Consider the following 57,671-nt stretch of genomic DNA (forward strand, 5'->3'; position numbering starts at 1 on the left):
CGCGCTCTTCTGCACCAACACCTGGGTAAGCACCCGCAGTATCAATGAAGGTGATGATTGGCATGTTAAAACGCTCCGCCATTTCCATAAGGCGTAGGGCTTTACGGTAACCTTCTGGTTTAGGCATACCGAAGTTACGTTTTACTTTTTCTTTGGTCTCACGACCTTTTTGGTGACCGATGATCATAACCGGACGACCATCAAGGCGAGCCATACCACCAACGATCGCTTTATCATCAGCAAACGCTCGGTCACCCGCTAGCTCTTCAAATTCTGTAAATACATGTTGGATGTAGTCCAGCGTGTAAGGACGTTGTGGATGACGCGCCAGTTGAGCAGTTTCCCACGCCCCTAGATCGCTAAAGGTCTTTTTCTTAAGCTCTAAGCTTTTCTTTTCTAGCTGTTCGATCTCTTTTTCTAGATCCACACCAGACTCACCGCCGTGGCGAGATACATCACGTAGTGCTTCAATCTTTGCTTCAAGTTCTGCGATCGGCTTTTCAAATTCTAAAAAGTTTAGGCTCATCTATCGATCCTTTCTGATTCGGCTTTGTGCCGAATTTAGTTAAATTCGAGTTCTACTTGGCCATTACCAAGCAGTTGTTTTAAATCATCTAATAATGCATCGCTTGGCGTAACTCGCCATTCGGTACCTAACGTTAGACGCGCGCGCGCATCGCTCCGTTGGTAATATACATGAACAGGAACCGTTCCTGCCCGATGAGGCTCTAGTATTTTACTAAAGCGCTCAAAAAACTGGCCATCGATTTGAGATTCTTCAATCGATACAGATAATCCACGCGCGTACTTTTCGCGAGCAGTGCCGAGATCCATGACCTCGCGCGCGGACATTTTAAGACCACCATTGAAATCATCAAAGCTGACCTGTCCAGAAACCACCAAAATTTTATCTTGTTCTAACAATTCAGCGTATTTATCCAACGCATCTGAGAACAACATCACTTCCATACGTCCACTGCGATCGTCGAGTGTCATCAAGCCGATGCGTGTACCGCGTTTCGTGGTCATGACGCGAGCTGCAATCACTAGCCCTGAGACAGTCACACTTTGGTCACGACGAGTTGGCGTCGCGTCTTTTAGTCGACAACTGGTGTACTTACCAAGTTCCTTCAAATAGGCATTTATTGGGTGCCCGGTCAAATAAAGGCCGAGTGTTGTCCGCTCTCCCTCTAACCATACCTTCTCAGGCCACGGCGCAACTTTGGTGTATTTGTTTTCTACCTCTTCTGGCGCTTCCGTCAATACGCCAAACAGATCGCTCTGACCAAATGCTTCCGCTTGGTGATGTTGGCTGGCTGCTTTAACCGCGTCATCGAGTGAAGCCATCATGGCTGCTCGATGAGGGCCCAGTCGATCTAAAGCTCCGGCATAGATAAGCTTCTCTATGACGCGTTTATTGACCTTTTTCAAATCGATGCGAGCACAGAAGTCAAACAAGTCTTTGAAGTGACCATCTCGGTTGCGCGATTCCAAAATCGCCTCGATAGGGCCTTCACCGACACCTTTAATCGCACCGATGCCATAAACAATTGCGCCATCTTCATCTACGTTGAAGCGATACAAGCCAGAGTTTATATCCGGCGGCAACACTTTCAGCTTCATGCGCAGACATTCGTCTACAAGACCAACCACTTTTTCGGTGTTATCCATATCCGCGGTCATTACCGCAGCCATAAACTCCGCAGGATAGTGTGTTTTGAGCCACAAGGTTTGATATGAAACCAGGGCGTATGCCGCTGAGTGAGATTTGTTAAAGCCGTAGCCCGCAAATTTCTCTACCAAGTCGAAGATCTTCATCGCGAGTTCGCCATCGACACCATTGGCAATCGCGCCCTCTTCGAACGTGGCACGCTGTTTGGCCATCTCTTCCGGTTTTTTCTTACCCATAGCACGACGAAGCATATCCGCGCCACCAAGGGTATACCCAGAAAGCACCTGCGCTATCTGCATGACCTGTTCTTGATACAAGATAATGCCGTAAGTCGGATCGAGGATCTCTTTGAGCGACTCGTGCTGCCACTTTTCATCAGGATAGGAAATTGCTTCTCGGCCATGTTTACGGTCGATAAAGTTGTCTACCATGCCTGATTGCAGCGGCCCCGGACGGAACAAAGCTACCAGTGCGATAATGTCTTCGAAACAGTCGGGTTGAAGGCGTTTGATTAGCTCTTTCATACCACGGGATTCAAGCTGGAACACCGCGGTAGTTTCAGAGTTTTGCAGTAAGTTAAACGACGCTTGGTCATCAAGCGGTATCGACTCAATCGCGACGGGGGCTTTACCCTCTTTGGCTAAGCGAGGGTTAATCAACCCTAGTGCCCAGTCAATGATGGTTAGGGTACGCAGCCCCAAGAAGTCAAACTTAACCAGACCCGCGGTTTCCACGTCATTCTTATCGAACTGAGTGACGGGGAAATGGCCTTCTGCATCCGCGTAGATCGGCGCAAAATCGGTGATCGTGGTTGGTGAAATTACAACACCACCCGCGTGTTTACCCGCGTTACGTGTACAGCCTTCTAGGATGCGACACATATCGATGAGCTCTTTGACCTCTTCATCCGCATCATAAAGCTCTGGCAGTGCAGGCTCGGCTTTAAAGGCTTTCTCTAGCGTCATGCCAGGATCCGGCGGGACAAGTTTCGAAATGCGATCAACGAAACCAAACGGATGGCCAAGCACACGACCCACATCGCGTATTACCGCTTTCGCCGCCATGGTACCAAAGGTGATGATCTGCGATACCGCATCGCGACCATACATTTCTGCTACGTGGTCAATCACTTGGTCACGCTTGTCCATACAGAAGTCGACATCAAAGTCGGGCATCGAAACACGTTCTGGGTTCAAGAAACGTTCGAAGAGTAAGTCGTACTCGAGCGGGTCCAAATCTGTGATTTTCAGCGCATACGCTACCAATGAACCGGCACCCGAACCACGCCCCGGACCAACAGGAATGTCATTGTCTTTCGACCACTGGATGAACTCCATTACGATCAAAAAGTAACCGGGGAAACCCATGTTGTTGATAACTTCGAGTTCGATCTTCAATCGCTCATCATATTCAGGGCGACGCTCAGCACGAACTTTCGGATCGGGGAATAAGAACTCAAGACGTTCTTCGAGCCCCTCTTCCGATTTCATGACCAAAAATTCCGTTTCTTCCATGCCTTCTGTTGGGAACGCGGGTAGGAAGTATTCTCCAAGACGCACGGTGACGTTACAGCGCTTAGCAATTTCGACGCTGTTTTCTAGCGCTTCGGGAATGTCAGCAAACAACTCACACATTTCTTCTTCAGTGCGTAAATATTGCTGAGGGCTGTAGTTCTTCGGTCGACGTGGATCTTCTAAGGTATAGCCGTCATGAATCGCCACTCGAATCTCGTGCGCATCAAACAGGGTTTCGTCAAGAAAGACGACATCGTTTGTCGCAACCACTGGCAATTCAAACTGCTCAGCGAATTCGAGTGCAAAATGGAGGTAGCTCTCTTCGTCGGCGCGTCCAGTTCTAGTCAGCTCAAGATAAAAGCGGTCGGCAAAGTGAGTCTGGTAAAACTCTGCGCACTCTTGAGCCGTTTTTTGGTTGCCCTTGAGAAGCGCTTTACCAATTTCACCGCTTTTACCACCAGAGAGCAAAATCAAGCCCTCGGACAGCTCCACCAGCCACTCTTTGTCAATGACTGGCTGATGCTGAACGTGACCACGAAGGTACGCTTTTGAGATCAGTAACGTTAGGTTTTTATAGCCAGTATTGTCTGCGGCCAACACCGTTAATTTGGTGAGTTCATCACCAAACGCTGCTGATTGCATGGCAAAATCGGCACCAATGATCGGCTTGATACCACAACCATGAGCGGTACCATAAAACTTCACCAAACCACATAAGTTAGTGAAATCGGTAAGTGCCATTGCAGGCATTCCCAACTCTGCCACTTTCTTAACCAGAGGTGGCACTTTGGAAAGGCCATCGACCATGGAGAAGTCACTGTGAACTCGAAGGTGGACAAACTTAGGATCTGACATGAATAGTTCCGCAAATAGTACTTAATCGGAAAGGAATGGGGGTATTTTACGTGATAGTAATACGTGAATACACCCCATAATATTCGGGTTTCTAATCTAACCCGAGCGCTTTCTTCACTGGTTTGAAGCTTTTACGATGTTGGTCAATCACACCATGTGCTTCAATCGCTTCAAAATGCGCCTTAGTTGGATAACCTTTGTGCTTAGCAAAGCCAAACTCTGGATGTAACTTATCGAGCTCTTCCATCTCTTGGTCTCGGACAACTTTCGCAATGATGGATGCTGCACTGATCTCAGCAACGCGCAAGTCCCCCTTAACCACCGCTTGAGCATCCATTGGCAACGCGGGGCAGCGGTTGCCATCGATCAGTGCTAAATCTGGTTGTACTTTTAACCCTGCGATCGCTCGCTGCATCGCTACCATAGTCGCCTGCAAGATGTTCATTTCATCAATCTCCGCAGGAGTGCAACGTCCAACGGACCAAGCGAGCGCTTTCTCTTGGATTTCAGGCAGCAGCGCTAAACGTTTTTTCTCTGAGAGCTTTTTGGAGTCGTTCAAACCTTCAATCGGATTGTTGGGGTCTAAGATCACAGCGGCCGTAACCACGTCGCCCACCAACGGCCCTCGACCGACTTCATCCACCCCAGCCACATGTTGATAACCTTGCGGGTACTCAAACGGCGGAAGTTCTTGTTTTTCTTTTGCCATAGTATCTATTTCTTACCAATTAATGCCAGAACTGCATTCGCAGCTTGGGTATCCGCATCTTTGCGAATCCAGTGATGCATCTCTGTAAACTTGTCGATCATCTGCTGACCATCACTGCCTAGCAAACGCTCAACTTCGGGCGCCAAATTATCAGGAGTGCACTCTTCCAATAAATACTCTTTGACGATCTCTTGCTCAGCCAGAATGTTTGGCAGTGATACATAATCTGTTTTCACTAGGCGACGAGCGATAAACGCGGTGATGGCGTTTACCTTATATCCAACCACCATAGGGCGCTTGATCAGCATGCATTCTAGAGCAACAGTCCCCGAGGCAAGCAATACTGCATCAGCTGCTGTAATAACATTGCGCGCAGTATCATCGACCAAGATAAAATCAAGCTCAGGAGCAAACTCTTGCCAAGCTTGTTCAAATTGCTCTCGGCGCTTCTGGTTTACCAACGCCACCACAAATCCTAAGTCAGGATGCGTTTTGTGTAGCCTTTTACAGGTTTCAATAAATGGTTGGGAGAGCATTTTTAGCTCACTGCCGCGGCTTCCGGGTAGAACCGCAAGCCACTTCTTATCTTGCTCAAGACCTAATAGTTCTCGAGCAGGTGCTTTCTCTGAAACCAACGGAATGGCATCAGCCAGTGTATGGCCAATAAACTCGCAAGGCACATTGAACTTGTCGTAAAACGCTTTCTCAAAGGGCAAGAATGCTAACACTAAGTTGGTTGCGGCTTCGATTTTAAAGATGCGCTTTTGACGCCAAGCCCATACGGATGGACTAACATAGTGGACCGTCTTGATGCCAGCTTGTTTCAGGTCCAACTCTAGACGTAAGTTGAAATCAGGCGCATCGATACCAACAAAAACATCAGGTGGATTGTCAGTAAAATACTTCACCAGTTGCGCCTTTACTTTGAGTAAACGCGGTAATCGGCCAAGTACCTCAACTAATCCCATGACAGCGAGTTCTTCCATGTCAAACAGAGATTCACAGCCTAGCGCTTTCATCTTGGGTCCGCCAATACCGACAAACTCGGCGTCAGGGTATTGCGCTTTGACCGCTTTGATAAAGCCTTCCCCGAGCGTGTCACCTGACAACTCCCCCACAACAATGCCAATTCTGAGTGGTTTTTCCATTTTACTCACTTTATAAACGCAAAAAGACCGCAACCGATGGCTGCGATCTTTTTAATTAATCATGGGATGGCTTAGCGAATAACGCCACGCTCAGAGGTTTCCACAAACTCAATAAAGTGCTTAATTGATGGCCAATCTTTTGCCATTTCTTCGAGCACTTCTTTCGCTTCTGCTTGGGTTTTACCAGAGCGATAGAACTCTTTGTACGCATTACGCAGCGCTCTTAGCTCTGCTTTTTCAAAGCCATTACGCTGTAAGCCAACAAGGTTTAAGCCAAACGGTGTCGCGTGGTTGCCTTGCGCAAGAACGTACGGTGGAACATCTTTAACCACAGCAGAACAACCACCAATGTAGCTGTACGCACCGACTTTACAGAACGGGTGAATCGCAGACAAAGCCATGACCCCTGCGTAATCTTCCACTGTAACGTGTCCACCAAGAATAGCGTTATTACCCACGTGCGTATGGTTTCCTACGATCACATCATGCGCGATGTGTGCGTTGACGCAAAGAAGGTTGTCATCACCGATAACGGTTGTTGCCTTATCTTGCGCTGTGCCTCGGTGGATTTGTACCGCTTCACGTATGACGTTACGGTCACCAATTACAACTGTCGTGGCTTCACCACCGTATTTCTTGTCTTGGTTCTCTTCACCAATGACCGCATGTGGGAAAATACGGTTATCTTTGCCAATGGTTGTATGGCCTTTGATCACAACGTGAGACATCACTTCAGTCCCTTCACCAATCTCAATATTACCTGAGATGTAAGTAAACGGACCGACGGTCACGTTGGCTGCAATTTTTACCTCACCCTCAATAACAACCGAAGGATGGATTTGAGCAGTTTCGTGAATCATATTAAAACTCTCGACGGGCGCACTTCAGCTCTGCTGAACATACGACTTCGCCGTCGACTTTTGCAACACCGTTAAACGCTGCAATACCGCGACGCTCTTTAACAAACTCAACTTCTATAACCAATTGGTCACCTGGTACAACTGGTTTGCGGAACTTTGCTTTGTCAACGCTAGCAAAGTAGTACAGTTCATTTTCAGATGGCGCGCCAAATGATTTAAATGCCAACAGGCCCGTCGCCTGAGCCATTGCTTCAAGGATCAACACACCAGGAAATACAGGTAGTTGTGGGAAATGACCTGTAAACTGAGGTTCATTCACTGAAACGTTTTTAATCGCCGTTAAGTACTTCTCTTCTTGATAGTCAGTCACACGATCAATCAGTAAGAATGGGTAGCGATGAGGGAGTAATTCCTGAATTTCAGTGATGTTCATCGTTTTCTTTTCAGTAGTCAAAGTCATATTCCTATATCGAATGCTAAATATGTTTTCGGCTGGCATTATAGACGAAAAAGACTCGCAATTCGCGAGCCTTTTTGATCAAGACTGGAATCAAGAATCCGAGTCTTGTTCTAACTGCTTTTCAACCGCTTTAAGACGCTTGTTCATTTCATCAATACGATGAACGCGAGTCGCGGTTTTACGCCACTCTTTATTCGGCTGTAATGGGATCCCAGAGGAGTACATACCTTTTTCTGAGATACCACGCATGACCATGCCCATACCAGTAATAGTCACGCCATCAACGATCTCAATATGACCGTTAATAACCGTACCACCGCCAATGATACAGTATTTGCCGATCTTAGTACTGCCAGCAACAATCGTACCACCAGCCATAGCTGTACCATATCCGATCTGTACATTGTGAGCGATTTGCATCTGGTTATCTATGATAACGTTATCTTCAATAATGGTATCTTCGAGCGCGCCACGGTCAATCGTCGTACAAGAACCAATCTCTACACGATTACCAATAATGACCGAGCCAAGTTGTGGAATTTTAATCCATTCGCCTTTCTCGTTGGCATAACCAAAGCCATCAGAGCCAATCACTGTATTTGCTTGAACTAAACAATCATCCCCTAATACCACGTCATGATAAATGCTGACATTCGACCATAACTTGGTATTAGCGCCAATTTTCGCATTTTTGCCAATAAAGCAGCCCGCACCGATCACCGCGTTGTCTCCGAGCTCTACTCCAGACTCAATCACGGCGTTTGCGCCAACGGAGACATTATCACCCAATTTAGCATCATCAGCGATCACCGCTGAAGGCGCAATTGAGGTTGCCGGTGAAGGTGTAGTGTCGAGAGCTTGTGCCACTTTAGCAAAAGCGACGTAAGGGTCATCGACCACAAGTACATTACCACCACACGCTTCGCGTTGAGCTTCTTTTACCATCACCACCGTCGCTTGACAGTCAGCAAGGTGCTTAGCGTATTTAGGATTAGACAGGAAAGTAACGTCACCTTCCTGTGCTTTGTCCATTGGTGCAACCATGGTGACCATTGCACTTGCATCACCATGGAGCTCTCCCCCAGTAATAGTTGCCAAATCGGCTAAAGAGATTGCTGTCATAAACGATTATTTTAGTTGTTTGATTACTTTTTCTGAAATGTTGTACTCAGGCTTGCCGTACTGCATGGTCTGGATATCAACAATAATGTCATAACCTTCTTTCTCAGCGACTTTCTTCACTGCATCCTGAATAACTTTAAATAGCTTTTGCTTCTCTTGCGCTTCACGACGCGCTGACGCTTGCTCTAGAGCCTGAGCTTTGATTTTGTATTTGCTGTCTAGCTGACCGATTTCAATACGTAGTTTCTCAACTTCATCTTGACCTAATAACTCGCCATCACGCTTTAGCTTTTCGATCTTCGTTTTTGCTTCTGCTTGAATAGACTTTAGCTCATCAGCCTTGTCTTTAAACTCTTCCTGCATCTTTTGCAGGACAACTTCACGTTGTGGTAGTGCTTGGAACACTTGAGCGGTATTTACATAGCCTACTTTTTGCGCAGCTTCTGCCGCGTGAGCAAATAGAGAAGACGTCATTACTAATAGGCCAATACCAGCCGCTTTAATTGTTTTATTCACTTTATAATTTCCTTTCAAATTAGAAGGTTCTGCCGATGGTGAAAGTGAAGAATTCTTCATCATCACCTTCGTAAATTGTAATCGGTTTCGCCACTGAGAAGACCAAAGGCCCCATTGGTGACATCCATTGCAACGCCACACCGTATGATGCGCGGTAGTTGGTTGGATCCGAGTAGTCCATGTAGTAACGATCTGTGATCGTCTCATCATAGACGAATTCTGTGTCCCAAACGCTTGCCGCATCAAGGAACATACTGGTGCGGATTTGGTTACGCACTTCATCCGATGCAAAAGGCGTTGGCACAATCAGCTCAAGACTCGCCAGAGCAACCGCATTACCACCTACAGAGTCATCGGTCGAGTTGACACACGATGAGCTACTACAGAACGATGGATTGCTGTTTATTGTGTACACCGCTTTTGGTCCCGCGGTATTCGATCTAAAGCCACGAAGAGAGGTGAAACCACCGGCGTAGTAGTTTTCGTAGAATGGGAACAAGTTGTCGTTACCATCCGTTTGGCCGTAACCATTACCGTAACCTAAGCGACCACGCATAAGTAACGTGAATTCGTGCTTTTTGGTCAACGGAATGTACTGTCTAACGTCATACTGTAGCTTGAAGTACTGAGCGTCTGAGCTCGGTACTGTTGCCTTAGCAAATGCACGTTGGTAGTTACCCGCCGTTGGGAAATAGCCTCGGTTAAGGTTGTTTCGTGTCCAAGACGCATTCAAGTCAAAGTCATTGGTGATGATGTCACCATCTGGCTGATTAATACTTTGAGCAAACAGCTGCGCTTGGTCATAAGTCGGCACGTTACCAATCTTGTTGTGGGTGTAACCCACACCAAACTCAAAGCGATTCAACTCATCGAATGGGAAGCCCCATGTTAAACTAGCACCGTAACTTTCGTTGGTGTAGTCAACGATACCTGCTTCTTTCGCTTCAAACTGGTTGTAGAAGATCTTACCGCCAAGACTGACACCATCAAGGTTCCAGTAAGGGTCACGATAGTCCAAACTCACGTTCTTTTGGTAGTCGTTCATCATCGCGTTAATACCAACACGATTACCAGTACCAATAAAGTTGTCCTGCTGCAATCCAACCTGGAAACTCACGCCAGATTCTGTACCGTAGCCGATACCGAAGTTAACGCTGCCTGAGTTCGCCTCTTTTACGCTGTATACCAAATCCACTTGGTCTTCGCTGCCCGGAACACGCACAGTTTGTACATCAACCGTTTCAAAGAAACCGAGACGATTTAGTCGACTCTTACCAGTATCAATCGCCTTAGAGTTCAGCCAGCTGCCTTCCATCTGACGCATTTCTCGGCGCAGTACTTCATCTTTGGTCGAGTTGTTACCCACAAAACGGATATCTCGCACGTAAATACGTTTACCCGCTTCAATATTGACCACCAAAGAAACTTCTTGAGTCTCATCATCAAACTCAGAAATGGTGCGCACTTGAGGGTAAGCATAACCAGCTTCACCCAATAAACGTTTGACGTTCTCTTCTAAGCTCGTCACCGCTGAGCCGTTGTAGAGTTCACCCATCTCAAATGAAATGAGATCGTTAAGCTCGTCTTCACCAACAACACGATCACCACGGAACTTCACGTCTTTGACCGAGTATGGCTGGCCTTCGTCCAAGCCTAAGGTAATGTAGACCCCTTTTTTGTCAGGGGAAATTGAGACTTGTGTAGAATCAACTTTAAATTTCAGGTAGCCACGGTCTAAGTAGTACGACTTAAGTGCTTCAATATCGCCAGCTAATACTTGCTTTTGGTATTTGTCATCGGATAGGAAGTTCCACCAAGCGACATCCACATTAAGCTCAAAGCGACCCAGTAGCTCATCGTCAGAAAAGACGTCATTACCAATGAAGTTAATTTGCTTAATTTTGGCTGAAACACCCTCAGAGAAAACAAACTTTAAATCTGCACGATTACGTGGGAGTGGTGTGACCACCGCTTTTACGTTCGCGTTGTACTTACCAACACTGTAATAGAAATCTTCTAGACCCTTCTCGATATTGGCCAAAGTCGTGCGGTCAAGCGCTTCACCGACTCGGACACCAGAAGCATCTAGATTCTGTTGCAGCTGCTCTTCTTTGATCGCCTTGTTACCAGAGAACGAGATACTGGATACGGTAGGACGCTCTTTTACTTGAACAACGAGCACGTTGTCTTGGCGTAAAACCTTAATGTCTTCGAAGTTGCCAGATGCGTAGAGAGCTCGAATGATTTGCGAGATATCTTCATTGTCGACGGCATCGCCAATACGGACTGGCATTTTCAACAACGCAGCACCAAGTGTCACACGTTGCAAGCCTTCAACTTGAATATCTTGGACAACAAAGCTTTCGGCACCATTTGCACTCATACTTGTTGCGAGTGCTGTGGCAAGTAGAATCTTTTTCATCGCCATATTTGTTTTAGTTATTCCTTACTACAACCTTTGCCCAGTTAGAGACGAGCAAAATCATTGAAAATTGCCACTGCCATAAGAGAGAAGATAATTGCTCCGCCTACACGGTACCCCATTTCCTGAATTTTCTCAGGGACTGGGCGTCTTATTACAGCCTCAATAGCAAAAAACAATAGATGTCCGCCATCTAACATAGGTAACGGCACAAGGTTAATTATCCCTAAGTTGACACTAATAAGAGCAAGGAAACCAAGGAAGTAAACCAAGCCATAATCGGCGGTCGTCCCTGCCCCTTTCGCTATTGAAATGGGTCCACTTAAGTTGTTAAGTCCTACATCGCCAACAATCAGCTTTTTCAACATACTGATGGTCAGATCAATCACTTGTCCGGTTTTTTCAACCGCTTTCCCGACTGATTCAATTACACCAAATTGTAAGTCGAAGCGATAACTTTCCGGCCATTCTGCGACCTCTGGGGCGATTCCAGCAAAACCGACTTCGCCTTTACCTTTCATCTCACGACTGTCTGGAATGATAGTCAGGGAGACACGCTCACCATCGCGTTCAACCTGAAGCGGCAGTGAAGCATTCGGATGCTGCTGAATCGCATCAACGACTTGCTGCCAATCTGTGATGGCGACACCGTCAATCGCGAGCAGAGTATCTCCGACTTTTAATCCAGCACGCTCACCAGCGCTGCCTTGCGTCACATTGATAAGCTTGGTTGAAATCTCTGGCGTAAAAGGAACAAAGCCAAGCGCTGACATAGCAGACTGTTTTTCAGGGTCAAAGTTCCACTCGGTAAGATCAAAAGAGAGGGTTTGCTCAACGCCGACGCCGTCGGAAGGGGCAACCGTCATCGTCAGACGTTCATCACCAATATGAGCAATCAACCCCATGTTGACCGATTCCCAATCTGCGGTTTTGACGCCAGAAACGGATTTAAGTTCCATTCCCTGTTCCAACCCTGCTTGGGCAGCAATAGAATGAGGGGTAACCTGGCCAACAACGGGCTTGACCGCCGGAACGCCGATCATAAACACAAGCCAGTAGGCGATAATGGCAAATAAGAAGTTGAACACTGGGCCTGCAGCGACAATCGCACTGCGCTTCCAAAGTGGCTTTTTATCAAAAGCAAAGCGTTGATCGGCGTCAGAGACTTCATCGACACGCCCGTCGAGCATCTTGACGTAGCCACCCAGTGGAATCATCGAGACGCTGTATTCTGTGCCATCTTTTCCTACTTTGCTCCAAATGGCCTTACCAAACCCAATGGAGAATTTTTCGACCCTTACACCACAGCGGCGAGCAACCCAGAAATGGCCGAACTCATGGACAGCGACTAATATTCCCAGCGCAACGATAAAGGATACGAAGTTCCACAAAATACCTGTCATAGCTTACGCTCACTAACCCAGTTGGTTGCTAAATCTCTCGCCATTCTATCGACCTCAAGTATGCTTTCCAAGTCACTACAGTGCGACTGATGGGTATCAGCACAGACTTTTGACAAAACCTTCTGGTTAATGACCGATATGTCTGTAAATGACAACTGTCTATCGAGGAACGCAGCCACCGCGATTTCATTTGCCGCATTCAGTGCCGTTGTTGCATGCTGACCTTCGTAGCAGGCGTCGATAGCGAGTTTTAAACATGGATAGCGGTTGTAATCAGGTTCTAAGAAAGTGAGCTCGCCAACTTTAGTAAAGTCTAGCGGAGCCACACCCGCCGCAACACGTTCAGGGTAAGACAGGGTCAGCGCAATCGGCGTCGCCATATCTGGTTCGCCCATCTGCGCCAATACTGAGCCATCTTTGTACTGCACCATCGAGTGGATAACAGATTGAGGATGAATCAATACCTTTAATTGTTCTCGAGAGGTGTTAAACAGCCACTTCGCTTCAATGTACTCAAGACCTTTGTTCATCATGGTCGCCGAGTCGACTGAAATTTTTGGCCCCATCGACCAGTTAGGGTGAGCTATGGCTTGTTCAGGAGTGACTGAGCTCAGTGATTCGATATCACTGTAACGGAAAGGTCCACCAGAACCGGTTAACAGAATGTTTGAGATACCATGCTGTGCTAAATCGCAGCGACCAAGATTGGTTTGGATATCACTTGGTAAGCATTGGAAGATTGCGTTGTGCTCGCTATCAACAGGCATAAGCTCAGCGCCAGACTGCTTAACCGCATCGATAAACAACTGACCAGACATCACCAAGGCTTCTTTGTTTGCAAGCAGCACACGCTTACCCGCTTTGACTGCCGCCATCGTCGGTAACAGGCCCGCAGCACCAACAATCGCAGCCATTACAGTATCAACGTCATCCATCGAGGATACGTCGCACATGGCCTCAATACCTGACAACACTTCAGTATCAATTTTAAGTGCCACTAACTGCTGTTTGAGCTGTAAAGCCGCCGAGTCCGATGCCATCACCGCATACTTAGGTCGCCATTTCAGGCACAACTCACGCATTTTCTCAACATTTCCTCCCGCCGCAAGTGCGACAATAGAAAACAGTTCGGGGTTTTGTTCGATGACTTTAAACGTGCTCGCGCCGATCGAACCAGTTGCACCTAATATTGTTAGCTTACGCATAGCAAGAAACCGATTTGTGACTTAGGCAAGCCGAAGCTTGCCTAAAAAATGAAGTAAAGAAATGCAAAAACAGGAAATGCCGCTGTGAGGCTGTCAATGCGATCGAGCACTCCACCGTGGCCGGGAATAATATTGCTGCTGTCTTTTATCCCTGAGACGCGCTTGAACATACTTTCAACCAGATCACCCAGAACGGAAATTACCACGGTAATCAGCGTAATCACGATCATGATAAACGGGCTAGTAAATTCAATATCAAACCAGCTTGCCGCTCCCCATCCGACGATAATTGCGGTAACAATCCCGCCAATCAAGCCCTCAATGGTTTTGTTAGGACTAACATTTGGCGCCATTTTGCGCTTGCCCATGCTCTTACCAGCAAAGTAAGCGCCGCTGTCAGCAGCCCAGACAATCAAACAAACGTAAAGCACTAACTTAGCACCGTGATAAGCGTCGGTTTCAATCCCTTCGGCACGAAGGAGCAGTACACTCCAAAAGAAAGGTAAAAGCGTTAATATACCGAAGAGATGACGCAGTACAGGAGAGTGTTGCCACAATGAAGCCGATTTCGGGTATGTGATCGCGAGAGTACTAGACACTAGCCACCACACACATCCAACCGCAAGGATGGCGTAGTGTGGCTCTACGATTTGGTTCAAACTAAAAGCATCGAAAGGGACAAGCGCTAGGCTCAGTCCGCTGACCAATAAGGCTGGGATCAGCGCCATAGCACGAGATTTTGCTTCAACAAATTGCGTCCACTCCCAGTAACCGATCATCATTACCGCAGCAATCGCAATTGTAAACAAGGGAAGCGACAACTCAAAAATTCCTAGAATCACCAATGGAGCAAGGATGAGCGCTGTTATTATTCTTTGTTTCAAACTTGGATCCTTTATTCGCTTTCCATCAATGCCTTGATTTGTTCACCGGTACAACCGAATCTTCTTTCTCGATTAACAAACCAAGTCACTGCTTCAACTAAGCTATTTTCATCGAATTCTGGCCAATAGATAGGCGTAAAATACATTTCTGCGTAGGCCATCTGCCAGAGCATGAAGTTACTGATTCGACACTCACCACTGGTACGAATCATGAGATCAACTTCAGGTAAATCGGACATGGTTAAATGCTGAGTCATCATTTCCTCAGTAATCTCGTCCGCTTGTAATTCACCGTTTGCGACTTTATTAGCCAGAGCCTTCGTCGCTTGCATGATGTCCCACTTACCACCGTAGTTCGCGGCGATGTTCACCACCATGCCAGTATTATTCGCTGTCAACTCTTCTGCCTGAGCAATCTTTTTCCGTAACCTATCATTGAAACGCGCCGTATCGCCGATAACTCGAAGCCGAAGGTTATTTTTGTGCAACTTCTTAATCTCGGTTGAAAGAACCGTGATAAACAGCTCCATCAATACTCCCACTTCTTCTTCAGGGCGACGCCAGTTTTCACTGCTGAAAGCAAATAAAGTGATCGCTTTAATGCCGAGTTTGGCGGAAGTAGAAATCGCTTTTCTAACAGCAGCAACACCATTTTTATGGCCAAACACGCGAGGTTTACCTTGCGCTTTAGCCCAACGGCCATTGCCGTCCATGATAATTGCGATATGTTGAGGAAGAACGTCTGGAGAAAGATGTGAGTTTTGCATACAAGAAATTGATAGGTAATCAGCAAAGGACAGAGAGTAGCATAAAAAAACGCTGTGCTGCGAGCACAGCGCTCTTTAGAAGGAGAGTTTGTAGAGGAATTAGACTTCCATCAACTCTTTTTCTTTTGCTGCTAGCACTTCGTCGACTTGCTTAACAGCAGCATCCGTTAGCTTTTGGATCTCTTCTTGACCTTTACGATCTTCATCTTCAGAGATTTCTTTGTCTTTTAGCAATGCTTTTAGCTCGCCATTTGCGTCACGACGGATGTTACGAATAGCAACACGACCACCTTCTGCTTCGCCACGAACAATCTTAACAAGGTCTTTGCGACGCTCTTCTGTTAGCGGTGGAAGTGGAACGCGAATGATAGTACCCGCAGACATTGGGTTTAGACCAAGATCTGACATCATGATCGCTTTCTCAACTTTCTGAGTCAGCTCTTTATCGAATACTGTGATTGCTAGTGTACGTGCGTCTTCTGCTACTACGTTAGCAACTTGATTTAGAGGAGTTGGTGCACCGTAGTACTCAACTGAAATACCAGCCAATAGACTTGGGTGTGCACGACCTGTACGAACTTTAGACAGGTTGTTCTTTAGCGCTTCTACGCTTTTTTCCATGCGCTCTTGAGCGTCTTGTTTGATTTCGTTAATCACAATATCACCTTAATGTGTAAATCTTTCTCGAAGAAAGCCTAAGCGGGAGTCTTCAAAAGGCAATACCGTAGCACAAATCGTGCTACGGTGATTGGAATTACTCTGCGTCGCTGATTAGCGTGCCTTCTGCTTCACCCATAACCACGCGACGTAGTGCGCCTGGTTTATTCATATTGAATACGCGAATTGGCATTTTGTGGTCACGAGCCAATGTGAATGCTGCCAAATCCATTACTTTCAATTCTTTTTCAAGAACTGCGTTAAATGAAAGCTTATCATACAGCTCTGCGTCTGGGTTTGCTACTGGGTCAGCCGTAAATACGCCATCTACTTTTGTTGCTTTTAGAACTACGTCAGCTTCGATTTCGATACCGCGTAAACATGCCGCAGAATCGGTTGTAAAGAATGGGTTACCTGTACCAGCAGAGAAGATAACAACACGGCCTTGGCGCAGTTCGCGAATCGCATCTGCCCAGTTGTAATCGTCACATACACCTTTTAGAGGAATAGCAGACATCACACGAGCATTCACGTAAGCACGGTGCAGAGCATCACGCATCGCTAGGCCGTTCATTACTGTTGCTAGCATACCCATGTGGTCGCCGACTACGCGGTTCATGCCCGCTTCCGCAAGACCTGCACCACGGAAAAGGTTACCACCACCGATAACCACACCAACTTGAACACCAAGCTCAACCAGCTCTTTTACTTCTTGTGCCATACGGTCAAGTACCGCTGGATCGATGCCAAAGCCGTCTTCACCTTGAAGAGCTTCACCACTCAGTTTTAACAGAATACGTTGATACGCTGGTTTAGGGTTAGTTGTCATGGAGTTTACCTTCCAAAAAGAGAGTTATTGATTAACAGTCATGAATACAGACTGAGCAGTCAGTATTCATCACGGCTAATCGTTTACATCCCTAGTCATAAAAAGACCGCAGCCTTGGCTACGGTCTAAATTTTGTGCACTTCTCTAAGGATTAACCTTTTTGAGCTGCAGCTACTTCTTCAGCAAAGCTCATTTCTTCAGCTTTCTCGATACCTTCACCAACTTCTAGGCGAACGAATGTAGAAACTGAAGCGCCTTTTTCTTTCAGCATTTCGCCAACAGATTTCTTAGGCTCCATGATGAACGCTTGACCAGTTAGAGAGATTTCGCCTGTGAATTTCTTCATGCGGCCAACAACCATCTTCTCTGCGATCTCAGCAGGCTTGCCTTCGTTCATAGCGATTTCAACTTGAACTTCTTTCTCTTTAGCAACTACGTCAGCTGGTACGTCTTCTGGGTTAACGTATTCTGGCTTAGAAGCAGCAACGTGCATTGCAACGTGCTTAAGAGTTTCTGCATCGCCTTCACCAGCAACAACTACACCGATTTTCTCGCCGTGACGGTAAGAAGAGATTGCAGTACCTTCAACGTAAGCAACGCGACGGATGTTGATGTTTTCGCCGATTTTCGCAACAAGAGCAACGCGCTCTTCTTCGAACTGAGCAACTAGCTCTTCAACAGTAGCTTTAGAAGCTAGAGCAGCTTCTGCAACTTTCTCTGCGAATGCAGTGAAGTTACCATCTTTAGCAACGAAGTCAGTTTGGCAGTTAACTTCAAGAAGAGCAGCAACACCGTTGTCTTCTTTGATGATGATTGCGCCTTCAGCCGCTACGTTACCTGCTTTCTTAGCAGCTTTAGCAGCACCTGATTTACGCATGTTTTCGATTGCTAGTTCGATGTCAGCGTTTGCTTCAACAAGCGCTTTCTTACATTCCATCATACCTGCGCCAGTACGTTCGCGCAGTTCTTTAACTAGAGCAGCAGTAACAGCCATTCTCTATTCCTCAGTTGATTCTGGATTTGGTAAAAAACAGGGGCCTACATTTTCGGCCCCTGTTGATAACTATAACTCAGTATATGCTACAACAAGGTTGCACATAGTCTAAGTGTGACTAGGAGCCGCTATTATTCAGCTTCTACGAAACCGTCTTTTTCAGCAACAACAGCTACGTCTTTGTTACGGCCTTCAGTTACTGAAGCTGCCGCAGCGTTTAGGTATAGTTGTACTGCGCGGATTGCGTCGTCGTTACCTGGGATGATGTAGTCAACGCCGTCTGGGTTAGAGTTAGTATCTACTACAGCGTAAACTGGAATACCTAGGTTGTTTGCTTCTTTAATCGCAATGTGCTCGTGGTCAGCGTCGATTACGAATAGAGCGTCTGGTAGGCCGCCCATGTCTTTGATACCACCAAGAGATTTCTCTAGCTTCTCCATTTCACGAGTACGCATTAGAGCTTCTTTCTTAGTTAGTTTGTCAAAAGTACCGTCTTGAGACTGAGCTTCAAGATCTTTTAGGCGCTTGATTGACTGACGAACAGTTTTGTAGTTTGTAAGCATACCGCCTAACCAGCGGTTGTTTACGTAGTACTGGTTGCTTGCGATAGCAGCTTCTTTAACAGCTTCAGATGCAGCGCGCTTAGTACCTACGAATAGAACTTTACCTTTCTTCTCGCCAACTTTAGCAAGTTCAGCTAGAGCTTCGTTGAACATTGGTACAGTTTTTTCTAGGTTGATGATGTGAACGCGGTTACGAGCACCAAAGATGAATGGCTTCATTTTTGGGTTCCAGTAACGAGTTTGGTGACCGAAGTGAACACCAGCTTTCAGCATATCGCGCATTGATACAGTTGCCATTTTAAAATCCTCTATGGGGTTAGGCCTCCACATTCCCCATAACTCCGACTAGGCTTCTGCCCAGCACCCCGGAATATGTGTCGGAATGTGTGTGATTTAAAGATAAAAGTATATATGGAACTGACCAGCATCGCCGCTTCATCGATGAGAAGTGAAGAGAACTGACCACATTTCCGGCGCGCTTTATACCATATTTTTGCTCTATCTGGCTAGTAAAAAAACCAACACCTAGTGTGCAAAAGTCATCCAATCATTAAGAAACAGCGTACAACCACTCGAATAGTAAGGAATTGCCAGTAATACACATTCTCAACTGTTCCTGATAGAATGCGCCCATTCGCACCATCTGGTGCTAGCGAAGTAAATAGAGAAAGCCGATGTCAATCAAGATTAAAACAGCTGAAGAAATCGAACGTATGCGACTAGCGGGCGCGTTGGCCGCTGAGATCCTAGAGATGATTGAACCTCATATTAAAGAAGGGGTTACGACAGACGAGTTAAACCAAATCTGTCACGATTATGGGATTGAAAAAGGCGCGTACTCTGCACCTCTTGATTACCACGGGTTTCCTAAGTCTATTTGTACATCCATCAACCACATTGTGTGTCATGGTATTCCGGCATCTCAAGATGAAGTCGGCAGCAACGGTCAATTGAAGCCAGCGGTACTTAAAAACGGTGACATTATCAACGTCGATATCACAGTAATTATCCCCAATGAAGAAGGCGCAGATCTTAGCGTTCGTCCAGATGGTTATCACGGTGACACATCTAAAATGTTCTTCGTTGGTGAGGTATCTCCTGCTGACAAACGTCTTTGTATGGTGACTCAAGAAGCACTCTACGTCGGGATGCGTAAAGTGAAGCCGGGCGCAACGGTGGGCGATATTGGTACCGCTATCGAGAAGTACATCAAAGAGAACAACAAGAAGAACCCACGTAATAAGTTCTCTATCGTGAAAGATTTCTGTGGCCACGGCATTGGTAACGAGTTCCACGAGGAACCGCAAATTGTCCACTATAAAAACAATGATCGTCGCGTGCTGAAAGAAGGCATGTGCTTCACGATCGAGCCAATGATTAACGCGGGAAAATTTGGTGTGACGGTTGATGCGGAAGATGACTGGACGGTGTACACCGGTGACGGTAAGAAGTCAGCTCAGTACGAACACACCATTTTGGTGACCAGTACTGGCTGCGAGGTGCTCACACTGCGTAGCGACGACACAATCCCGCGTATGATGAACAACGCTTAATTGTAACCAATACACTTAATATCCCCGCTCAGTCGGGGATATTTTTTTATCTACCCTTCTGTTAAATTGGTCGATAGGACTATTTTGCACGGACTTGCTGTATGCCTTTTCAATCCCCGCTGACGTTCGATGATCAGCAAATCACCATCAGTGAACTCAAAGCCCAATTAGAAAAATTTGCCGACTACCAAAAAACGGAATTTTTAACTCATCATCCGGTCACCGATCTAGTGCTAGGGCGAGCTGAGTACATTGACCTGCTACTCAACCGCTTATGGCAACATTTTGGTTTTTCCGAGCTACCTAATATCAGTTTGGTCGCCGTCGGGGGGTATGGCCGAGGAGAGCTTCATCCTCTTTCCGATATTGATATTTTGGTTGTGTCACGCAAAACATTGCCAGAATCTCTTGCGACCAAAGTCAGTGAGTTTATTACGTTACTTTGGGATCTTAGATTGGAAGTGGGTCATGCGGTTCGCAGCGTAGAAGAGTGTGCGACTATCGGGCGAGAAGATTTAACCGTTGCCACGAACTTACAAGAGTCTCGTTTACTTTGTGGCTGCGAAGATACCTTCCACCAGCTAAAAATGGTGATTCACTCGGAATCGTTTTGGCCAAGTGAAGTCTTCTACAAAGCGAAGATTAAAGAGCAGAAAGATCGTCATGCTCGCTATCACGACACCACCTACAACCTAGAGCCGGATATCAAATCTACCCCAGGTGGACTTCGCGATATCCACACCCTAAGTTGGATTGCCCGTCGACATTTCGGCGCAACGTCACTCCTTGAGATGAGTCGTTACGGCTTTTTAACCGATGCAGAATACCGAGAGTTGGTTGAGTGCCAAGATTTCTTGTGGCGCGTGCGTTTTGCTCTGCATATCGAACTAAAACGTTACGACAACCGCCTAACCTTCGCTCATCAGGCGCAGGTGGCCGAAAGCTTAGGCTTTAGCGGCGAAGGCAATCGTGGCGTCGAGATGATGATGAAAGAGTTCTACCGAACGCTACGCCGTGTCGCAGAGTTAAACAAAATGCTTCTCAAGCTGTTCGATCAAGCCATCTTGGAGAACGGTGTCGAAGCTGAGCCAGAAGTGCTAAGTGACGACTTTCAACGCCGAGGTCACTTGATTGAAGCGCGTAAGCCTGCCCTATTCCAAGCTCGCCCTGAAACGATTCTCGACATGTTCTTACATATCGCCAACGATTCAACCATTGAAGGGGTTGCGCCTCCAACCATGCGCCAACTTCGAACTGCAAGGCGTCGTTTGAACAAGTTCCTACATACGATTCCCGAAGCTCGCGAAAAGTTTTTAGAGCTGTGCCGCCACCCAAATGCTCTGCACAAAGCTTTCAGTTTGATGCATAAGTTGGGGGTCCTTGCCGCTTACTTGCCACAGTGGAGCCAAATTGTCGGCCAGATGCAGTTTGACCTCTTCCATGTATACACGGTTGATGAACACAGTATTCGCTTACTCAAACATATCAACACCTTTAGCTACGCGAAAAATCACGATAAGCATCCGATCTGCTGTGAAGTCTACCCGAGAATTCAAAAGAAAGAATTGCTGATCATTGCCGCTATTTTCCATGATATCGGTAAAGGACGTGGGGGTGATCACTCAGTGATTGGTGAAGGGGAAGCTTATCACTTCTGCATTGAGCACGGGCTTTCTAAACCTGAAGCTAAGCTTGTGGCTTGGCTAGTACGTCATCACTTATTAATGTCCGTCACAGCGCAAAGACGCGACATCTACGACCCAGAGGTGATCACAGAGTTTGCCAAACAGGTTCGCGATGAAGAGTATCTGGAGTACCTCGTCTGCCTTACTGTCGCCGATATTTGTGCCACCAACCCAGAGTTATGGAACAGTTGGAAACGCACGTTATTGGCTGAGCTTTTCTACTCGACCCAACGAGCACTGCGCCGCGGGCTAGAGAACCCAGTGGATGTGCGCGAGCGTATTCGTCACAACCAACAATTGGCTTCCGCTCTACTGCGCAAAGAGGGCTTCAACGCGCGTGAAATCGAAGTGCTATGGCAACGCTTCAAAGCGGACTACTTCCTACGACACACACACAAACAGATCGCATGGCACTGTATGCATCTTCTTCGCCACGAAGATCACTCTCAGCCTCTCATCCTGATTTCTAAGAAAGCGACCCGTGGGGGCACCGAAGTGTTCGTCTACAGTAAAGACCAACATGCGCTGTTTGCTACTGTGGTCGCTGAGTTGGATAGACGTAACTTTAACGTTCACGATGCGCAAGTTATGACCAGCAAAGACGGTTATGTTCTCGATACTTTCATGGTGTTGGATCAACATGGTGAAGTCGTCGACGAGAGTCGCCACAAAGCGGTCATTAAACACCTCACTCACGTTTTGCAAGATGGACGCCCGACTAAAATCAAAACTCGCCGCGTCCCTCGTAATTTGCAGCACTTTACCGTCAAAACTCAGGTCGATTTTCTGCCAACGAAAAGTAAAAAGCGTACCTTAATGGAGTTTGTTGCATTGGATACTCCAGGCTTATTGGCGACTGTCGGTGCAACCTTCGCTGACCTTCATGTTCACTTACACGCTGCCAAGATCACGACCATAGGTGAACGCGCAGAAGATTTATTCATCATTACGAGTGAAAATGGTGGAAAATTAACCGATCAAGAAGAAAACCAATTAAGGGAGCTATTAGTGAGCAATGTGGCAGAATTAGCACCTTAAGCGATCTTGACCACAAGTTGTTACACTGTTCGAAAAATCAACTATCTACAACGTGAATAGGCTGCTACATTATTTAGTGTTCAGTAAATAATCCAAGCCCGACCAAACGCTTTATTGCGTATTGTCTTGATTGGTATAACACACAAATAAAGAGGTAGCCTATGTTTCCACACCTCACTGGTTTAGGGATTCACGAACCTAAACAGATTGAGCGCTATTCACTCCGTCAAGAAGCGCATAAGGATGTGTTGAAAATCTATTTTCGTAAGCAAAAAGGAGAGCTGTTTGCGAAAAGCGTTAAGTTTAAATACCCGAGACAGGTGAAAAATGTCTTGGTTGACAGCGGTAGTCACAAATACAAAGAAGTGACAGAAATCAACCGCAACTTAACCTTGGTTATCGATGAACTGAATAAGATCACTAAGCCAGAAACCTCCGCAGAGTTGGACGTTAAAGAGAAAATCTTGTCTGACCTGCGTCATCTAGAGAAGGTGGTTTCAAGTAAGATCGCTGAGATCGAGGCGGATCTGGATAAACTGAAGTAGATAGTTGATTGAAAGGGTTGGTTATGATGCCAACCCTTTTTCGATTAGAGCAGGTAATCTCTTGCTTACCCTAACCAACCTGCGTACTTGCCTACAGCGTAAAGGGCAAAGCCTGCCATCACCCCAGCAACGATATCATCGAGCATAATCCCTAACCCGCCGTGGACTCGTTTATCGAGCCAACCAATTGGCCAAGGCTTCACCATGTCGAAGAAACGGAACAACACAAATCCGGTTAATAACCATTTCCAGTCTGTCGCCGAGAGGTTAAACAGTGGCACAACCAGCATCGTAATCCAAAAGCCAGCAAACTCATCCCAAACAATCGAGCCATGATCATGAACCCGCATATCATCGGAGGTGACCTGACAAATTTTAACGCCAACCACACAAGCGGCCGCAACAACGACAAGGTAAAGGGGTAAAGGCAGTTGCACTAGCAATAAATAAAAGGGGATCGCAGCTAACGTTCCCATAGTGCCAGGTATGATTGGGGATAAGCCACTGCCAAACCCTGTCGCCAATAAATGCCACGGATTTTTCAGAGAAATAAGAGATAAAGGGTTTGCCATAATACTGCTTAATTAGTTGAAATGATCGTAACCTGAAAGCGTCCAATCGAGCGCTTTACCTTGAGAGTGAATCTCAAACATACCTTCTGGGCGAATTTGACCAATACAGGTAATCTGGGTGCCGCAATGCGCGAGCGCACTCTCAATAGCACCTAGGTTTTGCTCAGGGACGGTAAAGCACAGTTCATATTCTTCGCCACTCGACAATGCGTACTGTTGCGCTTGTTCAGCACTACCTAGAAACTGAACCAACTCATTAGAAACAGGAAGCGTTGATACGTCAATACTCGCGCCAACATTAGAACGTTTTAAAATGTGTTTTAAATCGGATATTAAGCCATCCGAAATATCGATGGCTGAGCTTGCCAGCCCCAATAGAGCTTGACCAACTAACACCCTTGGAGACGATAGGTAATGTCGCTGCTCTAACTCAGATGCATAAGGCTTATCTTTCTGCAGAGCAGACAAGATCACATCCAGTCCGGCTTTGCTGTCGCCAAGATTCCCCGTGACATAGATACGGTCGCCAACCCTAGCACCGTTGCGACGCAGCGCTTTTTCAGGATTCACTAGCCCTTGAACCGTTAAGGTCAAGCTAAGTGGACCTTTCGTCGTATCGCCGCCAATCAACTGAATACCAAAGTAGTCAGCGAGTGAAAAAAACGACTCACAAAATGGGGCAAGCCATGCCTCATCTGGCTCAGGCATGGTTAGTGCGAACGAAACCCAGGCAGGGGTCGCCCCCATCGCAGCCAAATCGCTAATATTAGAAGCCAACGCTTTATGCGCTACCAAAGCGGGCTCGGCGTCTGCCAAGAAGTGTGTTCCCGCGACTAAGGTATCTGTGCTGATGGCCACTGACAAACCTTGAGGCACTTGAACTAAGGCGCAGTCATCACCAGCGGCGAGCAAAACATCGTTGCGCTGCTTTTGACGGCCGACGAAGTATTTTTCAATGAGATTAAATTCACCTGACATAGCGTTCTTGTTTTCGTTTTGGGTGTCTTTATACCTATAAAAAAGGTCAGCAGATGCTGACCTTTTTATATTCTGTATTCGATTACTTCTTACGAACGTGTGGTGCTGCTTTATCAAGTACACCATTCACGAACTTGTGGCTCTCTTCTGCAGCGAACACTTTTGCAAGTTCAATCGCTTCGTTGATCACCACTTTGTAAGGCACATCTTCACGACGTGTCATTTCGTACATCGCTAGACGAAGCAATGCTAACTCCATCATGTCCAAATCTTGCATTGGACGCGCTGTATACGGACGAATCTTGCTATCAAGCTCTGTGTGACTTAGCACAACACCTGTTAGTAGGTCACGGAAGTATGCAACGTCTGTGTCTGGAGTAGAAAGTGCAGGCTCTGAGGCATGATGTTCTTCTTCATCATACTTGCCACCTGACAAAAACTGCTCCTCAATCGTAGCAACATTTTCTTTAGTAATTTGCCAAGAGTAGATTGCTTGTAGAGCAAATCGACGTGCATTACGACGTGCGGCTGGTTTCACACTGGCCCCCATTAGGAATCAATTTCAGAAAGAACGTTAATCATCTCAAGTGCGCTTAGTGCAGCCTCTGCACCTTTATTACCAGCCTTGGTTCCTGCGCGCTCGATTGCTTGGTCAATTGTATCAACCGTCAGTACGCCGAATGCAACTGGAAGGCTGTATTCCAGAGAAACTTGCGCAAGACCTTTGTTACATTCACTACAAACATAGTCGAAATGTGGAGTGCCGCCACGAATAACAGTACCTAAAGATACGATCGCATCGTACTTGCCTGTTTTTGCTACGCGTTGAGCAACAAGAGGAAGCTCTACAGCGCCAGGACAACGAACAACAGTAATGTTGTCTTCGCTAACTTGGCCATGACGTTTTAAAGTATCGATTGCACCAGACAATAGACTTTCGTTAATAAAACTGTTGAAACGAGAAATAACGATAGCAATTTTTGCGTTTGGCGCTGGGAAGCCACCCTCGATCACTTTCATAAGCCTTCCTTTAACTATGTTCATCAAGTGAGAATCGCCGGATTCTAGCACAAATCTGTGAGCAATATCTAATGGAAATTTAGCATTACCCGCCTTGTTCACAACAGATTGAAAACAAAGAGGGCAAATGCTGAAACATTTGCCCTCTTCATCAAAGTGCGTGTTAGCGATTACTCACAAACGTACTCAACCACATTAAGACCGAAGCCGCCTAGGGCGTGATACTTCTTGCTTGCCGACGACAACAAACGCATATCATGGACGCCAAGGTCTGCAAGGATCTGAGAGCCCACCCCAACACGGCGTGATGTACCTTGTTTCTTAGCCAACGTCGGAGCTTCGCCCTTGTCTTGCGCTTCGAACATTTTCACACGGTGGATCAGCAAGTCCGTCGATTCTTCGTTGCCTAAGATGACCAATACCCCGCCATCTTTCCCGATACGCTTCATTGCAGCATCGAGTGTCCAGCTACGCTCAGCATTGCGATCGCTATGAAGTAAGTCTGTGAAGGTATCTTGTAAGTGAACACGTACTAACGGAGCGTCACCGGTCAAGTCACCTTTGCACAACGCGTAGTGAATTTGGTTGTCAATAGTGTCACGGAATGTCACCAAATTAAAATCGCCAAATTCGGTTGGAAGCTTACACTCCGCGACGCGTTCGATGGTCGTTTCGGTGTTATTGCGATACTCGATAAGGTCTGCGATAGTGCCTAACTTGATGCCGTGCTTCTCAGCGAAGATTTCCAAATCTGGGCGACGCGCCATGGTGCCATCGTCATTAAGGATTTCAACAATCACGCCTGCAGGCTCTAGACCGGCAAGACGAGCGAGATCACAGCCTGCTTCAGTATGCCCTGCGCGGGTTAGCACGCCTCCTTCTTGCGCCGCTAGTGGGAAAATATGACCAGGTTGAACCAAGTCAGCAGCTTTGGCGTCTTTCGCAACCGCCGCTTGTACCGTGCGCGCACGGTCTGCCGCAGAAATACCGGTTGTTACTCCCTCTGCGGCTTCAATAGAAACGGTAAAGTTGGTTGTATATTGGGCGTTATTGTCTTGCACCATCGGAGGTAAGCCAAGACGCTCACAACGCTCTTTCGTCATCGTCAAACAAATCAAACCGCGACCGTGAGTTGCCATAAAGTTGATCGCTTCTGGCGTCACGTGCTCTGCCGCCATGATCAAATCACCTTCGTTTTCGCGGTCTTCGTCATCCATTAGGATAACCATTTTACCTAGGCGAATATCTTCAATAATCTCTTGCGGGGTACTAATTGGCATTTTGCATTCCTATCTTGGCTTCTAGCGGCTAATTGAGTGAGTTAACAACGCAAGGTTAACTTAAGCAAATCCGTTCTGTTGTAAAAATTCCATGGTGATTTTTGATTCTGGTTGTTGCTCTTGCTGGCAGGTCAGAAGGCGCTCCATGTAGCGTGCTAATACATCTACTTCTAGGTTCACTTTTCGGCCCACATTGAAGTCAGCAATGGTTGTTTCTTCACCTGTATGCGGCACTATCGTGAGCTTAAAGGCATTCTTACGTAATGCATTCACCGTCAGACTGATACCATCGACCGTAATTGAGCCTTTTTCTGCGACGTATTTGGCGATTTCTTGCGGCATCGCCACCCAAAACTCGATCGCGCGACCAACCATATTACGTTCTACGATTTCACCTACGCCATCCACGTGCCCAGAGACAATATGGCCGCCAAAGCGCGTTGTCGGCAACATGGCTTTTTCTAAGTTGACCTTGTCACCCGCTTGGTAATCTGCAAAACCAGTTTTCTGCAGCGTTTCAAGCGATAAGTCAGCGGTATAGCTATTTTCGCTAAATGCCACAACCGTTAGGCAAACACCATTGGTCGCAATGCTATCGCCTAATTTGACATCCGCCATGTCTAGCTTACCGGCATTGACCGTAACGCTAATATCTTCGCCTTTAGGCGTAATTGCAGTGAGAGTGCCGACTGCTTCAACAATACCTGTAAACATGCTTAATTTTCTTTCTTTAATATGGTGGCAACAATGCGGATATCTTTACCCACCTGTCTTACATCTTTGATATCAAGCTCAATGACGTCGCTCATTGACTCTAATCCTAGCGCTCCTAACAAACCACGACCATCGCTACCCATGATTTTAGGCGCTAAGTAAATGACGAGTTCATCGACTAAATCTTGCTGGAGCAAACTGCTTGCTAAGGTTGCACCAGCCTCGACCCAGATATGATTGATATTGTGCGCGCTTGCTAATGTAGCAAACGTATCTTGAAGTGAGATTTGCTGATCCGCATTGAGGGTCATTTCAACGTCGCCTTCAGGCCCAACAATTAACGTCTCTCCCCCAGCTTGAAACAACTTAAGCTCGGTGGTGAGTTGGTTCTGGCGATCAAGAATGACACGGACTGGCTGACGCAGTTGAGATTCAGAGTATTGAGCTTTTACTGACTCGGGTAAGTCGCTCCAGCGGACATTAAGAGAAGCATTGTCCTCAATGACGGTTTTGCTTGTCGAGAGGACAGCACCACTTTGAGCTCGATATCTTTGTACATCTCGGCGCGCGGCTTCTGACGTAATCCACTGACTCTTACCGTTGGCTAATGCCGTTTGTCCATCCAAACTCGCCGCCATTTTTAGCTGTACAAAAGGCAAGCCCGTTTGCATTCGTTTGATGAAAGACGGATTGAGAGCGATAGCGTCTTGCTCTAACAAGCCCACTTCCACCTCTATCCCAGCGTCACGTAGCATTTGAATACCGCGACCAGCGACTTGAGGGTTCGGGTCTTGCATTGCGCATATCACCTTGGCAACTTTCGCTTTGATCAGCCCTTCAGCACATGGCGGCGTTCGCCCGTAATGAGAACAAGGTTCTAGAGTCACGTACGCAGTGGCTCCTACCGACTTGTCCCCTGCCATTCGCAAGGCATGAACTTCGGCATGAGGCTCACCCGCTCGGTAGTGAAAGCCCTCTCCGACAATGTCACCATTTTGCGTGATCACGCAGCCAACGTTTGGATTGGGCGCAGTGGTATAGATGCCGCCTTTTGCTAGCCATATAGCCCGCGACATCATGTTGAAATCGGTTTCAGTGAATTGAGACATTCCTTTACACCTGCAGTTAGTCTTCCAGTCTGGCAATTTCTTCGCCAAATTCACGAATATCTTCAAAACTACGGTAAACCGAAGCAAAACGGATGTATGCGACTTTGTCCAACTCTTTAAGCTGGTCCATCACTAAGTTACCAATCATTTCGCTCGGTACTTCTCGTTCACCCGTCGCTCGAAGCTGCGACTTAATCAAACTGATTGATACATCGACCGCATCCGCACTGACTGGCCTTTTCTCTAGCGCTCGTTGAAGTCCGCCCACCATTTTGTCTTCGTTGAATGGTTCACGGTTGCCATTCGACTTAATAACTCGGGGCATGACCAACTCTGCGGTTTCAAATGTCGTAAATCGCTCACTACACGCGAGGCACTGCCTGCGACGACGAACTTGATGACCGTCAGCCACCAATCGGGAATCGATTACCTTAGTATCGTTTTCAGAACAAAAAGGACAATGCATATCACCTCCATATAAGTGTTCGACAGTGTAGCGGATTTGCAGATCACAAGAAAAGCAAAAGGGGCTAGATAGCCCCTTTTTCAATCAATCTTTAGGTTGTTTTGTTAACTACGCGGCAAGTAGTTCGCTTTACCGACCCACTTGTAGCTTGTCAACTCTTCCAAGCCCATAGGACCACGAGCGTGCAGTTTCTGCGTAGAGACCGCCACTTCAGCACCTAAACCAAACTGTGCACCGTCCGTAAAGCGTGTTGATGCGTTAACATAAACCGCCGCTGAACCCACTGAATTGATGAATAATTCCGAGTTCTCGAGACTATTTGTCATGATCGCATCCGAGTGGCTCGCGTTGTGAACACGCATGTGATCGATGGCTTCTTTGACATCGGCAACCACTTTAACGCCTAACGTGTAGCTCAACCATTCGGTGTCAAAATCCCCCTCACCCGCGTCACGCAAGTCTTTCGCGCTTGATAACAAGGCTTTCGCTTTTGGCTCTGCAACTAGAGCAACTTTGTCCACCAGACGCTCAGCAAGCATTGGTAAGAAATCCGCCGCAACCTTTTCATGCACAAGTAGCGTATCTAGTGAGTTGCAAGCTGATGGGCGTTGCACTTTCGAGTTCTCAACCACGTTCAGCGATTTTTCAAGATCGGCACTTTCGTCAACAAAAATGTGGCTGATACCAAAACCACCAATGATGACTGGAATCGTGCTGTTCTCTTTACACATTTTGTGCAAGCCAGCTCCGCCGCGTGGAATAATCATATCCACGTATTCATCGAGTTTTAGAAGCTGCGAAACCAGTTCACGATCAGGCTTTTCAATGTACTGAACCGACGCCGCAGGTAGACCCGCTTTTGCCAACGCAGATTGAATGACTTTAACCAACTCCATGTTAGAAAAGAACGTCTCTTTACCACCGCGTAGAATACTCGCGTTACCCGTTTTTAAGCACAAGGCTGCGATGTCGATGGTGACATTTGGACGCGCTTCGTAAATAACCCCGACAACACCAAGTGGTACACGGCGACGAGAAAGGGACATACCGTTTTCAAGTACTTTGCTGTCTAACTCGCTACCAACCGGATCATTAAGACTGATGACATTGCGCACATCATTCGCAATGCCAGATAAGCGCTCTTCGTTAAGCAGAAGACGGTCCAATAGTGCCTCTGTCAGCCCTGCTTCACGCCCTTTTTCAATGTCTTTTGCATTCGCGGCAAGAATAATCTTTGCATTGGCTTCTAGCTCATCGGCGATAATAGCGAGTGCTTTGTTTTTTTGTGCCGTTGATGCTGTCGCCAGTTGAAACGCTGCTTCTTTTGCAGCTTGGCCCATAGAAATCAGTTCCACAATTCTTTCCTTATTCTTGGATTACGACCATGTCGTCACGATGAAGCACTTCACTGCCGTAGTCGTAACCTAAAATACCGATAATATCTTTGCTGTGTTTGCCGACGATTTTAGCCATATCTTGGCTTGAGTAGCTGGCGATACCACGTGCAACCAGCTTACCTTGAGCGTCAGTAACACGGACAACATCACCTCGCGCGAACTCACCGCTCACTCCCGTCAAGCCTTTGGCAAGCAAGCTGCTTCCTTTCTCTACCACCGCATTAACCGCGCCATCATCAATGACAATGTCGCCTGATGCTGCAGGACCTGCCAAGATCCAACGCTTGCGGTTTTCGAGCGCTTCTTCACACGGAAGGAAACGGGTCCCTTGTGGCTCATCACTCAATGAGTCAAAAACAACATTCGGAGCGCTACCTGCGGCGATAATAACTTCAATACCTGCTCGTCGTGCGATATCAGCGGCTTGTAACTTAGTCGCCATACCGCCAGTGCCTAGCGTTGTGCCACTACCACCAGCAATTTTACGCAGTGTATCATCAATGGTTTTCACTTCTTTGATTAACTCAGCGTTAGGATCTTTACGAGGGTCTGCTGTAAATAATCCTTTTTGATCGGTCAGCAGCAATAGCTTGTCGGCACCACACAAAATACCAACCAATGCCGATAAGTTATCATTGTCACCAACTTTGATTTCACTGGTCGCAACGGCATCGTTTTCGTTAACAACGGGAATAATATCGTTTTCAACCAGCGCGTTGATGGTGTCACGAGCATTTAAGAAGCGCTCGCGATCCTCTAAATCTGCCCGCGTCAGCAACATCTGACCAATTTTCAAACCGTAGATAGCAAACAATGATTCCCACGTTTGAATCAATTGGCTTTGACCAACGGCCGCTAACAGTTGCTTACTGGCCATAGAGTTGGGCAATGCGGGGTAACCTAGGTGCTCTCGACCAGCCGCGATGGCGCCAGACGAAACCATCACCACTGAGTGGCCTTGTTTTTTTAGCTCAGCGCATTGACGAACCAACTCAACCATATGAGCTCGGTCTAACGCCAGCGTTCCACCAGTTAATACACTAGTACCTAGTTTCACTACCACAGTCTGTGGCTGTAGTACTTTTCCGCTTTCTTGATTCATTGCCTTTCTACTATGAAATAAATACAAACCGTCACAATCGACGCAGTCACAACAAGACGCTGAAGATTGATTAGACCTGATGTTTTAGCAATCAAATGGTAAATTCACAAGTAGAAAAGGCGCGAAAACGCGCCTTTTTGTTGTTGGTAGAGGGTAAACGATGAAAATCAGACGAATTCGACAGATTCTTCGTGCATTTGAACCTCTAGTGCAAATTGACTTTTCAAGGTTTCGACGAGCTTGTCATGGAACGCCACTTGAGTACGGTTGACGTCCTCGACCACTTTTTTCGGTATGCTCTTTTCTTGCCAATCTCCAGTCACATCATAAAGCCCAGTGCGATAGCGTGCTTGGAATACACCATCTTGTAGATTGAGCTCTAACCACCACCCCCAAAACTCTCTTTTTTCTGGTGACTTTTTATCGTCTACACAAACAGACAAGCAATCAAACAAATAAGCCCCTTCTTCACACTGCGATTCGCGTAAATAAGGTCCAATTGCCCTCATAACGGAAACCAAACGATAGTGAGTCGGCTTTTTTATAGTATCAGACATTATGAATCTCCATATTCATCACTGAAATTATTATAAAAGGCTGATTCCAGGACTTGTTAGTCTAGGTACAGCCTAATATCAGTGTCGTCTAAAATACTTGAGATGTCATCTCATTAGCTCATCTTCTAGCCACTTAATCGCTAAATCGAGGGATTGCTCATATCCTTGTGTAATTGTTTTTGCACTGATTTTCTTCGCTTTACCGTAGTCGCTGTATAAAGCAACCATCTGATTATCGCTATAAGGGGAAACAGGATCTCCTTCTAAGCTCATTGCCAAAATAGGGACACGAGTTTTACGGCTAGACAATATCCCCTGCACTTTCAACGACCAAGCCATCAGTTGACTCGACAGGCTATGAATATCAACTGCATTTTTGCCTAAACGCGACGCCAGCACATCAAGGTACATCTTCGGCATACTCTTGAGCTTATCGGGTGATGATAAGACATCATGGATCGGAGCCCCCATCGAGACACACGCCTTGATTTTATCTTGCTCCAAAAATGAAAGACGCACCATCGCATTACCACCAAAGCGAAAACCAATCAGCCCTACTCTGTGATGATCGACCCAAGGAATGGAGTACAACTCATTGAGCACAGCCTGGTGCAATACTGACGTGTCTTCAGTTAAGTTCCAGTGCGTATTGTGCCCAATCGAAGGCATATCGACGGTTAGCATCGCGATATTTTTCTTCGCAAGATGGTCACGGAAAACGGTCCACAAGTCGGTTTGCAAACTGTCCAGCCCAGCACTCACAATCACCACAGGTTGCGGCTTTTCGGTACTGGTAAGGTGAAGGTGAGCAATAATGCTTTTTTTCTGATAAGGGATCTCTAACCGCTTTACGATGTACTTAGTCTTCTTGGTCGCTTCGGTATATGCAGAACTTGCTAAAACTTGCGCCTGAGTCGCCAGATTATCGTTTTTTAGATGCGGATAGCCGGCAATGCTAAAACAGAGTGACGCATTAAAAAGCTCATCAGCCGCGTCTTCGCCCTTCAGTTGCGATGAACGCTTTTGGTGAAGCATGCCGAGCTTCGTCCACTCATAGGTCCAGTTACCACTGTGATACCCCATGACGGTGTCTAACCACTCTTCATGAGTTCGGGAATGCTTCGAAGCTGCGATTTTGGCGAGCACCGCTTCAATCTCGATTGGATCTAAGCCCTGCCACGTCCATTGCATTCGACGCAAATTTCGATACCACTTGTATCCGTCACTCTCACGCTTTTCATCCAAGAAGCTCTGGCTACTTGGCATATATCGAGTCAGTTCCGAGGTTTCTTTCGCTTGCTTATGATTCGCAAACAACGTTTCAGAGAGATTCTTGCTGACTTCCTCAGACATGGGCTTAACCTAGTAAATGTGCTTTTCTAAATTGTATAAAAAAAAATGGCCCAATAAAGGGCCATTTATCAAGAATCAGCGGCATTGTGCCATTTTGATTACTTTTGTTTGCGGTTGATTGGCTCAACGTACTGGATAGACATGTCCCATGGCTGCTCAATCCATGTATCTTGAGCAATGTCTACCACGTAATCGTCTAGCAGTTCTACTCCAGCAGGTTTTGCACAAACAGCAATCAATTTTGCTTTCGGGTACATTTCACGTAACTTACGCGCGGTATCACCACTGTCAACTAGGTCTTCCACGATCAGGAAGCCTTCACCGTCACCTTCAGGTGCTTTTACAACAGTCATATCACGTTGGTGGTCGTGGTCATAGCTTGAGATACAAATCGTATCAACGTGACGAATACCGAGCTCACGAGCAAGAATTGCCCCGGGAACCAAACCACCACGGCTTACCGCCCAAATACCTTTCCACTGCTCAGCTGGCATCTGTTTCTCAGCCAACTCGCGACAGAATGTGTGCATTTGGTCCCATGTGATAATGAATTTCTTAGCCATTGTAATAACCTAATAATTTGAAAAATCCGCATCCCCACAAAGCGTGACTGTCGGTTTGGAGTGCTTTAGCAAGTTGGGGAAAAGCTACGCAAACGTTTATTTTAACGGATGAGACTGGTAATACCAATGATTAACCTCTCCTCAAAACGAAAAAACATCGCTACAGCAGAGAAACAGCCATAGCGATGCTCAAAAATGTGATAGGTAAGTCTAATTAAGCAAACAAGTACTTAAGAATGAAGACTGCAGAAAGAACCCACACACTGATTGAAACTTCACGACCACGGCCACTCAACAGTTTAATCGCTGCGTAAGAGATAAAGCCAAGCGCGATACCTTCAGCAATTGAGTAAGTTAATGGCATTAGAAGACAAGTCACTACGACTGGAGCCGCTTCTGTTAGATCACGCCAGTCAACACTTACCAATCCAGACATCATTAGGATCGCAACGTAGAATAGCGCACCCGCTGTTGCGTAAGCTGGGATCATGCCCGCCAATGGTGAGAAGAAAAGAGCTAAAAGGAACAACACCCCAACTACAACGGCAGTAAGACCAGTACGACCACCAGCAGCCACACCAGCTGTTGATTCAACGTAAGATGTTGTACTTGATGTACCAATCATCGCACCAACTGACGTCGCGGTAGAATCAGCCAGTAACGCTTTGCTTAAACGCGGTAGTTTGCCATCTTCTTTAATAAGGTCAGCTTTTTGCGCAACGCCAACCAGAGTACCTGCCGTATCGAATAGGTCAACGAACAGGAATGCGAACACCACAGAAATCATACCCACTTCGAAGACATCGGCGATATTCATTTGCATGAATGTTGGTGCAACACTTGGTGGCGTAGACATAATACCGCCCCACTGAACATCACCCAACATCAAACCAATCACTGTAATGATCAAAATTGCAATCATTACCGCGCCACGAACGCCTCGATAGACAAGACCAATGGTCAAAAAGAAGCCAAGAGCAGCAAGAGCAGGCTGGAGACCAGTAATATGGCCAAGACCAACCAAGGTTGCTGGATTGTCGACAACAATGCCTGAGTTTTGCAGGCCGATAAATGCCAAGAACAAACCGATACCTGCAGAAATACCAGTACGAAGAGACATCGGGATCGAGTTGATGATCCACTCACGAACCTTAAAAATACTCAAGGCCATGAAGATGAGACCTGAGACAAATACAGCCCCAAGCGCAACCTGCCATGAATGCCCCATACCTAGAACAACACCGTAGGTAAAGAAGGCATTTAAGCCCATACCTGGAGCAAGCGCGATAGGATAATTCGCAACAAAACCCATAATGAAACAGCCAATTGCCGCAGCAAGACAGGTAGCGACAAACACAGCGCCTTTATCCATACCTGCATCTGCTAACATTGCTGGGTTAACAAAGATAATGTAGGCCATGGTTAAAAAGGTGGTAACACCCGCGATGATCTCAGTTTTAACGTTCGTGCCGTTTTCACTGAGTTTGAACAGTTTTTCGAACATGATCGAATCCTAAAAGGGTAAAAAGTAAACGGTTGCGTAATCGATTGGCCGGAATTATAAAGTTATAAAATTTCAAATTCCAGATAGAATTAACACTCTAATCAACATTTCTACCATCTAGCTTGTCTATTTAAGATCAACCGACCAATCTAGTGTAAAAATACCCGATAAAATTCAATCACTAAGACTGCGAACCATATAAAACACTGTTCGGTTATTTTTTATACTTATGAGAAAAATTACCGGTTGGATTTGTGTAAGAAACGCGGAGGGAATATGTGTTTATGCGAATAATATGCAGGGAACTCAAAGCGATAGAAGAAACACTTTATCGGTGTGCACTTTTTAATCGGAAAGTAAAAGGGATAAAAAAACGCCACTCAATTTGAGTGGCGGTTGAATCATGTCAGCTATATAGGAGCTGTAAAAAAATTCCAATATATAGGGGTGAACAAACTTGTTCGAGAGTCACAAACTTGGATTAGTATCCGAAGCTTGTTGGGTAAGTAAAGCTGCCTGTGTAAACTGAGCTGTTTAGCCAGAACGCTGCACTTGGTAAACCTTTCATAACTATCACCTTCTAAATCAATGAAAACTAAATAAACACTATTGATTTCTCGGTTCCTTGGAGGCGACAAATCGGACTCATCCTTTGAGCATTTTCTCTTCGCTTTCGAAGTTGGTGTAAATATACCTCAAAGAAATTTAATTACAAGCACAAAAGTGACAAAAGTCACAAAAAGTTCACCAATTGACTTAGATCAAACAAATATTGTAATTTAATTACAGTTATATCAATTTATTATTTTTGTTTCTTACACCTGATAAGAGTCCGGTAACATAAGCATTGCAGATAAAATCAGTATTCTGTGATAGCAGCGAAACAAATCCTCACTTCTTTCTCTACACCCGAATCTCGGAGAGTGCTATTCTGTGCGTCTACTTAATAGGTCACATCTAGATTAATCATCTGAAATTTGAAATGTTGAAGTCATAAGATCTGGCATTATTCTTTATAAGGAGTCATCCGTGTCTGAATTCCATTCTGAAATCAGCAACTTATCACCTGCTCCACTATGGCAGTTTTTCGATAAGATCTGTTCCATCCCTCACCCTTCTAAACATGAAGAAGCGCTTGCCCAATACATTGTCAATTGGGCGACAGAGCAAGGTCTAGACGTTCGTCGTGATCCAACAGGCAACGTGTTCATTAAAAAACCAGCAACACCGGGCATGGAAAACAAGAAAGGCGTCGTTCTGCAAGCGCACATCGATATGGTGCCGCAGAAGAATGAAGACACCGATCATGACTTCACTAAAGATCCAATCCAACCTTATATCGATGGCGAATGGGTAACAGCGAAAGGGACGACTCTGGGTGCTGACAACGGCATGGGCATGGCATCGTGTCTAGCAGTACTTGCCTCTACAGATATTAAGCACGGTCCAATCGAGGTTCTGCTGACGGTTGATGAAGAAGCAGGCATGACAGGCGCGTTTGGTCTTGAAGCAGGTTGGTTGGAAGGTGAGATCCTTTTGAACACTGACTCAGAGCAAGAAGGCGAAGTCTACATGGGTTGTGCGGGTGGTATCGACGGTGAAATGACTTTCGATATCAAGCGTGAAGCAATCCCAGCAGGTTACGTGACTCGTCAGCTAGTGCTAAAAGGCCTAAAAGGTGGTCACTCTGGTTGTGATATTCATACAGGTCGTGGTAACGCAAATAAATTGGTTGCACGTTTCCTTGCAGGTCACGCCCAAGAACTTGATCTTCGTCTAGTGGAGTTCCGTGGTGGCAGCCTACGTAATGCGATTCCTCGTGAAGCTTTCGTCACTGTCGCGGTTCCTGCTGAAAACGAAGCAAAGTTGGCAGAGCTATTTGAGTTCTACACCAACCTATTAAAAACTGAACTCGGTAAAGTAGAAACCGACATTGTTTCTTTTAATGAAGCCATCGACACCGACGCTCAAGTTTTAACCATCGCAGATCAGCAACGCTTCATCGCCGCTCTAAACGCATGTCCAAATGGTGTGATCCGTATGAGCGATGAAATCGAGGGCGTCGTTGAAACTTCTCTGAATGTTGGTGTAATCACCACTGAAGAAGACAAAATTCAAGTTCTCTGCCTTGTGCGTTCTCTTATTGACTCAGGTCGTCAGCAAGTGGAAGGCATGTTGACTTCAGTTGCTGAGTTAGCAGGTGCAAGTATCGAGTTCTCTGGCGCTTACCCTGGCTGGAAACCGGATGCAGATTCTGAAATCATGGCTATCTTCCGTGATATGTACGAAGGCATCTACGGCCACAAGCCAAACATCATGGTAATCCACGCAGGTCTAGAATGTGGTCTATTTAAAGAACCTTACCCGAACATGGATATGGTCTCTTTCGGTCCAACCATCAAGTTCCCTCACTCTCCAGATGAAAAAGTGAAGATTGATACCGTTGCCCTATTCTGGGAGCAAATGGTCGCTCTACTAGAAGCTATTCCAGAAAAAGCGTAAAGCATTTCGCATTACTTCAACTTATCCAAAAAGCCAGCTCAGATTAGCTGGCTTTTTTAATACTTCAGCTTTCCTTTCGATAAATTTTCTTTGTCGTGACGGTGAGTTTTTTTCGTTAGTCACACCGAATCTCGGTTGCTAAATTCCCCCTCCTTGAAGCGCCTATGGGTACATTCTTACTCTCTTCAAGCACAAGACTCGGCACAAATTCGACCGGTCATGTTGGGGATGTTCACTTCACCCGAACATCTTAAATACTCTCTAAAAATATGTTACTGCGATGAAAGAAAAACTATTAGTCGGCTGGCGAGAAACTCTTAGCCTGCCAGGTTTAGGTATTAATGAAATTAACGCAAAAATTGATACCGGAGCCAGGACGTCTTGCTTACACGCGTTCAAAGTAGAGAGCTTTAAAAAGGATGAAGCTCTGTGGGTTCGCTTTTGGATCCACCCAAAACAACATGACACGGAATTCGAAACAGTCTGTGAAGCGAAAGTCATTGATGAGCGTATCGTTCGCGATTCAGGTGGCCATGAAGAAGCACGCTACGTGATCGAATCAGAACTGAGTATTGGCGGAAAAAGTTGGCCAATCGAAATTACATTAACTAATCGCGAAAATATGGCTTTTCGCATGTTGTTAGGTCGCACTGCAATGCACGAGCGCATCATTGTCGACCCTGTTGAATCGTTTTTAGTCCCTTTCGAGGAAAGCAAATAATGAAAATTGGTATTCTGTCTCGCAACGCGAACTTATACTCAACAAAGCGTTTAATTGAAGCGGCAGAAAGCCGTGGCCACGAAGTGAAAGTGATTGATGCGCTGCGTTGTTACATGAATATCAACTCAGAGAAGCCAGAAATACACTTCAAAGGTGAAGAGCTATCTGGTTTTGATGCGATTGTTCCTCGAATCGGTGCATCAGTCACCTTCTATGGTACAGCGGTACTTCGCCAATTCGAAATGATGGGCGTATACCCAGTCAATGAGTCCGTCGCCATCACTCGTTCACGTGACAAACTGCGCTCAATGCAACTATTATCACGTAAAGGCATTGGTATGCCGATCACTGGGTTTGCAAGCAAGCCTGATGACGTCAAAGACCTACTTGAAATGGTCGGTGGTGCACCCGTAGTTATTAAGCTACTTGAAGGCACTCAAGGTATCGGTGTGGTTCTTGCTGAAACTCGTAAAGCTGCAGAAAGCGTGGTTGAAGCATTCATGGGACTAAAAGCGAATATCATGGTGCAAGAGTACATCAAGGAAGCGGGCGGCGCGGATATTCGCTGTTTCGTGATTGGTGACAAAGTGATTGCTGCGATGAAACGCCAAGGTGCAGAAGGTGAATTCCGATCGAACCTACACCGTGGTGGCAGTGCATCTTTAATCAAGATCACTCCTGAAGAACGCCGTACTGCCGTCGCAGCAGCGAAAATAATGGGTCTAAATGTGGCTGGGGTGGATCTACTCAGATCAGACCGTGGTCCATTGGTCATGGAAGTAAACTCATCTCCAGGTCTTGAAGGTATTGAGGCCGCAACTGGTAAAGACATTGCTGGAATGATTGTCGAATTTATTGAGAAAAATGCGGCAAGTAAAAGGACAAAAACTCGTGGCAAAGGCTAAAAAGAATAGCGCATTTGAATTTCTCGGCGAGCTTGTCTCGCCGGGTGAACGTAAGGTCATTGAGTTAGAAGCTGCCAAGCTTTATACCCACTCACCTCTATCAATTCCTGTAGAGATCATCAACGGCCGCTTAGCGGGTCCCGTTTTGATGGTGAATGCCGCGATCCATGGTGACGAACTGAACGGTGTCGAAATCGTAAGACAGCTCATCAACACCATCGACGCAAGCAAGCTAAAAGGGACGGTTATCGCCGTTCCTATTGTTAACGTATTTGGCTTTATCCATAAGTCTCGCTATCTACCAGATAGACGTGATTTAAACCGCTGCTTCCCTGGCAGTGAGAAAGGATCGCTTGCATCACGTATGGCGCATACTTTCTTCTCTCAAGTAGCGAAGCGCTGTGATTACATTCTGGATTTACATACTGGTGCGATCCATCGTACAAACTTGCCTCAGATCCGTGCTGATCTGAGTAACCCAGAAACCCTAAGAATTGCTCAGGCGTTTGCGACGCCAGTTATCGTCGATGCTCCACTTCGAGACGGTTCTCTGCGCAGCGAAGCTGAACGCCTGGGCATTCCTGTACTGACATACGAAGCGGGCGAAGCACTGCGCTTTGAGCCAATCTGTATCAGTGCAGGTTTCATCGGTGTACAGCGCGTGATGCAAGCCATTGGTATGCTACGCTCAAGCCGTAAAAAGCTGCCACCTCATGTGATTGCAAAATCCACCAGCTGGTTGCGTGCGGAAAGCGATGGTATCTTGCGTACTGTCGTCACACTGGGTGAGAAGGTAGAGAAGGGCCAAGTATTGGCGTACATCAGCGCCCCTCTTGGTCACAGTGAGATTGAACTCACGGCTCGCAAAGGCGGCATTGTTATCGGTCAACAGACACTACCTTTGGTAAACGAAGGTGATGCGATCTTCCACTTAGCTTACTTTGAGCAAGATGACGAAGAAGTCGAACAGGTCGTAGAAGAGTTTATTGAAGAAGTGACGGATCTTGATGTTGATCCTTTGACTACAGGTCAAATCAACACTCCAACTCAGTAGACTAAACCGCTAAAACAAAGAGCCCGCATATGACTATGCGGGCTCTTTGTGTTGGTGAGGTTTAGGCAATTAACCAAATGATGCCCAAATAACGGTCGCGACAAGGATCGGGCAGACAAACTTCACGTAAGCTGGCCATAGCTTACCAAACCACCCCTGAGTAAACTCCGGGCACCCTTGCTCTAGCTCTTTAATCTTAGAATGGCGATTCCATACCCAGCCACCAAATAAGCAGAATAGTAAAGCTGCTGCTGGCTGCAGATATTGAGTTGCAACCATCGCCACCAACCCAAATAGCTCCCCAAAGTTGTACACGATGATGACACTCAACAGCGCAATCAAGCCACCAAGTACCCAACTCGTTGACGTACGTTTTGTATTGAAACGCTCGCTGACCAGAGCAACCGGACACTCCAACATCGAGATAGATGACGTCAAGGCAGCAATGGTTAGTAGCAAGAAGAACACAATAGCAAACAGCTGGCCAAGCAAGCCTAAACTGTCAAACATCAGTGGCAGCACTGTGAACACTAAGGTATCAGAACTGAGTAGCGAACCATCTTCAGCATAAATCTGTACGCCCTTTTGCATCGCAACAAACATGGCAGGCATAACCACCAATCCAGCAATAAACGCAACTGCAGTATCCACCAGCGTAACGTTCATCGCCATCTTCGGTAAGTTCTCTTTCTTACTCAGATAAGAGCCATAAATCAGCATCGAGCAGCCGCCAATCGTCAGCGAGAAGAACCCTTGCCCCATCGCCGCTAAGATTAACTTGCGGTCCATTACTTTCTCAAAGTCTGGGATCAAGTAGTGCTTTAACCCTTCCATCGCACCGCTTTGCGTCATGATGTAGATAAAAAGCAGACCAAACAGCACAAACAGCGCAGGCATCAGGCGAGTCGACCATTTCTCTATGCCCTGCTTCACCCCGCCTTGAACAATTAAAATCGTCAGAACGTAAAAAGTGATGGTACCGAAAAGGTTACGTTCAACACTGAAGCCTTTAAACCAAGCCGTCGCCGCTTCCATGCCCAACACATCCGTGATTGCGCCTAACAGGAAGCAAATCAACCAACCACCAACGATACTGTAAAACGCCAGTACCGCACTTGGGACACTTAAACCAATCCAGCCTACCGCTGCCCCAACACGCTTACCAATAGGGTTAGAGGTCAACGAACGCATGCTATCAACAGGGTTAGCTTGCCCGTGGCGACCAATCGCCATCTCAACCACCAGCATAGGGAAGGCAACAACAAGAATCATCACCAAATAAACAAGCAAGAACGCACCACCGCCATTACTCGCTGCTTGAGTTGGAAATCCCCAAATGTTACCTAGGCCAACCGCAGCACCTGCCGCAGCCAGAATAAAACCAAGACGTGAACCAAAATGTTCACGAGATTGAGAGGTATCTACTTGTGCCATATAACTTCACTTGCACCATTGAACTAGTTGACTAGTACAATAAAAGAAAAATCTACAATCAGCAATGATATTGGAACTTAATTAAAGTCGATGGGACAAAAAACAGTCAGCTTTATCTGTAAACAAAAGATGACACAGAACTTAACGCTCAGAGGAATGGATCACTACTTGGTTACGTCCAGCATCTTTTGCTTCATAGAGCGCGCGATCCGCCACCAGAAACAGATCTTGTAAGTCACCTAAGGGCTGTAAACCGCAGTCGGCCACGCCAATGGAAGCCGTCAGGTGGGCGGCAATCGGTGAATAGTGGTGACGAATCTTCAGTGTTTCTACTGCAGCTCTGAGCCACTCAGCTTCTTGCCGGTTATTGAGCGGTGAGTCATTGCTCAAGACCACACAAAACTCTTCGCCACCAAAGCGAGCAACAAACTTCGAGCTTTCGGTCGGTGCCTCTTTGAGTGCAGTGGCGACTTGCTGAAGAACATTGTCACCTTCAACGTGTCCATAGTGATCATTGAACGGTTTAAAGTAATCAATATCGATGAGAAGCAAGCTAGTGTGCTTCGGCTGTTTTTCGACTAACGTTTGCCAATGCTGCTGGAGACTGCGCCGATTGCCGACTTTGGTTAACGCGTCATGATGAGCGATCCATTCAAGTTCTTGCTGCTTGCTTTCGAGCTGGCTGATAACTTCATTGACTCGGTAGACAAAATCACGCATTTCATAAGAAATAAACGTATCTTGTTGCGTCAGTTGCGAGGACTCGCCACTCATCAATTGGTCCAACGCGCGACGAGCCCGTTTGATTGGACGAACCATAATGTGCACCACACTCAAGTTAAACGCGAACATAAACACAGCAAAAGCCAACACGGCCGAAAGCTCTCCCCAGGTGATAAAAGGGGGCAATTTTACTGAGTGATGAATTTCAAGAAACACCGTCTCATCATTTCTATAATCATTCTTCTCAATGATGGAGATGTTATCCTGAGCATGATCCAAAATTGTGTCGTCATCTCGCTTCGTTTTAATATCAACTTGAAGCCCTGTGGCTTGTTGCAATGTACGACTGAAAGTCTCTCCCACAGGTTTGAGTATCATCATGTAGCCTTTGTCGCAGTCGATACCATCGCTATTACACACTCGCGAGGTTGCTAACAAATGTGGCTGTTCGTTAAGAACGAGAAATCGAACAAACGGCGTAATTCTATCCGTGCGAGAGCGCAGGCTATCGGCTAAGAGCGCACCAAATTTATAGCGAATCTCATCATAGGAAAGTTCTTGCTTGTAGATGTAATCGTACATCCTTCCCCACATCAGGCTCACATCGGCATCAAAAATAAACACACCGTTTATCTGCAGTGCCGAAAACGAATGTTCGTTGATGCTATCGACCAGCAAATCGTCGTTGTTACCCTCGATAAAATCGACGACTTCATCCCATGCAGCGTAATCTGAAATGCTTTTGGCTAAATCATTTTTTTGTAGGTGTATGAGGGTCTTAACCCGACGAACTTCCTCATTTTGCCGCTCAATAGCCAGCTCAACCGCGGTATCGTAGGTCCAAAAATATCGGAACGTTAAATAGAAAAGTACAAAGGTCACCGCCATCATGACAGAGGCGATAACCGTAAGTTGTTTGATCGAGAAATTAGATATCTGCACGAAACGCTTGATACACAGCTCCTAAATGAGCGGGGATTAAATACAATCCATACGAGATTGTCTACAAAAAGAGCACCCTATCGGTGCTCTTAAAGTTTAGATGGTAAAGACCTTATAGTCTTTAAGTTGAGGTATTTTTTGATGCAGTTGCTGTTCTTGTTCGGCAATTTCACCGAGCGAATCACAAAAATCCTCGCTTTGCTGTTCAACCTGAGACTGGTGCTCAGCGATTCGACTCGCGATGCGCTCTTTCAACTCTGCCATCGAGTTGGCCATTTCTGTCAAATTGAGACCGCCTTCCGCTTTCATTTTTTCAGACATCGCCCCGAATGCACTCGTAATAAACTCTTGATTAAAAAGGGCCATCGCTTTATCTAAATCATCATTCCAAGTCTTAGCTAACGAGTCAAAGCTCTCAGCAGGGAGAATCAGATCGCCATTTTGGTAGTAGCGAGCTTCAATGTCAGCGTAGAACTGTTTCATGGATTGTTTAACGCCATCAAAAGCTTCTGGCGCATCAAAACTCTCTGCAACATCATCCACTATATCGTTCGCCAACGCTAAGCCATCTTGCGCAATTTGTTTAGCGCGCGGTAAGTACTCATTGAGGCTCTCACGATAGTTGCTCACCGCCTTTTTTTGCTCCGAATTCAAGGTGATGGTTTCCCCCTGAATGATCAGGTTGTTCTGCTTATCTAGAACGGCAGCCTCTCCGCTTGCTTGATGAATCTCGAGTTTGTCCCCACTCAAGTGAATTTCATTCTTGATATCGACTTGGCATTGAGCCGCATAAACGTGGCTAGATAAAAGCAATGGAAGCGTCAGTAATACCTTTTTCATACTCTTCTCACTATGTTGATTCAGCGTTACCATAGCAAAACTCAATACCTATTTTGTCAGCTTATGGTTTCTATTTCGTAACTAAACGTCGTGGACGACACTTGGTATTCCAACTCATCGCCCACAGACTTCCCCTTCAACGCCAGCCCAAGTGGAGATTGAAAAGTCACCAACAGCACTTCAGTACCATCAAGTTCAACTTTCAAACCACCTGCACAAGGAGCGACAAAAAAATATTGAGTTCGATCGCTCATATCAACGACCGCGACCAAGCTCCCTAGCACAACGTGTTGTGGCGATTCTGGCAATTCGAGTTCTCGGAACATTCGAATTTCCCGTTCGCACTCCTGCACACGAACCGCTTGACCATGGGCTAGGTACGAGGCCTCGAGCGCCAAAGTATCATATTTATGCTCCGGTACGGTCTCTTCATCGGTTGCGGATTCCACAGCCCTTTGCATCGAACTCTGGGCAACTCGCCACTTTTGCTCAAGTGAATCGAGGATAGTCTGCCTTAGATCCAACTTATTCATACTAAAATCATGTTCCATTATCGCGATTCCTCCTAGAATAGTGTGCATTGCAACGGAAAGATACTGGCAAAGGCGCTATGGAACCTTCAAACCATCAACTGGATATTCAACACACCCTGAATCGCATTTTCGGCTTCGAGTCACTCAGGTTGGGGCAACAACAAGTGATCGAACATGTCCTACAACGTCGCTCTTCAGCCGCCATCTTTCCAACAGGGTCAGGAAAATCTCTCTGCTATCAACTGCCCGCGGTGATGTTGCCGCACTTAACCTTGGTTGTGTCTCCACTTCTTGCGTTAATGAAAGACCAACTCGAATTTCTCAAAAGCAAGCAGATACCCGCTGCATCCATTGATTCCAGCCAAACAAAAGAGGAATCTCGACAGGTAATAGATGGCGTGAAGCAAGGGCACATAAAGGTATTGATGATTTCAGTAGAACGACTTAAAAACGAGCGTTTTCGCCAATTTATCTCACAGGTTCCCATCTCATTATTGGTGGTTGATGAAGCCCACTGTATCTCTGAGTGGGGACATAACTTTCGCCCTGACTACCTCAAGCTGCCGCTATACCAGAAAGAGCTCAACATTGAGCAAGTGCTACTTTTAACCGCCACGGCAACACAGGCTGTTATTCAAGATATGCAGCAAAAGTTTTCCATCGAACCAAACCATATCGTGACCACTGGATTCTACCGCCCCAACCTCGATATTTCGGTCACACCTTGTGATGATGACCAAAAGCCCGAAACACTGGTCAAGCTGCTTCAATCCAATTCAAAAGCGCCAACCATCGTTTATGTCACTCTACAAAGTGCCGCTGAACAAGTAGCAACACTACTTCGTGATAGTGGTATCAATGCGAATGCCTATCACGCCGGTATGAACAATGACGATCGAGAGCAGATTCAAAGCCACTTTATGAAAGGTGACATAGACTGCATTGTCGCGACGATTGCATTTGGCATGGGCGTCGACAAATCCGACATCCGTCGAGTCATCCACTACGACTTACCAAAATCTATTGAAAATTATGCTCAAGAAATCGGTCGAGCAGGCAGAGACGGCAACCTCTCTCATTGTGTTTTACTCGGCAACCAAAATGGCATCAGTACGCTTGAAAACTTTATCTATGGCGATACCCCGGAACCCGATGAAATCCAGAGCCTCATTGAACAAGCGCAACAATCCGTCCCTCAATGGGAGATCGTGCTGAGCCGTCTATCTTCTGATTGTAATATCCGCCAACTGCCGTTAAAAACCCTTCTGGTCTATTTGGAAATGGAAGGGGTGATACGTTCTAAATACAGTTATTTTGCCGATTATCGATTTAAGTTCTTGCTGGACAAGCAACGCATTATTGACCACTTTGATCCTGAACGTCGCCAATTCATTCAAGCACTGTTTAATTGCTCTCCCCAAGCCAGAACTTGGTGTCAGGTAGACTTTGATACGCTGTGGCATCAATTTCAAGGCGATCGCGCCCGCGCTATCGCGGCGCTCGATTACTTTAATGAGAAGGGGTGGATTGAGCTTGAAAGTAAGTTAATGACTGAGGTTTACCATGTCGAAAAAGTGCCTAATATTAGCGCTGTGGTATCAAAACTAGCAACTCTATTCCATGAAAAGGAAAGCAGCGATATTGCGCGCATTCACCACTTAATCGAGTTTTTCCAATCGGATCAGTGCCTAAGCTCAAGGCTGGCAAACTATTTTGGAGACAAAGCCGCCCCAACACAGTGTGGGCATTGCAGCGTTTGTCGAGGCGAGATCACCGTATTGCCCAAATGCCCTCAACCAGACTCTAACAAGCACTTAATTGACGGCTGGCTTACTCAGTTGGAAGAGAAAGCGAGGAGGCCACTCACGTCACAGCTGAAAACGAAATTTCTATGTGGAATTGCCACTCCATTTTTTACCAAGATTAAAGCGCGTACGCTTCCTGGATTTGGGCAATATGAGACCACCCCATTTAAAGAGGTTAAACAGTGGGTTGAACAAACTCGGTAAACCAACTAGAAGAAACTTAATTGCTTGGTTTGCAGCTCTGGCTTGAGCATGACACTCAAGCCTAACAATCGAATTTCTCGACCGTTTTGGCGCTTGAGGATATCTTGTAGCAGTTGCTTAAAATGGTCGAGATCGAGCTCTGAATGAATGTGTTCAATCGTGGTTAATTGGAAATCGGCAAACTTCAGCTTGATGCCTTGCTTAATGATGGCTTTATTTGGTGAAGCTTTTATCAAGCGCTTTTCGAGTTCGGGGAACAATCGCTCCTCAATCACATGCCAACATTGATCGTAACTCGAAATGTTTTCAGAAAATGTTCTCTCTACGCCAACCGATTTTCGCTCACGTTCAACAATGACTTCACGGTTATCGATACCATGGCTTTTTTTCCACAACGACGCACCCAAACGCCCAAAGCGAAGCAATAACTCCCTATAATCACTCTCCTTGATGTCCTTGCCCACAAAGTAGCCCGCTTGATGCAGTTTCTCCAAACTCACCTTGCCCACACCCGGAATTTTCTCAAGTGGCAACTTATCGACTTCTTCTTGGACTCGTTCAGGTGTGATGACATATTGCCCATTGGGCTTATTCATATCCGATGCGACTTTGGCCAGAAACTTCACGGGCGCGATGCCTGCCGACGCCGTCAATTGAAGCTCTTCAAAAATGTCTCGCCGAATAGCCTCTGCGATCAGGGTAGCACTACCGCGACATTGCTTTGAGTGAGTGACATCCAGAAATGCTTCATCCAGAGACAAAGGCTCGATAAGAGAAGTGTAACGAGAAAATATCTCTCGAATGTGCTGAGATACTTGTTTATAGACTTGCATGCGCCCCGGAACAACCAGCAAGTGGGGGCATAGTTGCAGCGCTCTCGCTGTGGGCATAGCGCTGCGAATACCGAATTTTCTCGCCTCGTAATTGCACGTGCTCAATACCCCCCTCTGCTTTTCATGACCACCGACAGCAAGAGGGCGCCCTCGATAACTGGGGTTGTCACGCATTTCAACTGCGGCATAAAAGCAATCCATGTCCACATGGATGATTTTTCTGATCGTTTCTTCGCTCATACACTCGCACCAAAAGCTGTATATAAAAACAGTATAAACCTTTCTCCCCCTGTCGCCAATAGCGTGGTGAAAAGCCAATTTTTGTACTGTGCTTATAGAAGTATCAGAATATCCAGTTATTATTAGGAAACAGAATCTTGAGATAGGGAGTCACCGTTTGGGCAACAAAGTATTGGTGGTCGAGGATAGTCGAGCTTACCGAAATTATCTTGTTCAACAGCTGGAGTCGTTAGGTTGTCACGTCATAGGGTGTGAGACTTATCAAGAGACGCAACAAGCGTTAGACACTCATGGTGAGTTCCATTTTGCGGTGCTCGATTATTGCTTGCCCGATGCTCAAGATGGGGAGGTCATCGATCTTGTTCTAGAGCACCAGCAAAAAGTGATTGTTCTTACCGGGACTTTTAACGAGCAAACCCGCGATTATTTCCTTGCAAAGGGCGTTGTTGACTACATCCTTAAAGACAGTATGGCTTCGGTGTCTTACTTACTTCCGTTGGCTAAGCGTCTGATCAACAACGTCAACCATCATGCTTTGGTCGTGGATGACTCTCAAACTGTACGTCGCCACGTCAGCCAACTTCTCGAGCATCAGTACATTCGAACGACCCAAGCCGTCAATGGCAGCGACGCTCTGCACAAGCTAGCGGAAAACAGTGACATCACTTTCATCATTACTGACCATGATATGCCTAGCAAAGATGGCATCACCATGACTCGTGAGATTCGCCAACAGTATGATAAAAACAGTCTTGCGATTCTGGGAGTCTCTGGAAGTGATGACAGTACGATGACGGCTCGATTTCTTAAAGCGGGTGCCAATGATTACCTGAATAAACCGTTTAATCATGAAGAGTTTTACTGCCGCGTTCACCAGTTACTGGATATGAAAGAAGCCACAGATAATCTCTACCGCATGGCAAACCAAGATGCTTTAACTGGGCTTTGGAATCGCCGTTTCTTATTCAATCAGGTTTGTTCAGGGTGTGAGAAGCGCAGTATCGCAATGTTGGATATTGATCATTTCAAGAAGGTCAATGACACCTATGGTCACGATGGTGGGGATGCCGCGCTCGTCACTGTCGCCAATATCTTAAAAATCTACTTCCCTGACGATGTCGTTGCTCGTTTTGGTGGTGAAGAGTTTTGCATTCAATCATGTTCGGATAATAAAGAGTTCATTGCTCGGCTAGAGCAGATGCGTCAACGACTCCAAAAGACGCCAATCAAGCACAACCAACAAGAAATCAAGGTGACCATAAGTATCGGTGTCTGCTCACTTGAAGCCTCGTTGAACGAGCAGATTAAAATCGCCGATGACCGCCTCTACGTCGCGAAGGAAAGAGGGCGTAATCAGATTGTCGCGACCGGCTGACTGTGCGTTTAGCCCACTATGACGTAGAGACAAAAACGCCCAAGTTAAACTTGGGCGTTTTTCGTTAAGCAATACGGTCTTTTTCCCACGCCGCCAGCTTTTCTTGACGGGCTGCTTCACGAGCTTCGCGCTTTTTACGCGCATCACACGGCTCTGGGCAGTTGCAGACTTTTTCGATACCAACTGCACCTAAGCCACCACAGCTCCCTTTTACAACTTTTTTTTGGATAATATAGCCAATTGACATTGCGCCAATCACGGCCATAAACACACCAAAGGTAATTAGAAATGTATTCATACTGACATGCTCACTTAGGTCTTATTTGTTCATGTACGGTTTATAGGCGGATGAAGCTAACTCTTTAAATCCGTCATCAGTTTTCACAATCATAAATACGGCGATATTGTTTTCTTCGGCAACTTTCATGCCTTGCTCTTCACCAAGCACCATCAGCCCTGTTGCTAGGCCATCGGCTGTCATCGATGATTTATCGAGCACCGTAACCGATACCACTTTGTGGTTGATAGGCTTGCCTGTTGCTGGGTTAATAATGTGCGAATAACGAACTCCATCTCGCTCAAAATAGTTGCGGTAATCGCCTGATGTCGCGATGGCCATGTCACCCGGCTCAATGATCTCTTGAATAGCGCGCTCTTCCACCGAAGGTTTCTCTATCGCAATTCGCCAAGCGACCCCTTCACGGTTTAGCCCTTTGAGACGCATCTCACCACCGACTTCAACCATGTAGTTTAGGATACCTTGAGATTGAATGTAATCTGCAACCACATCCACGCCCCACCCTTTTGCTATCGTAGACAAGTCCACATACAGATTTGGAATCGATTTTTGAAGAGTGTTGCCTACTACAGAAAGGTGCTCTATGCCCGTCATCGCTTTACGCTGCGCGAGCTCTTCATCTGTAGGTACGACCTCTGGACGAGCTTCAGGGCCAAATCCCCATAAGTTCACCAATGGTCCAACTGTCACATCTAATGCACCTTGAGTAAGACCGTTTAAACGGATTGCTTCTTTCACTACCGTCGCGGTTTGCGGCGAAACTTCGAAGGCATCCGCGGATTGACTCTGGTTGAAGCGACTCAGCTCCGAGTCTTTACGATAGGTCGACATTTGATCGTTCACTTCTTCCAGTAAACGATCGACTTCTTTTTGTAATACCTCTGGTGAAGGAACGCCATCAGCAGAAATATACTTAATATTGTAAGTCGTGCCCATCGTTGGGCCAGTTAGGTGTACCTGTTCAGCCGGCTTTTCACAACCCGCTAAAACCAATAGAGAAGCAAATGCAACAAGCCACTTTTTCACTTGTTAACTCCTATTGTCGTTTATTAAATGGATAGAGGGAATGAGACTGAAGCCAATCAACCTTGCCTCTATCAATTCGGAAAACCGAAAAAGAAATGGCTGACTCAATCGAGCCAGCCATAGATTCAATCACTTAGGTAGATTAACCACCGAAGTCATCCAGTAGGATGTTTTCATCCTCTACACCTAGATCTTTCAGCATGCCGATAACAGCAGCGTTCATCATCGGTGGACCACACATGTAGTACTCACAATCTTCAGGCGCTTCATGGTCCTTCAGGTAGTTTTCGTACAGTACGTTGTGGATGAAGCCTGTGTAACCATCCCAGTTATCTTCTGGCATAGGGTCAGACAGTGCACAGTGCCATACGAAGTTGTCGTTTTCAGCTGCTAGGCCATCGAAATCTTCTACATAGAACATTTCGCGCTTCGAACGCGCACCGTACCAGAAAGACATCTTACGCTTAGACTTCAGACGCTTAAGTTGGTCGAAGATATGCGAACGCATTGGCGCCATACCCGCACCACCACCAACGAAGACCATCTCGTTGTCTGTGTCTTTCGCGAAGAACTCACCAAATGGACCAGAAATAGTACACTTGTCGCCTTCTTTAAGAGACCAGATAAACGAAGACATGATACCAGGTGGTACATCAGGATTATTAGGCGGCGGCGTAGCGATACGCACGTTCAGCATAATAATACCTTCTTCTTCTGGGTAGTTAGCCATTGAGTAAGCACGGATCGTTTCTTCGTTTACCTTAGACTCGTAACGGAACAAGTTAAATTTGTCCCAATCTTCACGGTACTCTTCAGGTACATCGAAGTCAGCGTACTTAACGTGGTGAGCTGGTGCTTCAATCTGGATGTAACCACCAGCACGGAAAGGTACTGATTCGCCATCTGGAATTTGTAGCTTAAGCTCTTTGATGAATGTCGCTTTGTTATCGTTAGAGATAACTGTACATTCCCACTTCTTAACGCCGAAGATCTCTTCAGGAAGTTCGATGTCCATGTCAGTTTTCATTGCAACCTGACACGCTAGACGCTCACCTTCACGCGCTTCACCTTTAGTAATATGGTCAAGCTCGGTCGGTAGGATGTCACCACCACCTGATTTAACTTTTACGCGACACTGACCACATGAGCCACCGCCACCACAAGCAGAAGAAACGAATACGCCAGCACCAGCTAGAGCACCCAGAAGCTTACCGCCCGGTTGTGTAACGATAGCAAGCGAGTCGTCACCGTTCACAGAAATTGTAATGTCACCTGTTGGTACAAGCTTAGACTTAGCGAAAAGAATCACTAGTACTAGCGCAAGTACGATCAGAGTAAACATCACTACACCAAGAATAATGTCCATTGACTATTCCTTAATTGTTGCGGTTTACCCGACTTACAGTTGAACACCAGAGAAAGACATAAAGCCTAACGCCATAAGACCTACAGTGATGAACGTGATACCAAGACCACGTAGACCTGGAGGTACGTCAGAGTACTTCATCTTCTCACGGATACCTGCAAGAGCGACGATAGCTAGCATCCAGCCCACACCAGAACCGAAACCGTAAACAACAGATTCAGCAAAGTTGTAGTCACGCTGTACCATGAAAGATACACCACCGAAGATTGCACAGTTTACTGTGATCAGCGGTAGGAAGATGCCTAGTGCGTTGTACAGAGGTGGGAAGAAGCGGTCTAGAACCATTTCTAGAATCTGTACAAGTGCCGCGATTACACCGATAAAGGTGATGAAGTTTAGGAAGCTAAGATCAACACCTTCAACTAAAGCGTTCTCTTTTAGTACTAGGTTGTAAACTAGGTTGTTTACTGGAACAGCGATGGTTAGTACCACAACTACTGCTACACCTAGACCAAATGAAGTCTTAACTTTCTTAGATACTGCAAGGAAAGTACACATACCCAAGAAGAAAGACAGAGCCATGTTTTCGATGAAAATCGATTTAACTAATAAGCTAATGTAATGTTCCATGACGTCCTTACTCCTTCGCTTCTACTTGTTCTGGTTTCAGAATACGGATTGCCCAGATTAGGAAGCCGATTAGGAAGAATGCAGACGGTGCTAGTAGCATCAGACCGTTTGGCTGGTACCAACCACCGTTGCTCACTAGAGGAAGTACTTCCATGCCGAACAGTTTGCCTGAGCCAAACAGTTCACGGAAGAAACCAACAGTGATAAGAACGAAACCGTAACCAAGACCGTTACCAATACCGTCGATTAGAGATGGTAGTGGCGCAGACTTCATTGCGAATGCTTCAGCACGACCCATTACGATACAGTTCGTGATGATCAGACCTACGAATACAGATAGCTGCTTAGAGATATCGTATAGGTAAGCTTTTAGCACTTGGTCTACCACGATTACTAGAGATGCGATGATCGCCATCTGGACGATGATACGCACACTGTTAGGAATGTGGTTACGGATTAGAGATACACAGAAGTTAGACAGCGCAGTTACGAAGATAACCGCTAGAGTCATAACGAATGCAGTCTCTAGTTTGGTAGTTACTGCAAGAGCAGAACATACACCTAGAACCTGTAGCGCGATTGGGTTGTTATCCAATACTGGCGCTAAGATGCTCTTTTTAATGTTTTGTGCGCTAGACATTAGTTCAGACCTCCGTCACGAACTTTTGCTAGGAATGGACCAAAGCCCATATCGCCTAACCAGAAATCAAATGTGCCTTGAACACCGTTACCAGTTAGTGTTGCACCAGAAAGACCGTCGATACCATGCTCAGAACCTTGCGGAGCGCCACCTTTAACAATCTTGATTGCAGGCTTGTGGTTTTCATCGAACAGTTTCTTGCCAACCCACTGAGCACGCCATGTTGGGTTCTCAACTTCACCACCAAGTCCAGGAGTTTCACCCTGCTCGTAGTAAGTGATACCAGACACAGTGTTACCGTCAGTTTCAACTGCAACGAAAGCGTACATCATTGACCATAGACCAGTACCGTGTACAGGAAGGATGATCTTTGATACGTCATCGCCTTGTTTAACTAGGTATACAACACCAGTGTTTGCACGACGTAGGATCTTCGCTTTATCTTCTTCAGCCGTTAGCTTGATAGATTCAGCAGGATCTTTAGCAGCTTTACGTTGGTCGTAAGTTGCTGCATCACCGTCAAGGAAGTCACCTGTGTTGAAGTCAACTAGACGTGGTTCAATGTACTGGGCAAATAGCTCAGGTACTTTTTTACCTTCAGCGTCAATGCCAGCTACTTCAACGATCTTAGTTTGCTTATCTAGTACAGCGTTAGCTTTTTGCTTATCGCGTAGACCCACGGCTGCTGTTGAAACGATGATTGAACAAACAAGGCTCAACCCGATAACAACACCCAGCGTCTTTTTAATGCTGTCGTTATTACTTGCCATAGCGTGCTTGTCTCCGCTTGATGTTCTTCTCGATAACTACATGGTCGAACAGAGGTGCAAACAGGTTCGCGAATAGAATCGCCAGCATCATACCTTCTGGGTATGCTGGGTTAACTACACGAATCAGTACACACATCACGCCAATTAGCGCGCCATACCACCACTTACCTTTGTTAGTAAATGAAGCGGATACAGGATCTGTTGCCATAAAGAACATACCGAATGCAAAGCCACCAAGAACTAGGTGCCAGTGCCATGGCATGTTGAACATTGGGTTAGTATCAGAGCCGATTACGTTAAACAGCGTTGCTGTTGCAATCATACCGATCATCACACCTGCAATGATGCGCCAAGAAGCGATTCGCATGTAAACGATCATCGCGGCGCCAATCATAAGTGCAAGTGTTGATACTTCACCAATAGAGCCAGGAATGTTACCGATGAATGCGTCCATCCAAGTGATTGGAGCGCCAGTTACTGTATTCACTAGTGCACCGTTACCACCTTGTGCCCATTGGCTAAGCGCCGTTGCACCAGAGAAGCCGTCAGCTGCAGTCCAAACTACGTCACCCGAGATTTGCGCTGGGTAAGCAAAGAATAGGAAAGCACGGCCAGCAAGTGCTGGGTTAAGGAAGTTACGACCAGTACCACCGAAGATCTCTTTAGCAACAACAACACCGAAGGTAATACCTAGCGCTGCTTGCCATAGAGGTAGCGTTGGTGGAACGATCAGTGCAAACAGGATAGAAGTAACAAAGAAACCTTCGTTAACTTCGTGCTTACGCACCATACAGAACAACACTTCCCAGAAACCACCGACGATAAATACCGTTGCGTAGATAGGTAGGAAGTAAGTCGCACCTAATAGCATTTTACTGCCAATGCCGGCTTCTGCACCTAACGTGCCGCCCAGCATTTCGGTTAACCAGTAATGCCAGTTACCTGCAACTACAGCTGCAAGTTGCTCACCAGCATACATGTGGTTAAGCGCTGCGATAGCTTGGCCACCCGCGTTGTACATGCCCCAGAACATCGCTGGGAACACCGCGAACCAAACCATGATCATGATACGTTTTAGGTCAACGCTATCACGAACGTGTGAGCTCTTCTTTGTAATTAGACCAGGTGTGTAGAAAACTGTCGCGACAGCTTCGTACAGAGCAAACCATTTTTCATGTTTGCCGCCTGGCTCAAAGTGATGCTCGATGTCTTCAAGAAACTTTTTAAGAGCCATGAAAATTACCCTTCCTTCTCGATTTTATCTAGGCATTCACGAAGTAGTTCACCGTACTCGTACTTACCAGGACAAACAAAGGTACACAATGCTACGTCTTCTTCATCTAGCTCTAGTACACCTAGTGCCGCTGCACTGTCAGTATCGCCAGCACATAGATCGCGAAGGAGCAAAGTAGGTTCCATATCTAGTGGCATTACGCGCTCGTAATTGCCGATTGGAACCATAGAACGATCACTACCATTAGTCGTTGTTGTCATGTTGAACAACTGACCTTTAAAGATGTGACCAAGGAATGAGCGAGTTACCGAGAACTTGTTCTTACCAGGCATTGCCCAGCCAAACAGTTCCTTCTCACGGCCTTCACGCAATACAGAAATCTGTACGTGGTAACGACCAAGGTAAGCGTGAGGACCAGTTGCATGAGTACCAGTTAGTACTGAACCAGAAATCACACGAACTTCACCAGGCATCAACTCGTTGTCCGTGATGTCTTCTAGGCTAGCACCTATAGTCGTACGAACAAGACGAGGATTGTTCACTACTGGACCAGCCAGAGAAACAACGCGATCAGTGTAAAGTTCGCCAGTTAGGAACAACTGACCAAACGCAATAACGTCTTGGTAGTTGATGCTCCACGCCACATTTTCTGCATTTACTGGGTATAGGAAATGCATGTGGGTGCCAGCAAGACCTGCTGGGTGAGGGCCATCAAATACATGCTCTTCAACGTTGGATTGAGAAGAACGAGGAAGACTTTCGCCTGATTTACATACGTAAACCTTGCCATCAGTCAGAGTTGAAAGCACATCTAAACCGGCAACGAACGCTTCTTGTTGTTCATTGATGATCAACTCAGGCTGTGCCGCTAGTGGATTAGTATCCATAGCAGTTACGAAGATAGCCTGTGTAGAAGACTCAATTGATGGAACCTTGCTGAACGGACGAGTACGTAAAGCAGTCCAAAGACCTGAATCAACTAACTGAGTTTTCACCGCTTCACGGTCAAGACTTGCTAGTTGGCCAGCTTCAAACTTATCGAACGTTACCTGCTCTTCGCCTGCCACTTCAATCACAACAGATTGAAGGACACGCTTAGCGCCACGGTTAATTTCGATCACTTTACCAGCTGCTGGTGAAGTAAATTTGACCCCAGGATTCTTCTTGTCTTCAAAAAGAACTTGAGCTTTCTTTACTTCATCGCCTACGCGGACATGCATAGTAGGACGCATGCCGACGTACTCTTCGCCAAGCAAGGCGACTTTTTTGATGGTCTTACCATCATTAATCACCTGGGTAGGAGTTCCTGCGATAGGCAGGTCCAAACCCTTCTTTATTGTAATCATACGCACTTGCACTACTTTTATCGGGAAAAAGATTCTTTGATTGCGTAACTTTTAGACACGACACTAGTGTCCGGTTTTGGCATCGTTTCAAACACCAAAATCGCAACATCCTATTAAAAACCTCGCTACAAGAAAACGGCGAGATTTATCAGGTGCGATAGTCTAGCATCTTTTGGGAAGTTGATGCCATGACCAATGCAGGTAATAAGGTAGATATTTCGAAGGATTTGAGTT

At 46.3% G+C, this 57,671-nt stretch carries 53 protein-coding genes (1 of these 53 only partly in view); 9 read left to right on the top strand and 44 right to left on the bottom strand.

What is annotated here, in order from left to right; all coding sequences use genetic code 11:
• The 17 genes from accA to rpsB all read right to left on the bottom strand — a co-directional run.
• Positions 1 to 526, bottom strand: partial view of an acetyl-CoA carboxylase carboxyl transferase subunit alpha gene (accA, locus tag RJ47_RS09300; protein ID WP_005475319.1) — the 5' portion only. 434 nt of this gene lie to the left of the window's left edge; the window shows 526 of its 960 coding nt (coding positions 1–526); the start codon lies at positions 524 to 526; its stop codon lies beyond the left edge, outside the window.
• A 35-nt stretch (positions 527 to 561) separates the two neighbouring features.
• Positions 562 to 4,041 (bottom strand): DNA polymerase III subunit alpha, encoded by a 3,480-nt coding sequence (gene dnaE / locus RJ47_RS09305; protein WP_038190709.1) that lies wholly within the window; start codon positions 4,039 to 4,041, stop codon positions 562 to 564.
• 91 nt (positions 4,042 to 4,132) lie between these two features.
• Positions 4,133 to 4,750 carry a ribonuclease HII gene (rnhB, locus tag RJ47_RS09310; RefSeq protein WP_038215576.1) on the bottom strand — a complete coding sequence of 206 codons (618 nt, stop codon included), beginning with the start codon at positions 4,748 to 4,750 and terminating at the stop codon, positions 4,133 to 4,135.
• Between the two features lie 5 nt (positions 4,751 to 4,755).
• Positions 4,756 to 5,898: a lipid-A-disaccharide synthase gene (gene lpxB, locus RJ47_RS09315; protein WP_039483423.1), complete on the bottom strand. Its 1,143-nt coding sequence runs from the start codon at positions 5,896 to 5,898 to the stop codon at positions 4,756 to 4,758.
• Positions 5,899 to 5,969: 71 nt separating this feature from the next.
• The gene (gene lpxA, locus RJ47_RS09320) at positions 5,970 to 6,758 is read right to left on the bottom strand and encodes an acyl-ACP--UDP-N-acetylglucosamine O-acyltransferase (protein ID WP_005475344.1); all 789 of its coding nucleotides are present in this window, start codon (positions 6,756 to 6,758) and stop codon (positions 5,970 to 5,972) included.
• A gap of 1 nt (position 6,759) precedes the next feature.
• Positions 6,760 to 7,212, bottom strand: coding sequence for a 3-hydroxyacyl-ACP dehydratase FabZ (gene fabZ, locus RJ47_RS09325; RefSeq protein ID WP_038139751.1), 453 nt, complete (start codon positions 7,210 to 7,212; stop codon positions 6,760 to 6,762).
• Between the two features lie 96 nt (positions 7,213 to 7,308).
• Positions 7,309 to 8,340 (bottom strand): UDP-3-O-(3-hydroxymyristoyl)glucosamine N-acyltransferase, encoded by a 1,032-nt coding sequence (lpxD, locus tag RJ47_RS09330; RefSeq protein ID WP_038139526.1) that lies wholly within the window; start codon positions 8,338 to 8,340, stop codon positions 7,309 to 7,311.
• A gap of 6 nt (positions 8,341 to 8,346) precedes the next feature.
• Positions 8,347 to 8,856 carry an OmpH family outer membrane protein gene (locus tag RJ47_RS09335; protein WP_005475287.1) on the bottom strand — a complete coding sequence of 170 codons (510 nt, stop codon included), beginning with the start codon at positions 8,854 to 8,856 and terminating at the stop codon, positions 8,347 to 8,349.
• 19 nt (positions 8,857 to 8,875) lie between these two features.
• Entirely contained in the window at positions 8,876 to 11,284 is a 2,409-nt protein-coding gene (gene bamA, locus RJ47_RS09340) for an outer membrane protein assembly factor BamA (RefSeq protein WP_039483426.1), read from the bottom strand.
• Positions 11,285 to 11,322: 38 nt separating this feature from the next.
• On the bottom strand, positions 11,323 to 12,681 hold the full coding sequence (gene rseP / locus RJ47_RS09345) for a sigma E protease regulator RseP (protein ID WP_039483429.1): 1,359 nt from the start codon (positions 12,679 to 12,681) through the stop codon (positions 11,323 to 11,325).
• Positions 12,678 to 13,886, bottom strand: coding sequence for a 1-deoxy-D-xylulose-5-phosphate reductoisomerase (gene ispC, locus RJ47_RS09350; RefSeq protein ID WP_039483431.1), 1,209 nt, complete (start codon positions 13,884 to 13,886; stop codon positions 12,678 to 12,680). Before ispC ends, rseP begins: the two co-directional genes overlap by 4 nt.
• A gap of 41 nt (positions 13,887 to 13,927) precedes the next feature.
• Positions 13,928 to 14,770, bottom strand: coding sequence for a phosphatidate cytidylyltransferase (locus RJ47_RS09355; protein ID WP_039483434.1), 843 nt, complete (start codon positions 14,768 to 14,770; stop codon positions 13,928 to 13,930).
• A gap of 11 nt (positions 14,771 to 14,781) precedes the next feature.
• Complete coding sequence (locus RJ47_RS09360) at positions 14,782 to 15,537, bottom strand: polyprenyl diphosphate synthase (protein ID WP_005475343.1); 756 nt, start codon at positions 15,535 to 15,537, stop codon at positions 14,782 to 14,784.
• 99 nt (positions 15,538 to 15,636) lie between these two features.
• Positions 15,637 to 16,194: a ribosome recycling factor gene (gene frr / locus RJ47_RS09365; RefSeq protein WP_038139537.1), complete on the bottom strand. Its 558-nt coding sequence runs from the start codon at positions 16,192 to 16,194 to the stop codon at positions 15,637 to 15,639.
• 97 nt (positions 16,195 to 16,291) lie between these two features.
• Positions 16,292 to 17,023 (bottom strand): UMP kinase, encoded by a 732-nt coding sequence (pyrH, locus tag RJ47_RS09370; RefSeq protein ID WP_038139540.1) that lies wholly within the window; start codon positions 17,021 to 17,023, stop codon positions 16,292 to 16,294.
• 151 nt (positions 17,024 to 17,174) lie between these two features.
• Positions 17,175 to 18,017, bottom strand: coding sequence for a translation elongation factor Ts (tsf, locus tag RJ47_RS09375; protein WP_039483437.1), 843 nt, complete (start codon positions 18,015 to 18,017; stop codon positions 17,175 to 17,177).
• 131 nt (positions 18,018 to 18,148) lie between these two features.
• Positions 18,149 to 18,877 carry a 30S ribosomal protein S2 gene (gene rpsB, locus RJ47_RS09380; RefSeq protein WP_038139543.1) on the bottom strand — a complete coding sequence of 243 codons (729 nt, stop codon included), beginning with the start codon at positions 18,875 to 18,877 and terminating at the stop codon, positions 18,149 to 18,151.
• 377 nt (positions 18,878 to 19,254) lie between these two features.
• Here rpsB and map point away from each other — a divergent pair, with 377 nt between their 5' ends.
• The 3 genes from map to RJ47_RS09395 all read left to right on the top strand — a co-directional run bounded on the left by map (position 19,255) and on the right by RJ47_RS09395 (position 23,401).
• Complete coding sequence (gene map / locus RJ47_RS09385) at positions 19,255 to 20,133, top strand: type I methionyl aminopeptidase (RefSeq protein ID WP_038215581.1); 879 nt, start codon at positions 19,255 to 19,257, stop codon at positions 20,131 to 20,133.
• A 101-nt stretch (positions 20,134 to 20,234) separates the two neighbouring features.
• Positions 20,235 to 22,856 carry a bifunctional uridylyltransferase/uridylyl-removing protein GlnD gene (gene glnD, locus RJ47_RS09390; RefSeq protein ID WP_039483439.1) on the top strand — a complete coding sequence of 874 codons (2,622 nt, stop codon included), beginning with the start codon at positions 20,235 to 20,237 and terminating at the stop codon, positions 22,854 to 22,856.
• A gap of 161 nt (positions 22,857 to 23,017) precedes the next feature.
• Complete coding sequence (locus RJ47_RS09395) at positions 23,018 to 23,401, top strand: DUF3461 family protein (protein ID WP_005473565.1); 384 nt, start codon at positions 23,018 to 23,020, stop codon at positions 23,399 to 23,401.
• A gap of 65 nt (positions 23,402 to 23,466) precedes the next feature.
• On the opposite strand, the gene pgpA is transcribed toward RJ47_RS09395, so the two are convergent.
• From pgpA to RJ47_RS09465, 14 genes are all read right to left on the bottom strand, one after another.
• Complete coding sequence (gene pgpA, locus RJ47_RS09400; protein ID WP_039483442.1) at positions 23,467 to 23,973, bottom strand: phosphatidylglycerophosphatase A; 507 nt, start codon at positions 23,971 to 23,973, stop codon at positions 23,467 to 23,469.
• A 12-nt stretch (positions 23,974 to 23,985) separates the two neighbouring features.
• On the bottom strand, positions 23,986 to 24,951 hold the full coding sequence (gene thiL / locus RJ47_RS09405) for a thiamine-phosphate kinase (RefSeq protein ID WP_039483445.1): 966 nt from the start codon (positions 24,949 to 24,951) through the stop codon (positions 23,986 to 23,988).
• Between the two features lie 82 nt (positions 24,952 to 25,033).
• Entirely contained in the window at positions 25,034 to 25,501 is a 468-nt protein-coding gene (gene nusB, locus RJ47_RS09410; RefSeq protein WP_005473507.1) for a transcription antitermination factor NusB, read from the bottom strand.
• Complete coding sequence (gene ribE / locus RJ47_RS09415; RefSeq protein ID WP_005440184.1) at positions 25,501 to 25,971, bottom strand: 6,7-dimethyl-8-ribityllumazine synthase; 471 nt, start codon at positions 25,969 to 25,971, stop codon at positions 25,501 to 25,503. Before ribE ends, nusB begins: the two co-directional genes overlap by 1 nt.
• Before the next feature lie 170 nt (positions 25,972 to 26,141).
• Positions 26,142 to 27,251 (bottom strand): bifunctional 3,4-dihydroxy-2-butanone-4-phosphate synthase/GTP cyclohydrolase II, encoded by a 1,110-nt coding sequence (gene ribBA / locus RJ47_RS09420; RefSeq protein WP_038190727.1) that lies wholly within the window; start codon positions 27,249 to 27,251, stop codon positions 26,142 to 26,144.
• A gap of 60 nt (positions 27,252 to 27,311) precedes the next feature.
• Complete coding sequence (locus tag RJ47_RS09425) at positions 27,312 to 27,965, bottom strand: riboflavin synthase (protein ID WP_038139572.1); 654 nt, start codon at positions 27,963 to 27,965, stop codon at positions 27,312 to 27,314.
• Positions 27,966 to 27,967: 2 nt separating this feature from the next.
• Positions 27,968 to 29,074, bottom strand: coding sequence for a bifunctional diaminohydroxyphosphoribosylaminopyrimidine deaminase/5-amino-6-(5-phosphoribosylamino)uracil reductase RibD (gene ribD / locus RJ47_RS09430; protein ID WP_039483448.1), 1,107 nt, complete (start codon positions 29,072 to 29,074; stop codon positions 27,968 to 27,970).
• A gap of 16 nt (positions 29,075 to 29,090) precedes the next feature.
• The gene (gene nrdR, locus RJ47_RS09435; RefSeq protein WP_038139576.1) at positions 29,091 to 29,540 is read right to left on the bottom strand and encodes a transcriptional regulator NrdR; all 450 of its coding nucleotides are present in this window, start codon (positions 29,538 to 29,540) and stop codon (positions 29,091 to 29,093) included.
• A gap of 104 nt (positions 29,541 to 29,644) precedes the next feature.
• Positions 29,645 to 30,895, bottom strand: coding sequence for a glutamate-5-semialdehyde dehydrogenase (locus tag RJ47_RS09440; RefSeq protein ID WP_039483451.1), 1,251 nt, complete (start codon positions 30,893 to 30,895; stop codon positions 29,645 to 29,647).
• A gap of 10 nt (positions 30,896 to 30,905) precedes the next feature.
• Positions 30,906 to 32,039, bottom strand: a complete 1,134-nt coding sequence (gene proB, locus RJ47_RS09445; protein WP_038139580.1) for a glutamate 5-kinase — start codon at positions 32,037 to 32,039, stop codon at positions 30,906 to 30,908.
• Between the two features lie 167 nt (positions 32,040 to 32,206).
• The gene (gene crl / locus RJ47_RS09450) at positions 32,207 to 32,596 is read right to left on the bottom strand and encodes a sigma factor-binding protein Crl (protein ID WP_038190735.1); all 390 of its coding nucleotides are present in this window, start codon (positions 32,594 to 32,596) and stop codon (positions 32,207 to 32,209) included.
• A gap of 105 nt (positions 32,597 to 32,701) precedes the next feature.
• Complete coding sequence (frsA, locus tag RJ47_RS09455; RefSeq protein ID WP_038190736.1) at positions 32,702 to 33,949, bottom strand: esterase FrsA; 1,248 nt, start codon at positions 33,947 to 33,949, stop codon at positions 32,702 to 32,704.
• 98 nt (positions 33,950 to 34,047) lie between these two features.
• Positions 34,048 to 34,512, bottom strand: a complete 465-nt coding sequence (tet(34), locus tag RJ47_RS09460; protein WP_005473584.1) for an oxytetracycline resistance phosphoribosyltransferase domain-containing protein Tet(34) — start codon at positions 34,510 to 34,512, stop codon at positions 34,048 to 34,050.
• Between the two features lie 214 nt (positions 34,513 to 34,726).
• Entirely contained in the window at positions 34,727 to 36,016 is a 1,290-nt protein-coding gene (locus RJ47_RS09465; protein ID WP_005473593.1) for an NCS2 family permease, read from the bottom strand.
• Between the two features lie 1,029 nt (positions 36,017 to 37,045).
• Here RJ47_RS09465 and RJ47_RS09470 point away from each other — a divergent pair.
• The 4 genes from RJ47_RS09470 to RJ47_RS09485 all read left to right on the top strand — a co-directional run bounded on the left by RJ47_RS09470 (position 37,046) and on the right by RJ47_RS09485 (position 41,198).
• Complete coding sequence (locus RJ47_RS09470) at positions 37,046 to 38,518, top strand: aminoacyl-histidine dipeptidase (RefSeq protein WP_039483454.1); 1,473 nt, start codon at positions 37,046 to 37,048, stop codon at positions 38,516 to 38,518.
• A gap of 280 nt (positions 38,519 to 38,798) precedes the next feature.
• Positions 38,799 to 39,239 carry an ATP-dependent zinc protease gene (locus RJ47_RS09475; RefSeq protein WP_005473502.1) on the top strand — a complete coding sequence of 147 codons (441 nt, stop codon included), beginning with the start codon at positions 38,799 to 38,801 and terminating at the stop codon, positions 39,237 to 39,239.
• The gene (rimK, locus tag RJ47_RS09480; protein ID WP_005473485.1) at positions 39,239 to 40,144 is read left to right on the top strand and encodes a 30S ribosomal protein S6--L-glutamate ligase; all 906 of its coding nucleotides are present in this window, start codon (positions 39,239 to 39,241) and stop codon (positions 40,142 to 40,144) included. Before RJ47_RS09475 ends, rimK begins: the two co-directional genes overlap by 1 nt.
• Positions 40,104 to 41,198, top strand: a complete 1,095-nt coding sequence (locus RJ47_RS09485) for a succinylglutamate desuccinylase/aspartoacylase family protein (RefSeq protein WP_039483457.1) — start codon at positions 40,104 to 40,106, stop codon at positions 41,196 to 41,198. Before rimK ends, RJ47_RS09485 begins: the two co-directional genes overlap by 41 nt.
• Before the next feature lie 69 nt (positions 41,199 to 41,267).
• Here the strand turns inward: RJ47_RS09485 and RJ47_RS09490 are convergent, their stop codons facing one another.
• The 4 genes from RJ47_RS09490 to RJ47_RS09505 all read right to left on the bottom strand — a co-directional run bounded on the left by RJ47_RS09490 (position 41,268) and on the right by RJ47_RS09505 (position 45,688).
• Complete coding sequence (locus RJ47_RS09490) at positions 41,268 to 42,632, bottom strand: sodium-dependent transporter (RefSeq protein ID WP_005473500.1); 1,365 nt, start codon at positions 42,630 to 42,632, stop codon at positions 41,268 to 41,270.
• Positions 42,633 to 42,773: 141 nt separating this feature from the next.
• Positions 42,774 to 44,297, bottom strand: coding sequence for a diguanylate cyclase (locus RJ47_RS09495; RefSeq protein WP_039483461.1), 1,524 nt, complete (start codon positions 44,295 to 44,297; stop codon positions 42,774 to 42,776).
• A 96-nt stretch (positions 44,298 to 44,393) separates the two neighbouring features.
• Complete coding sequence (locus RJ47_RS09500; protein ID WP_039476756.1) at positions 44,394 to 45,137, bottom strand: YggN family protein; 744 nt, start codon at positions 45,135 to 45,137, stop codon at positions 44,394 to 44,396.
• 56 nt (positions 45,138 to 45,193) lie between these two features.
• Complete coding sequence (locus tag RJ47_RS09505) at positions 45,194 to 45,688, bottom strand: GreA/GreB family elongation factor (RefSeq protein ID WP_231565945.1); 495 nt, start codon at positions 45,686 to 45,688, stop codon at positions 45,194 to 45,196.
• A gap of 59 nt (positions 45,689 to 45,747) precedes the next feature.
• Between RJ47_RS09505 and RJ47_RS09510 the strand changes: the two genes are divergently transcribed.
• Positions 45,748 to 47,679 (top strand): RecQ family ATP-dependent DNA helicase, encoded by a 1,932-nt coding sequence (locus RJ47_RS09510; RefSeq protein WP_039483464.1) that lies wholly within the window; start codon positions 45,748 to 45,750, stop codon positions 47,677 to 47,679.
• Between the two features lie 5 nt (positions 47,680 to 47,684).
• Here RJ47_RS09510 and dinB read toward each other — a convergent pair whose 3' ends face one another.
• A complete protein-coding gene (gene dinB / locus RJ47_RS09515; protein WP_039483467.1) occupies positions 47,685 to 48,752 on the bottom strand; it encodes a DNA polymerase IV in 1,068 nt (355 codons plus the stop codon).
• A gap of 157 nt (positions 48,753 to 48,909) precedes the next feature.
• On the opposite strand from dinB, the gene RJ47_RS09520 reads away from it, so the two are divergent.
• Positions 48,910 to 50,127, top strand: coding sequence for a diguanylate cyclase (locus RJ47_RS09520; protein ID WP_039476630.1), 1,218 nt, complete (start codon positions 48,910 to 48,912; stop codon positions 50,125 to 50,127).
• 64 nt (positions 50,128 to 50,191) lie between these two features.
• On the opposite strand, the gene nqrM is transcribed toward RJ47_RS09520, so the two are convergent.
• The 8 genes from nqrM to RJ47_RS09560 all read right to left on the bottom strand — a co-directional run bounded on the left by nqrM (position 50,192) and on the right by RJ47_RS09560 (position 57,437).
• Positions 50,192 to 50,425: a (Na+)-NQR maturation NqrM gene (gene nqrM, locus RJ47_RS09525; RefSeq protein ID WP_005473545.1), complete on the bottom strand. Its 234-nt coding sequence runs from the start codon at positions 50,423 to 50,425 to the stop codon at positions 50,192 to 50,194.
• 21 nt (positions 50,426 to 50,446) lie between these two features.
• On the bottom strand, positions 50,447 to 51,451 hold the full coding sequence (locus tag RJ47_RS09530; protein WP_038190756.1) for an FAD:protein FMN transferase: 1,005 nt from the start codon (positions 51,449 to 51,451) through the stop codon (positions 50,447 to 50,449).
• 142 nt (positions 51,452 to 51,593) lie between these two features.
• A complete protein-coding gene (nqrF, locus tag RJ47_RS09535) occupies positions 51,594 to 52,817 on the bottom strand; it encodes an NADH:ubiquinone reductase (Na(+)-transporting) subunit F (RefSeq protein ID WP_038215609.1) in 1,224 nt (407 codons plus the stop codon).
• Between the two features lie 33 nt (positions 52,818 to 52,850).
• Positions 52,851 to 53,447 (bottom strand): NADH:ubiquinone reductase (Na(+)-transporting) subunit E, encoded by a 597-nt coding sequence (gene nqrE / locus RJ47_RS09540; protein WP_005436652.1) that lies wholly within the window; start codon positions 53,445 to 53,447, stop codon positions 52,851 to 52,853.
• Between the two features lie 7 nt (positions 53,448 to 53,454).
• Positions 53,455 to 54,087 (bottom strand): NADH:ubiquinone reductase (Na(+)-transporting) subunit D, encoded by a 633-nt coding sequence (locus RJ47_RS09545; RefSeq protein WP_005473461.1) that lies wholly within the window; start codon positions 54,085 to 54,087, stop codon positions 53,455 to 53,457.
• On the bottom strand, positions 54,087 to 54,857 hold the full coding sequence (locus RJ47_RS09550; protein WP_039483470.1) for a Na(+)-translocating NADH-quinone reductase subunit C: 771 nt from the start codon (positions 54,855 to 54,857) through the stop codon (positions 54,087 to 54,089). The genes RJ47_RS09545 and RJ47_RS09550 overlap by 1 nt, the downstream gene beginning before the upstream one ends.
• Positions 54,847 to 56,091 (bottom strand): NADH:ubiquinone reductase (Na(+)-transporting) subunit B, encoded by a 1,245-nt coding sequence (locus RJ47_RS09555; RefSeq protein WP_005473496.1) that lies wholly within the window; start codon positions 56,089 to 56,091, stop codon positions 54,847 to 54,849. Before RJ47_RS09555 ends, RJ47_RS09550 begins: the two co-directional genes overlap by 11 nt.
• A gap of 5 nt (positions 56,092 to 56,096) precedes the next feature.
• Positions 56,097 to 57,437 (bottom strand): Na(+)-translocating NADH-quinone reductase subunit A, encoded by a 1,341-nt coding sequence (locus RJ47_RS09560; protein WP_039483473.1) that lies wholly within the window; start codon positions 57,435 to 57,437, stop codon positions 56,097 to 56,099.
• Positions 57,438 to 57,671: the final 234 nt, after the last annotated feature.

This window comes from Vibrio sinaloensis (genome assembly GCF_000808535.1).
Lineage (GTDB): Bacteria > Pseudomonadota > Gammaproteobacteria > Enterobacterales > Vibrionaceae > Vibrio > Vibrio sinaloensis_D.

Coding starts and splice junctions, on each gene's coding strand:
- RJ47_RS09475 (WP_005473502.1), top strand. CDS start 38,799: ATGAAAGAAAAACTATTAGTCGGCTGGCGAGAAACTCTTAGCCTGCCA.
- nqrM (WP_005473545.1), bottom strand. CDS start 50,425: ATGAATACATTTCTAATTACCTTTGGTGTGTTTATGGCCGTGATTGGC.
- rpsB (WP_038139543.1), bottom strand. CDS start 18,877: ATGGCAACTGTATCAATGCGCGATATGCTGAAAGCTGGTGTTCACTTC.
- lpxB (WP_039483423.1), bottom strand. CDS start 5,898: ATGGAAAAACCACTCAGAATTGGCATTGTTGTGGGGGAGTTGTCAGGT.
- dnaE (WP_038190709.1), bottom strand. CDS start 4,041: ATGTCAGATCCTAAGTTTGTCCACCTTCGAGTTCACAGTGACTTCTCC.
- RJ47_RS09505 (WP_231565945.1), bottom strand. CDS start 45,688: ATGGAACATGATTTTAGTATGAATAAGTTGGATCTAAGGCAGACTATC.
- nqrE (WP_005436652.1), bottom strand. CDS start 53,447: ATGGAACATTACATTAGCTTATTAGTTAAATCGATTTTCATCGAAAAC.
- RJ47_RS09560 (WP_039483473.1), bottom strand. CDS start 57,437: ATGATTACAATAAAGAAGGGTTTGGACCTGCCTATCGCAGGAACTCCT.
- thiL (WP_039483445.1), bottom strand. CDS start 24,951: ATGTCAGGTGAATTTAATCTCATTGAAAAATACTTCGTCGGCCGTCAA.
- RJ47_RS09425 (WP_038139572.1), bottom strand. CDS start 27,965: ATGTTTACAGGTATTGTTGAAGCAGTCGGCACTCTCACTGCAATTACG.
- RJ47_RS09545 (WP_005473461.1), bottom strand. CDS start 54,087: ATGTCTAGCGCACAAAACATTAAAAAGAGCATCTTAGCGCCAGTATTG.
- ribD (WP_039483448.1), bottom strand. CDS start 29,074: ATGTCTCAATTCACTGAAACCGATTTCAACATGATGTCGCGGGCTATA.
- RJ47_RS09490 (WP_005473500.1), bottom strand. CDS start 42,632: ATGGCACAAGTAGATACCTCTCAATCTCGTGAACATTTTGGTTCACGT.
- RJ47_RS09500 (WP_039476756.1), bottom strand. CDS start 45,137: ATGAAAAAGGTATTACTGACGCTTCCATTGCTTTTATCTAGCCACGTT.
- ribBA (WP_038190727.1), bottom strand. CDS start 27,251: ATGCCAATTAGTACCCCGCAAGAGATTATTGAAGATATTCGCCTAGGT.
- proB (WP_038139580.1), bottom strand. CDS start 32,039: ATGAATCAAGAAAGCGGAAAAGTACTACAGCCACAGACTGTGGTAGTG.
- rimK (WP_005473485.1), top strand. CDS start 39,239: ATGAAAATTGGTATTCTGTCTCGCAACGCGAACTTATACTCAACAAAG.
- ribE (WP_005440184.1), bottom strand. CDS start 25,971: ATGAAAGTGATCGAGGGTGGCTTCCCAGCGCCAAACGCAAAAATTGCT.
- frsA (WP_038190736.1), bottom strand. CDS start 33,949: ATGTCTGAGGAAGTCAGCAAGAATCTCTCTGAAACGTTGTTTGCGAAT.
- RJ47_RS09510 (WP_039483464.1), top strand. CDS start 45,748: ATGGAACCTTCAAACCATCAACTGGATATTCAACACACCCTGAATCGC.
- RJ47_RS09550 (WP_039483470.1), bottom strand. CDS start 54,857: ATGGCAAGTAATAACGACAGCATTAAAAAGACGCTGGGTGTTGTTATC.
- bamA (WP_039483426.1), bottom strand. CDS start 11,284: ATGGCGATGAAAAAGATTCTACTTGCCACAGCACTCGCAACAAGTATG.
- crl (WP_038190735.1), bottom strand. CDS start 32,596: ATGTCTGATACTATAAAAAAGCCGACTCACTATCGTTTGGTTTCCGTT.
- map (WP_038215581.1), top strand. CDS start 19,255: ATGTCAATCAAGATTAAAACAGCTGAAGAAATCGAACGTATGCGACTA.
- RJ47_RS09395 (WP_005473565.1), top strand. CDS start 23,018: ATGTTTCCACACCTCACTGGTTTAGGGATTCACGAACCTAAACAGATT.
- lpxD (WP_038139526.1), bottom strand. CDS start 8,340: ATGACAGCAATCTCTTTAGCCGATTTGGCAACTATTACTGGGGGAGAG.
- RJ47_RS09360 (WP_005475343.1), bottom strand. CDS start 15,537: ATGCAAAACTCACATCTTTCTCCAGACGTTCTTCCTCAACATATCGCA.
- RJ47_RS09555 (WP_005473496.1), bottom strand. CDS start 56,091: ATGGCTCTTAAAAAGTTTCTTGAAGACATCGAGCATCACTTTGAGCCA.
- ispC (WP_039483431.1), bottom strand. CDS start 13,886: ATGCGTAAGCTAACAATATTAGGTGCAACTGGTTCGATCGGCGCGAGC.
- rseP (WP_039483429.1), bottom strand. CDS start 12,681: ATGACAGGTATTTTGTGGAACTTCGTATCCTTTATCGTTGCGCTGGGA.
- nqrF (WP_038215609.1), bottom strand. CDS start 52,817: ATGGACATTATTCTTGGTGTAGTGATGTTTACTCTGATCGTACTTGCG.
- lpxA (WP_005475344.1), bottom strand. CDS start 6,758: ATGATTCACGAAACTGCTCAAATCCATCCTTCGGTTGTTATTGAGGGT.
- RJ47_RS09465 (WP_005473593.1), bottom strand. CDS start 36,016: ATGTTCGAAAAACTGTTCAAACTCAGTGAAAACGGCACGAACGTTAAA.
- nrdR (WP_038139576.1), bottom strand. CDS start 29,540: ATGCATTGTCCTTTTTGTTCTGAAAACGATACTAAGGTAATCGATTCC.
- pyrH (WP_038139540.1), bottom strand. CDS start 17,023: ATGACAACTAACCCTAAACCAGCGTATCAACGTATTCTGTTAAAACTG.
- glnD (WP_039483439.1), top strand. CDS start 20,235: ATGCCTTTTCAATCCCCGCTGACGTTCGATGATCAGCAAATCACCATC.
- nusB (WP_005473507.1), bottom strand. CDS start 25,501: ATGGGGGCCAGTGTGAAACCAGCCGCACGTCGTAATGCACGTCGATTT.
- pgpA (WP_039483442.1), bottom strand. CDS start 23,973: ATGGCAAACCCTTTATCTCTTATTTCTCTGAAAAATCCGTGGCATTTA.
- rnhB (WP_038215576.1), bottom strand. CDS start 4,750: ATGGCAAAAGAAAAACAAGAACTTCCGCCGTTTGAGTACCCGCAAGGT.
- RJ47_RS09485 (WP_039483457.1), top strand. CDS start 40,104: ATGCGGCAAGTAAAAGGACAAAAACTCGTGGCAAAGGCTAAAAAGAAT.
- tsf (WP_039483437.1), bottom strand. CDS start 18,017: ATGGCTGTTACTGCTGCTCTAGTTAAAGAACTGCGCGAACGTACTGGC.
- dinB (WP_039483467.1), bottom strand. CDS start 48,752: ATGAGCGAAGAAACGATCAGAAAAATCATCCATGTGGACATGGATTGC.